This is a genomic window from Patiriisocius marinus, from assembly GCF_008974325.1.
Lineage (GTDB): Bacteria > Bacteroidota > Bacteroidia > Flavobacteriales > Flavobacteriaceae > Patiriisocius > Patiriisocius marinus.
The window spans coordinates 922,745-980,415 of sequence record NZ_BKCG01000001.1 but is presented as its reverse complement, the minus strand read 5'-3'; the positions used below and the strand labels follow the sequence as shown (position 1 = coordinate 980,415).

60 protein-coding genes (1 of these 60 cut by a window edge) are annotated in these 57,671 nt (G+C 33.3%); 43 read left to right on the top strand and 17 right to left on the bottom strand.

What is annotated here, in order from left to right; all coding sequences use genetic code 11:
• Positions 1 to 45: 45 nt before the first annotated feature.
• The 4 genes from GBH57_RS04350 to GBH57_RS04335 all read right to left on the bottom strand — a co-directional run bounded on the left by GBH57_RS04350 (position 46) and on the right by GBH57_RS04335 (position 3,756).
• Entirely contained in the window at positions 46 to 666 is a 621-nt protein-coding gene (locus tag GBH57_RS04350; RefSeq protein WP_151672822.1) for a TMEM175 family protein, read from the bottom strand.
• Positions 667 to 678: 12 nt separating this feature from the next.
• Positions 679 to 1,461, bottom strand: coding sequence for an enoyl-CoA hydratase/isomerase family protein (locus GBH57_RS04345; RefSeq protein ID WP_151672821.1), 783 nt, complete (start codon positions 1,459 to 1,461; stop codon positions 679 to 681).
• A 121-nt stretch (positions 1,462 to 1,582) separates the two neighbouring features.
• Complete coding sequence (locus GBH57_RS04340; protein ID WP_151672820.1) at positions 1,583 to 2,998, bottom strand: sensor histidine kinase; 1,416 nt, start codon at positions 2,996 to 2,998, stop codon at positions 1,583 to 1,585.
• Positions 2,999 to 3,219: 221 nt separating this feature from the next.
• Positions 3,220 to 3,756: a CopD family protein gene (locus tag GBH57_RS04335; protein WP_151672819.1), complete on the bottom strand. Its 537-nt coding sequence runs from the start codon at positions 3,754 to 3,756 to the stop codon at positions 3,220 to 3,222.
• A gap of 202 nt (positions 3,757 to 3,958) precedes the next feature.
• On the opposite strand from GBH57_RS04335, the gene GBH57_RS04330 reads away from it, so the two are divergent.
• The gene (locus tag GBH57_RS04330; protein WP_151672818.1) at positions 3,959 to 4,348 is read left to right on the top strand and encodes an ATP-binding protein; all 390 of its coding nucleotides are present in this window, start codon (positions 3,959 to 3,961) and stop codon (positions 4,346 to 4,348) included.
• Positions 4,349 to 4,354: 6 nt separating this feature from the next.
• Here GBH57_RS04330 and GBH57_RS04325 read toward each other — a convergent pair whose 3' ends face one another.
• The 5 genes from GBH57_RS04325 to GBH57_RS04305 form a co-directional block, all read right to left on the bottom strand.
• Positions 4,355 to 7,468 (bottom strand): VPS10 domain-containing protein, encoded by a 3,114-nt coding sequence (locus tag GBH57_RS04325; protein WP_151672817.1) that lies wholly within the window; start codon positions 7,466 to 7,468, stop codon positions 4,355 to 4,357.
• A gap of 40 nt (positions 7,469 to 7,508) precedes the next feature.
• Positions 7,509 to 8,186, bottom strand: coding sequence for a T9SS type A sorting domain-containing protein (locus tag GBH57_RS04320; protein WP_151672816.1), 678 nt, complete (start codon positions 8,184 to 8,186; stop codon positions 7,509 to 7,511).
• Between the two features lie 41 nt (positions 8,187 to 8,227).
• Complete coding sequence (locus tag GBH57_RS04315) at positions 8,228 to 9,601, bottom strand: MATE family efflux transporter (RefSeq protein WP_151672815.1); 1,374 nt, start codon at positions 9,599 to 9,601, stop codon at positions 8,228 to 8,230.
• A 9-nt stretch (positions 9,602 to 9,610) separates the two neighbouring features.
• Entirely contained in the window at positions 9,611 to 10,651 is a 1,041-nt protein-coding gene (gene hemH / locus GBH57_RS04310) for a ferrochelatase (RefSeq protein WP_151672814.1), read from the bottom strand.
• Positions 10,652 to 10,809: 158 nt separating this feature from the next.
• Positions 10,810 to 11,718, bottom strand: a complete 909-nt coding sequence (locus GBH57_RS04305; RefSeq protein WP_151672813.1) for an AraC family transcriptional regulator — start codon at positions 11,716 to 11,718, stop codon at positions 10,810 to 10,812.
• Between the two features lie 250 nt (positions 11,719 to 11,968).
• On the opposite strand from GBH57_RS04305, the gene hemA reads away from it, so the two are divergent.
• The 12 genes from hemA (at position 11,969) to GBH57_RS04245 (ending at position 22,129) form a co-directional block, all read left to right on the top strand.
• A complete protein-coding gene (gene hemA / locus GBH57_RS04300) occupies positions 11,969 to 13,219 on the top strand; it encodes a glutamyl-tRNA reductase (protein WP_151672812.1) in 1,251 nt (416 codons plus the stop codon).
• Positions 13,212 to 14,123: a hydroxymethylbilane synthase gene (hemC, locus tag GBH57_RS04295; protein WP_151672811.1), complete on the top strand. Its 912-nt coding sequence runs from the start codon at positions 13,212 to 13,214 to the stop codon at positions 14,121 to 14,123. The genes hemA and hemC overlap by 8 nt, the downstream gene beginning before the upstream one ends.
• Positions 14,124 to 14,204: 81 nt before the next feature.
• Positions 14,205 to 14,855: a uroporphyrinogen-III synthase gene (locus GBH57_RS04290; RefSeq protein WP_151672810.1), complete on the top strand. Its 651-nt coding sequence runs from the start codon at positions 14,205 to 14,207 to the stop codon at positions 14,853 to 14,855.
• Positions 14,856 to 14,974: 119 nt separating this feature from the next.
• Positions 14,975 to 16,012: a uroporphyrinogen decarboxylase gene (gene hemE, locus GBH57_RS04285; protein ID WP_151672809.1), complete on the top strand. Its 1,038-nt coding sequence runs from the start codon at positions 14,975 to 14,977 to the stop codon at positions 16,010 to 16,012.
• 23 nt (positions 16,013 to 16,035) lie between these two features.
• Positions 16,036 to 16,497 (top strand): DUF6973 domain-containing protein, encoded by a 462-nt coding sequence (locus GBH57_RS04280; protein WP_151672808.1) that lies wholly within the window; start codon positions 16,036 to 16,038, stop codon positions 16,495 to 16,497.
• A 54-nt stretch (positions 16,498 to 16,551) separates the two neighbouring features.
• Complete coding sequence (locus tag GBH57_RS04275; RefSeq protein WP_151672807.1) at positions 16,552 to 17,322, top strand: EI24 domain-containing protein; 771 nt, start codon at positions 16,552 to 16,554, stop codon at positions 17,320 to 17,322.
• Positions 17,319 to 18,221 (top strand): oxygen-dependent coproporphyrinogen oxidase, encoded by a 903-nt coding sequence (gene hemF / locus GBH57_RS04270; protein WP_151672806.1) that lies wholly within the window; start codon positions 17,319 to 17,321, stop codon positions 18,219 to 18,221. The genes GBH57_RS04275 and hemF overlap by 4 nt, the downstream gene beginning before the upstream one ends.
• On the top strand, positions 18,212 to 18,592 hold the full coding sequence (locus GBH57_RS04265; protein WP_235904640.1) for a YchJ family protein: 381 nt from the start codon (positions 18,212 to 18,214) through the stop codon (positions 18,590 to 18,592). The genes hemF and GBH57_RS04265 overlap by 10 nt, the downstream gene beginning before the upstream one ends.
• Positions 18,593 to 18,621: 29 nt before the next feature.
• Entirely contained in the window at positions 18,622 to 19,608 is a 987-nt protein-coding gene (gene hemB, locus GBH57_RS04260; RefSeq protein WP_151672805.1) for a porphobilinogen synthase, read from the top strand.
• 51 nt (positions 19,609 to 19,659) lie between these two features.
• Positions 19,660 to 20,361, top strand: coding sequence for a peroxiredoxin family protein (locus tag GBH57_RS04255; RefSeq protein ID WP_151672804.1), 702 nt, complete (start codon positions 19,660 to 19,662; stop codon positions 20,359 to 20,361).
• A 67-nt stretch (positions 20,362 to 20,428) separates the two neighbouring features.
• Positions 20,429 to 20,941, top strand: a complete 513-nt coding sequence (locus tag GBH57_RS04250) for a DinB family protein (RefSeq protein ID WP_151672803.1) — start codon at positions 20,429 to 20,431, stop codon at positions 20,939 to 20,941.
• Between the two features lie 78 nt (positions 20,942 to 21,019).
• Complete coding sequence (locus tag GBH57_RS04245) at positions 21,020 to 22,129, top strand: CNNM domain-containing protein (protein WP_151672802.1); 1,110 nt, start codon at positions 21,020 to 21,022, stop codon at positions 22,127 to 22,129.
• A 20-nt stretch (positions 22,130 to 22,149) separates the two neighbouring features.
• On the opposite strand, the gene GBH57_RS04240 is transcribed toward GBH57_RS04245, so the two are convergent.
• Positions 22,150 to 23,460 (bottom strand): phenylacetate--CoA ligase family protein, encoded by a 1,311-nt coding sequence (locus tag GBH57_RS04240; protein ID WP_151672801.1) that lies wholly within the window; start codon positions 23,458 to 23,460, stop codon positions 22,150 to 22,152.
• Positions 23,461 to 23,594: 134 nt separating this feature from the next.
• Between GBH57_RS04240 and purD the strand changes: the two genes are divergently transcribed.
• Positions 23,595 to 24,866: a phosphoribosylamine--glycine ligase gene (gene purD, locus GBH57_RS04235; RefSeq protein WP_151672800.1), complete on the top strand. Its 1,272-nt coding sequence runs from the start codon at positions 23,595 to 23,597 to the stop codon at positions 24,864 to 24,866.
• A gap of 28 nt (positions 24,867 to 24,894) precedes the next feature.
• Here the strand turns inward: purD and GBH57_RS04230 are convergent, their stop codons facing one another.
• A complete protein-coding gene (locus tag GBH57_RS04230; protein ID WP_151672799.1) occupies positions 24,895 to 25,149 on the bottom strand; it encodes a DUF6341 family protein in 255 nt (84 codons plus the stop codon).
• Between the two features lie 39 nt (positions 25,150 to 25,188).
• Between GBH57_RS04230 and GBH57_RS04225 the strand changes: the two genes are divergently transcribed.
• The 5 genes from GBH57_RS04225 to GBH57_RS04205 all read left to right on the top strand — a co-directional run bounded on the left by GBH57_RS04225 (position 25,189) and on the right by GBH57_RS04205 (position 29,508).
• The gene (locus GBH57_RS04225; protein WP_151672798.1) at positions 25,189 to 26,121 is read left to right on the top strand and encodes a hypothetical protein; all 933 of its coding nucleotides are present in this window, start codon (positions 25,189 to 25,191) and stop codon (positions 26,119 to 26,121) included.
• Positions 26,118 to 26,756, top strand: coding sequence for a hypothetical protein (locus tag GBH57_RS04220; RefSeq protein WP_151672797.1), 639 nt, complete (start codon positions 26,118 to 26,120; stop codon positions 26,754 to 26,756). The genes GBH57_RS04225 and GBH57_RS04220 overlap by 4 nt, the downstream gene beginning before the upstream one ends.
• The gene (locus tag GBH57_RS04215) at positions 26,753 to 27,754 is read left to right on the top strand and encodes a DNA adenine methylase (RefSeq protein ID WP_151672796.1); all 1,002 of its coding nucleotides are present in this window, start codon (positions 26,753 to 26,755) and stop codon (positions 27,752 to 27,754) included. Before GBH57_RS04220 ends, GBH57_RS04215 begins: the two co-directional genes overlap by 4 nt.
• Before the next feature lie 41 nt (positions 27,755 to 27,795).
• A complete protein-coding gene (locus GBH57_RS04210; protein WP_151672795.1) occupies positions 27,796 to 28,407 on the top strand; it encodes a DUF4254 domain-containing protein in 612 nt (203 codons plus the stop codon).
• 66 nt (positions 28,408 to 28,473) lie between these two features.
• On the top strand, positions 28,474 to 29,508 hold the full coding sequence (locus GBH57_RS04205; protein WP_151672794.1) for a glycosyltransferase family 9 protein: 1,035 nt from the start codon (positions 28,474 to 28,476) through the stop codon (positions 29,506 to 29,508).
• 1 nt (position 29,509) lies between these two features.
• On the opposite strand, the gene GBH57_RS04200 is transcribed toward GBH57_RS04205, so the two are convergent.
• On the bottom strand, positions 29,510 to 29,818 hold the full coding sequence (locus GBH57_RS04200) for a hypothetical protein (RefSeq protein WP_151672793.1): 309 nt from the start codon (positions 29,816 to 29,818) through the stop codon (positions 29,510 to 29,512).
• An 86-nt stretch (positions 29,819 to 29,904) separates the two neighbouring features.
• Positions 29,905 to 30,954: a ferredoxin--NADP reductase gene (locus GBH57_RS04195; protein WP_151672792.1), complete on the bottom strand. Its 1,050-nt coding sequence runs from the start codon at positions 30,952 to 30,954 to the stop codon at positions 29,905 to 29,907.
• 366 nt (positions 30,955 to 31,320) lie between these two features.
• On the opposite strand from GBH57_RS04195, the gene GBH57_RS04190 reads away from it, so the two are divergent.
• The 22 genes from GBH57_RS04190 to GBH57_RS04090 all read left to right on the top strand — a co-directional run bounded on the left by GBH57_RS04190 (position 31,321) and on the right by GBH57_RS04090 (position 51,791).
• Positions 31,321 to 31,884: an immunoglobulin domain-containing protein gene (locus GBH57_RS04190; protein ID WP_151672791.1), complete on the top strand. Its 564-nt coding sequence runs from the start codon at positions 31,321 to 31,323 to the stop codon at positions 31,882 to 31,884.
• Positions 31,885 to 31,889: 5 nt separating this feature from the next.
• Positions 31,890 to 32,591, top strand: coding sequence for a T9SS type A sorting domain-containing protein (locus GBH57_RS04185; protein ID WP_151672790.1), 702 nt, complete (start codon positions 31,890 to 31,892; stop codon positions 32,589 to 32,591).
• Positions 32,592 to 32,703: 112 nt separating this feature from the next.
• Positions 32,704 to 33,402, top strand: a complete 699-nt coding sequence (locus GBH57_RS04180) for a T9SS type A sorting domain-containing protein (RefSeq protein WP_151672789.1) — start codon at positions 32,704 to 32,706, stop codon at positions 33,400 to 33,402.
• Between the two features lie 400 nt (positions 33,403 to 33,802).
• Positions 33,803 to 36,370: a type IX secretion system periplasmic lipoprotein PorW/SprE gene (gene porW, locus GBH57_RS04175; protein ID WP_151672788.1), complete on the top strand. Its 2,568-nt coding sequence runs from the start codon at positions 33,803 to 33,805 to the stop codon at positions 36,368 to 36,370.
• 12 nt (positions 36,371 to 36,382) lie between these two features.
• Positions 36,383 to 36,838, top strand: a complete 456-nt coding sequence (locus GBH57_RS04170) for a bactofilin family protein (RefSeq protein WP_151672787.1) — start codon at positions 36,383 to 36,385, stop codon at positions 36,836 to 36,838.
• 4 nt (positions 36,839 to 36,842) lie between these two features.
• On the top strand, positions 36,843 to 37,064 hold the full coding sequence (locus GBH57_RS04165; protein WP_151672786.1) for an AtpZ/AtpI family protein: 222 nt from the start codon (positions 36,843 to 36,845) through the stop codon (positions 37,062 to 37,064).
• A gap of 5 nt (positions 37,065 to 37,069) precedes the next feature.
• Positions 37,070 to 37,477: a DUF6168 family protein gene (locus GBH57_RS16350; protein ID WP_373865829.1), complete on the top strand. Its 408-nt coding sequence runs from the start codon at positions 37,070 to 37,072 to the stop codon at positions 37,475 to 37,477.
• Positions 37,478 to 37,562: 85 nt separating this feature from the next.
• A complete protein-coding gene (atpB, locus tag GBH57_RS04160; RefSeq protein WP_151672785.1) occupies positions 37,563 to 38,645 on the top strand; it encodes a F0F1 ATP synthase subunit A in 1,083 nt (360 codons plus the stop codon).
• A gap of 31 nt (positions 38,646 to 38,676) precedes the next feature.
• Positions 38,677 to 38,868: an ATP synthase F0 subunit C gene (atpE, locus tag GBH57_RS04155; RefSeq protein ID WP_068590555.1), complete on the top strand. Its 192-nt coding sequence runs from the start codon at positions 38,677 to 38,679 to the stop codon at positions 38,866 to 38,868.
• Between the two features lie 162 nt (positions 38,869 to 39,030).
• Positions 39,031 to 39,531, top strand: a complete 501-nt coding sequence (locus tag GBH57_RS04150) for a F0F1 ATP synthase subunit B (protein ID WP_151672784.1) — start codon at positions 39,031 to 39,033, stop codon at positions 39,529 to 39,531.
• A 41-nt stretch (positions 39,532 to 39,572) separates the two neighbouring features.
• Positions 39,573 to 40,109 (top strand): ATP synthase F1 subunit delta, encoded by a 537-nt coding sequence (gene atpH / locus GBH57_RS04145; protein WP_151672783.1) that lies wholly within the window; start codon positions 39,573 to 39,575, stop codon positions 40,107 to 40,109.
• Positions 40,110 to 40,203: 94 nt separating this feature from the next.
• Positions 40,204 to 41,784, top strand: coding sequence for a F0F1 ATP synthase subunit alpha (gene atpA, locus GBH57_RS04140; RefSeq protein ID WP_151672782.1), 1,581 nt, complete (start codon positions 40,204 to 40,206; stop codon positions 41,782 to 41,784).
• Positions 41,785 to 41,823: 39 nt separating this feature from the next.
• Entirely contained in the window at positions 41,824 to 42,750 is a 927-nt protein-coding gene (locus GBH57_RS04135) for a hypothetical protein (RefSeq protein WP_151672781.1), read from the top strand.
• 343 nt (positions 42,751 to 43,093) lie between these two features.
• A complete protein-coding gene (atpG, locus tag GBH57_RS04130; RefSeq protein WP_151672780.1) occupies positions 43,094 to 43,957 on the top strand; it encodes an ATP synthase F1 subunit gamma in 864 nt (287 codons plus the stop codon).
• Between the two features lie 212 nt (positions 43,958 to 44,169).
• Positions 44,170 to 44,691 carry a hypothetical protein gene (locus tag GBH57_RS04125; protein ID WP_151672779.1) on the top strand — a complete coding sequence of 174 codons (522 nt, stop codon included), beginning with the start codon at positions 44,170 to 44,172 and terminating at the stop codon, positions 44,689 to 44,691.
• Between the two features lie 32 nt (positions 44,692 to 44,723).
• Positions 44,724 to 46,184, top strand: coding sequence for a lipopolysaccharide biosynthesis protein (locus GBH57_RS04120; protein ID WP_151672778.1), 1,461 nt, complete (start codon positions 44,724 to 44,726; stop codon positions 46,182 to 46,184).
• Between the two features lie 63 nt (positions 46,185 to 46,247).
• Entirely contained in the window at positions 46,248 to 46,685 is a 438-nt protein-coding gene (gene dut, locus GBH57_RS04115; protein WP_151672777.1) for a dUTP diphosphatase, read from the top strand.
• A gap of 44 nt (positions 46,686 to 46,729) precedes the next feature.
• The gene (locus GBH57_RS04110; protein ID WP_151672776.1) at positions 46,730 to 47,746 is read left to right on the top strand and encodes a sugar phosphate nucleotidyltransferase; all 1,017 of its coding nucleotides are present in this window, start codon (positions 46,730 to 46,732) and stop codon (positions 47,744 to 47,746) included.
• 92 nt (positions 47,747 to 47,838) lie between these two features.
• Positions 47,839 to 49,209, top strand: coding sequence for a tetratricopeptide repeat protein (locus tag GBH57_RS04105; RefSeq protein WP_161596062.1), 1,371 nt, complete (start codon positions 47,839 to 47,841; stop codon positions 49,207 to 49,209).
• 1 nt (position 49,210) lies between these two features.
• Complete coding sequence (gene lolB1 / locus GBH57_RS04100; protein ID WP_151672774.1) at positions 49,211 to 49,993, top strand: lipoprotein insertase outer membrane protein LolB1; 783 nt, start codon at positions 49,211 to 49,213, stop codon at positions 49,991 to 49,993.
• The gene (locus GBH57_RS04095; RefSeq protein ID WP_151672773.1) at positions 49,994 to 51,232 is read left to right on the top strand and encodes a murein hydrolase activator EnvC family protein; all 1,239 of its coding nucleotides are present in this window, start codon (positions 49,994 to 49,996) and stop codon (positions 51,230 to 51,232) included.
• A 19-nt stretch (positions 51,233 to 51,251) separates the two neighbouring features.
• On the top strand, positions 51,252 to 51,791 hold the full coding sequence (locus GBH57_RS04090; protein WP_151672772.1) for a hypothetical protein: 540 nt from the start codon (positions 51,252 to 51,254) through the stop codon (positions 51,789 to 51,791).
• A 5-nt stretch (positions 51,792 to 51,796) separates the two neighbouring features.
• On the opposite strand, the gene GBH57_RS04085 is transcribed toward GBH57_RS04090, so the two are convergent.
• A complete protein-coding gene (locus GBH57_RS04085) occupies positions 51,797 to 52,309 on the bottom strand; it encodes an acyl-CoA thioesterase (RefSeq protein ID WP_151672771.1) in 513 nt (170 codons plus the stop codon).
• A gap of 105 nt (positions 52,310 to 52,414) precedes the next feature.
• Positions 52,415 to 53,350: an HU domain-containing protein gene (locus tag GBH57_RS04080; protein WP_151672770.1), complete on the bottom strand. Its 936-nt coding sequence runs from the start codon at positions 53,348 to 53,350 to the stop codon at positions 52,415 to 52,417.
• Between the two features lie 183 nt (positions 53,351 to 53,533).
• Between GBH57_RS04080 and dprA the strand changes: the two genes are divergently transcribed.
• Positions 53,534 to 54,640, top strand: coding sequence for a DNA-processing protein DprA (gene dprA / locus GBH57_RS04075; RefSeq protein WP_151672973.1), 1,107 nt, complete (start codon positions 53,534 to 53,536; stop codon positions 54,638 to 54,640).
• A gap of 3 nt (positions 54,641 to 54,643) precedes the next feature.
• Here the strand turns inward: dprA and trpS are convergent, their stop codons facing one another.
• Positions 54,644 to 55,612 carry a tryptophan--tRNA ligase gene (trpS, locus tag GBH57_RS04070; protein WP_151672769.1) on the bottom strand — a complete coding sequence of 323 codons (969 nt, stop codon included), beginning with the start codon at positions 55,610 to 55,612 and terminating at the stop codon, positions 54,644 to 54,646.
• A gap of 127 nt (positions 55,613 to 55,739) precedes the next feature.
• Between trpS and GBH57_RS04065 the strand changes: the two genes are divergently transcribed.
• Positions 55,740 to 56,474, top strand: a complete 735-nt coding sequence (locus tag GBH57_RS04065) for a lysophospholipid acyltransferase family protein (RefSeq protein WP_162523878.1) — start codon at positions 55,740 to 55,742, stop codon at positions 56,472 to 56,474.
• A gap of 107 nt (positions 56,475 to 56,581) precedes the next feature.
• Here the strand turns inward: GBH57_RS04065 and GBH57_RS04060 are convergent, their stop codons facing one another.
• Positions 56,582 to 57,671, bottom strand: partial view of a putative outer membrane beta-barrel protein gene (locus tag GBH57_RS04060; protein ID WP_151672768.1) — the 3' portion only. It continues 512 nt past the right edge of the window; the window shows 1,090 of its 1,602 coding nt (coding positions 513-1,602); its start codon lies beyond the right edge, outside the window; it ends in the stop codon at positions 56,582 to 56,584.

Below are 57,671 nucleotides of genomic sequence, written 5' to 3'. Positions count from 1 at the left end.
TAATATATATTATTCTGAAATGTTCTTTCCAAAACATCCTATATGCTAGGAAGCTTTTTTGAATTTATTGTTGTAATATATTTTCGCTACAAATTGAACTAAAAATATAACTGGTATAAAAAATTTAACCCAAATACTATCCCATAAAATTGAAAGAATCATTAATAATAACCAAAACAATACTGCCCAAAGAGCTCTAAAACTTAGCCATTGAGCGTCTATAGGGTCTAATTGAATCTTCGCTCTCTTTAAAACAATACGTGTAATTAAATATAGAAATAAGCCTATAAAAACGAGGTTCGCACAGTAAAAGGTAAAAGGTCCAGATGAATCAAAATTATCCACAAAAAACCCCGTAGAGAAAGGTAGCAACACCACAAACAACAATAACATAGTATTATAGCTAAGTAGTTTTTCATCAAACTCTTTTATATACCGAGAAATAAGCAGATAAAACTTCCAGTACAATGCTATCACCATAAAGCTTACAAAAAAGCCAATAAAATCTGGTACAAGATATTGTAATGAAGTACTAAAACCTGTTTCAGCATATTCATTATAAGATGGCATTTCAATATCTAACACTAAAAGCGTTATAGCAATCGAAAATACGGCATCAGTAAACGTAAAAACTCTCTCTTTCGGAAACGTATAATTTTTGAGCATACGTAAAGCTACTTATTTTCCCGGAAATACTGGCTTACGTTTATTTAAAAATGCTTGAGTTCCCTCTGTGAAGTCTTCTGTTCCAAAGCAATTTCCAAATTGTGAAATTTCACTTTCAAAACCATTTACTCCATCTTCAAAACCTGCATTAATTGCTGAAATGGCAGCACTAATAGCAACTGGAGAATTACGCATAATTTTAGAAGCTATTTTTTCGGCTAAAGGAATTAGCTCTTCTTGCGTTGCTACGTGATTTACTAAACCACTTTGTAAAGCTTGGCTTGCATCAATCATTCCAGCAGTCATTATCATCTCCATTGCACGCCCTTTCCCTACTAGTTGTGGTAAACGCTGCGTACCTCCATATCCTGGAATAACACCTAATGACACTTCTGGTAATCCTAATTTAGCATTATCGCTCGCGACTCTAAAATGTGCCGCCATAGCAAGTTCAAGTCCGCCACCAAGTGCAAAACCATTTACAGCAGCAATAACTGGAGTACTTAAGTTTGCTACAAAATCAAAAAGTTTTGCTTGTCCTTCTGCTGCTAATCTACCACCTTCTTCTACTGAGAAATTTGCAAATTCACTAATATCTGCACCTGCAACAAAAGCCTTTTCTCCACTTCCTGTGATGATAATTATTTTAGTGTCGTGGTTTTCATCTGCCTCTTTAAAAGCTTCGTGTAATTCCTGAATTGTTTCAGAATTTAAAGCGTTTAACTTAGAAGGACGGTTTATTGTAATAGTAGTAATACCGTTAGAAAAACTTGTAAGGATGTTATTATAGCTCATTATAGTAGGATTAAAAAACGCTAATCTGTTTACTGATTTTGCAAAAGCTACATCGTTTAAACAGAAAAGTGATAATGTTAATTATTGAATTAATTTACAGATTGTAAAATTACAGATTTCGTTACGAATGCTTCGGAAATTTGACAGTAAAAATAGTTTCTTCTTCCGGAATTGATGTAAATGAAATGGAACCATTATAAGTTTCAACTATAGATTTAACCATCGCTAAACCTAGACCCATTCCACTATTCTTTGTAGTAAATTTAGGTTCAAAAACCTTATCTCTGTTTTCTTCACCTATCCCTACTCCATTATCACAAACTTGAATATTTACCATTTCGGCTTCCGTAAAAAGCTTCACTAATATTCTAGGTTCATCAGGATTATTTTGATCAATAGCCTGTGTACTATTCTTTACAAGGTTTGTAATAACTCTAATAAGTTGAGTTCTGTCAAACGTCGCAATTATGTCTTCAGATTCCGCTTCAAAATAAATATAACGCTCATTAAAAATATCGAGTGCTAGCTTAATTATTTTCGCCACATTTAAGGTTTCATCTTTTTGAGCTGGCATTTGCGCATAATTAGAAAAGGCAGATGCAATAGAGCTCATAATATCTATTTGCTGAATTAACGTATTACTGTATTCATTAATTTTCTCGTGTATTTGCGGATCGTTTGGATCAAACTTACGTTGAAAACTTTGCACTGTTAATCGCATAGGTGTCAACGGGTTTTTAATTTCGTGAGCAACTTGTTTTGCCATCTCGCGCCACGCAGCTTCCCGTTCGTTAGCTGCAAGTTGTGCAGCACTCACTTCAAGCTCATCAATCATTCCGTTATAAGCTTTTACAAGATTTCCTATTTCCTCTGTAGTGCGTTCCACATTTATACGCTTATTTCGTTTATCTAAACGAGTGTCAATAATTTTTTGACTAATGGTATTTAGTGACTTTGTAATGTATTTTGAAAGAAAATAAGCAAGTGCAATTGCAATTCCTAACATAAAAAGATATGCTATCGCCAAGCGGGTTAAGCTCTCCTTTAATTCCTTTTTAATAAAACCATCATCCTCAATATAAGGTAAGTTTAAAATTGCTAAAGGTTTAAATGATTCGTCAACAATGTATGAGTATGCAGATTGGTAGTTTTGTTCTCTTTCACCAAATTCTTCAATATAACTCTTGTTTGCAGATAAATTTAATGCATTCATTACGTGGGCTGGCAAACACGTTTTAGTTGAATCTTTTACAAACGAAGCTTTCGAACGAATTAATAACGAACCTTCTAAATCATACAGGTAAATCTCTAAATTATGGATTCGCTTAATTTTATAAATCTCCTCTTTAAAAATTAGCGGAATATACTCTGTTTCTCTAGGGAATGTGGTTTCCTCAAGTACATATTCAATTTCGCGAGTAATACTCTCCTGCTTACGCTCTAGTCTATCGTGATGATAATCTACCGCCTCTTCACGATATTGAAATACTGTAACAACAGCAATCAATATCGAAGCTAAAACAACTAGTGCTAGCATTGATAAAAATATACGATTACGTAAAGACTGCGTGTAGAATTTCAAATTTGTTATAGATTTTCTTCGGAAATATTAAAGACTGAAAAGATAGCAATAATTAAACCAAGTTTTTTTTAATAGAATGGGCAATGTAATAGGTCTATGAGCTAGAATCAGTAAAGTAGGTTAAAAATAATAAGGGTACTAAATAATAAACGCAACAAATAGAAACGTTTAAAACGTTATTTTTTTTCTCTAATTCTCTTATACATTTTAACTCCCAACATTAAAATCACGGAAAAAACTACGATTCCTACTGTTCCATATATCCAGTTAACAGCATTTTTCAGAATCACTAAAAATACGACCGAAAACAAAATAAGAGTAGCTCCCTCATTAAACATTCGCATCCAGTTTGACGAGTATTTATAGGTATTATTATAATGAGCTTTAAAAATTAAGTGACATTTAATGTGATAGAAAATAAGTGCTACTACAAATGCTAGCTTAACCTGCATCCAAGCATCTGCAACCCAAAAAGGACGCAATGCTAATAACCATATTGCAAATCCAAGTGCCAATATCATTGAAGGCCAAGTAATAATATACCATAACCTTTTTGTCATAATTTTATATTGATCACTTAAAATAGTACGTGCAGGATTTTCCTTAGTCTGTGCCTCTATTTGGTAAACAAATAAGCGTACAATGTAAAACAGACCCGCAAACCAAGTAATTACAAAAATTAGATGTAACGATTTTATATAGTTGTATTCCATTTAAATTGTCTTTCTCGCAATAATTTTTTTTTAATAATAGCAAAGATACTTTAAAATATATCCTTGTAATTAGTAAGATTTCAGAACGAAATTTAAGTTGAATCTTCATTCAAGTATCTATATATCAAATAATTATATATTTTTACGGCAACTAACATAACATTTTATACTTCCCCGCCCTGAACCTATAAAATAAAAACAGATTAATAGTCCAAATCAAAATTCAGAGGAGTTACTCAACAATATTACATTAAACACCGTACCTGCATATTTAGATAGTATATTGATTAATTTTATCTCAAACGCGATTAAATACAATTCACCTAAGAGGAATTCCTTTGTTAAAATTTCCGTAGAAAACAATCAAGAAAATCTAGTTTTAAAAATAACTGCCAATGGCTTAGGTATTGACTTAGACAAGCACAGGGAAATGCTTTTCGCTCCTAAAACTACCTTCCACGACAAACAAGATTCAAGAGGAATCGGCCTCTTTATTACTGTAAATCATGTGCTGTCCTTAGGAGGATCTATTAAAGTTGAAAGTAAACTTGATGAAGGGACTATTTTCTATATTCAATTTCCAAAGAAATAGAAAAATCTATTCCTCTTCAACAAATAAATAATTCAATTGCTTGCTGTTAAATGCAGCATTGAACATTTTAATCTCTTCTGAAACTAATGTATCAAATTTAACTAGCTCGCTATTAATTTGCCTTATAAGTTCGTTTTTAACAGCAATATCCTGTGTAGTTGGAGGAAAGTCATCCATACTTACTAAACTGTTTAAATGTGCTAGCTTATTTGTTAATTTGATAGGGAAGTTTAATGGATCTTGACCGCTCTTATTTTGAGTTTGGTATAAAGCCTTTTCTATTTCCGAAAATTGTTTACTTAAAGTATCTGCTTTATCAATAAGCTCTTTTACTAATTCATTATCAGCATATTGCTTTTTAAAAGCATTTAATTGCCCATTAATATTTCTTATTTTTTTTATTGATTTGTGGGCTTTATCTACAGACTCGTTAACGTCTGTAATAAAGTCAAACTGCTTCTGCATCCCTGCAATATCCGTCTCAGCATTTTTGTCTGCTGCAATAGTAAACGTTTGCGTTTGTGGTGTTTGTCCTTCCACTTCCAGCACTACTTTATATTGCCCTGGTACTGCTTGAGGAGCATTTGTACTTGCCCACCATAATATCATTCCTTTTAATCGTTCTGCACCTTTACCACGCATGTCCCAAGTATGGTAATTTGCTCCATCATTAACAGTAAGCTTATCTATATTTTTAGCTTTATCTGCTTTAGTACTAAACTTTTTAATTGTGTCATTTTGCATATTTAAATAGCTCAAGGAAACCTCTTTATCTTCACTATTATTCAAATTAAAATACGTCATCACACCACTAGGGTGGTTAGTTCCATCTGTAAGTGATCCACTTCGAGACCCACCGCCCATACGATAAGTGTTTTTAGGTTTAAACAGAAATGTGCTATTCTTTTTTGCTTCAGAAAGTTGATGAATTACACTTAAATCATCTATAATCCAAAGGCTTCTTCCTTGTGTTGCAACTATTAAATTTCCTTCTTTAATTGCTAAATCAGTGATAGGAACTATTGGTAAATTAAGTTGGAAAGGTTGCCAATTACCTCCATCGTTAAATGAAATATACATTCCTGTTTCTGTACCAGCATACAATAATCCTTTTTGTTTTGGGTCTTCACGAACTACTCTTGTAAAATGTTCGTTAGCAATTCCATTTGTTATTTTCTTCCAAGATTTACCATAATCTGTTGTTTTATAAAGATAAGGAGCAAAATCTCCAGTTTTATACTTTGTACCAGCTACGTAGCAAGTTCCAGCATCAAATACGGAAGGTTCTACGCTGTTTATCATCATCCATTCTGGCATTCCTTTTGGCGTAACATTTTGCCAATCTTTCCCGCCATTTTGAGATACTTGAATTAATCCATCATCACTTCCAGTCCATAAAACACCTTCTTTAACAGGGCTTTCAGCGGCAGCAAATATTGTACAGTAATATTCTACTGAAGTATTATCTTGAGTAATTGGACCTCCAGATGACTTTTGTTTTTCAGCAACATCTCTTGTTAAATCTGGACTTAATAACTCCCAACTTTCTCCTTCGTTAGTAGTTGCATGTAAATGGTTTGAAGCGGTATATAGTTTTTTAGGATTGTGTGGCGAAAAGAAAATAGGGAAATTCCATTGGAATCTATATTTCATATCTTCAACACCATGACCCATTGGGTTATCTGGCCAAACGCTAATACTTCGAACAGTGTTTTTTTCGTGATTAAAACGAGTTAAAAAACCATCATAACTACCTCCGTAAACGATATCATTATTTAATGGATCTACAGCGATATGTGCGCTTTCTCCACCTGCAGTACTTTCCCAATCATCTTCACTAATACTTCTGCCTTCTGTACGGTGTGAGATTCTAACAGTAGAATTATCTTGTTGCGCAGCATAAATTCTATATGGGAATGCATTATCTGTTGTAACTCTATAAAACTGAGCGGTAGGTTGGTTGTAATAAGTACTCCACGTTTCTCCACCATCCGTACTTACTTGAGCACCACCGTCATCACCTATTATCATTCTATTAGGATCTTCTGGAGCAATCCATAAATCGTGGTGATCGCCGTGAGGAGCATTATATGTTTCATATGTTTTTCCTCCATCAGTACTTTTGTGATATCGTACATTTAAAACATACATTACATCCTCATCCTTAGTATCTGCATAAATACGTGTATAGTACCAAGCACGCTGTCTAAGCTTACGCTCATCGTTAATTTTTGTCCAGTTTTCTCCACCGTCATCGCTACGGTAAACCCCACCTTCCTCTTTGTTTTCTACAATGGCCCAAACACGGTCACTATTAGCTGGAGATACCGTCACACCTATAATACCTAAAGTCCCTTTTGCAAAACCTTTATGAGTTGAAATTTCTTTCCATGTTTCTCCACTATCTGTACTTTTCCATAGAGCAGAGCCCTCTCCACCACTACTTAAACTATAAGGTGTTCTACGTACATTCCAAGTTGAAGCATATAGTATTCTAGGATTATTAGGGTCCATAATTAAATCTACCACTCCAGCATTTTCGTTTACAAATAATGTTTTACGCCACGATTTTCCACCGTCAGTACTTTTGTAAACACCACGTTCCTGTGTTGGTTTGTAGATGTTACCCATTACGCCAGCATAAACTGTATTATAATCAGTAGGATGAACCGCAATTCTAGGGACGTGTCTACTTTCTTTTAATCCTGCTGAAGTCCAAGTTTTCCCTGCATCTTCACTTTTCCACATTCCGTATCCGGATGATACGTTACCACGCACGGTTTTTTCTCCACCTCCCACGTAAATTACGTTGGGATCACTTTTAGCAACTTCAATTGCTCCAATGGAACCTCCAAAAAAGCCATCTGAAATGTTTTTCCAGTCTCTTCCTCCATTTTTTGTTTCCCAAATTCCACCTCCTGTAGAACCAAAATAATATAAGTTGGGTTTTCCAGGAACTCCAGTTACAGCAGCGCTTCGGCCACCTCTAAAGGGTCCAATTAAACGATACTCTAATGCATTGTACAACGACTCATCAAATTGTTGAGCAAGTAATGGTTGATTAAAATTACCGAGGAAAAGAACGCATAGAAGCGCTAAGTGAGAATAATACTTCTTCATAGTGATAGTGATTAGTTATGAAGTGAAGTTACAAAAAGAGCTATTCTCTTACAATCCTTTTAACAGTCGTTGCGCCATCTATCTCTAAAACAAGGAAGTACATTCCTGATGGAACTTCGGAAATGTTAATTTTATTATAAATTGTCGTGTAGGTTTTTATAATATTCCCATTTAAGGAATACAGCGTAGCAAGGTCAATTGGCTGTGAAATATTTTGAATATGTATGATATCTGAAGTTGGGTTTGGGAAAATCGAAATTTCATTTAATGTGTGTGTTGGGGCAGAAAGAGTAATTTCACTTTTAAACCCATGAACAAAACCAGCATATGTCTCCATAGACATATATTCAGCTTCGACGTAACAACCAATGGTTTGATCAAATTCATAAACTAACTCTAAAACATAACTAGAACTTCCACCTAAAATGCAGGCTTTTTCATAATCAACCATCTCCAAACCGAAATCACCAAAATGTGGTCCTTCAGATTCTTGAAAATTACCCGATATTTCCCAACAATTATCAGTTGCATAAAAGGATAAGTCTTCATAGATGGTCATTCTCGAAACGTCTTCACCATAATAATAATTTGTTTCTCCTAAATCAACTGATACTGAATATAAGTACCATGTTTTAAAAAGTAATGGATCAATATCACTAGATTTATCTTGAGCAGATAGTGAGGTTAAGGTAATTAACAGTAAAAGAATCGTTTTCATAACCAAAAATTTGATTATTAAATGTACCTAAAAACAATCAATTACTCTACTAAATCCTTCTTCACCGCTCTTTGTAAGAAATATCCAGTAACGGTAGTAGAAAGCACATCTGCAATTGGAAAAGAAATCCAAACGCCAAACACGCCATAAAACTGAGGTAGTATTATAACTAAAGGGATTAAAAAGAATCCTTGTTTAGTTAAGTTCAATAATAATGCAGGAATTACGCGACCAATTGCTTGAAAGTAAGAGCCCCCTATTAATTGGATTACAATTACCGGTGTTGCTGCAAATACCCAACGAAGTGCATTAGGAGTTCGTTTTAATAACTCAGCATTATTAGCAATTGTTCCTGCTTCTTGGCCTACTTTATTGCTTATAAAAATGCTAACAAAAGGTTCAGCAAATACCATTATCAATATGAAAATTCCCAATGCCAATATTCCGGAATATTTCACCGAAATATTAATAGCTTCTCTAACGCGCTGAAATTTATTTGCACCATAGTTATAGCCTGCAATAGGCATAAACCCTTGATTAACACCAATTACCGGAAATAGCGCAAACATTAATGCCCTACTAATAATACCATAGCTAGCAACATCAATAGCATCTCCAGTATTTATAAGTACATTATTTAACAAAATAGTGAGTATCGCTATTACGCCTTGTCGTGCTAAAGTTACTGCACTAAGCCCGCTTATTTCTTTTACAATTTTAGAATCGAGAATAAAACTTTTAAGTGTAAGGCGTAATTCACTTTTAAATAAAAAGAACCAAACCACAAATAAGAAACACATTGCATAACTAATAAAAGTTGCCCAAGCAGCACCTTCCATTCCATAACCCAAAACATCGATTAAAATATAATCCATCCCAATATTCCCAATTGCTGGAAGCATCATCGCATACATAGCAAACTTTGGTTTTCCTTCTGCACGAATTACATTGTTACCCATCATGCACATGGCAAGCATCACAATTCCGTAAAGTACAATGCGATAATAGGTAAGTGCTAAGTCTCTAAAACTATCATCTGCACCAAAAAAATTAATAGCATAATCTTGAAAAACTAAGCCAAGTATTGCTAATATTCCTGAAATCAAAAAGGTTAAAGTGGTTTGATTTCCAAAAACCTTCAGTGCTTTAATATCATCTCCTTTACCAAGAGCTCGCGAAAGTACTGAACTTCCCCCTATACCTATTGCAAGACCTATTGCTGCAATAAAAAAAGTAACTGGTAATACAACTGTTATTGCTGAAATTGCAAGCGGCCCAATCCATCGCCCCATAAAAATGGTATCTACAATGATGTTGAGTGACATCACTAAAATACCTATAGAGGCTGGTACTGCTTGCTTAATTAGCAAGCTGCTAATAGATGCGGTACCTAATGAATCTGAGTTTTTTTTCAAGTTGTTTTTTTAAGCAATTGCGGTTTCAACATCTACTATTCGCCATTCTTCTACCATATTTGCAAGTACTTGAGCAAAATCGTCTCTATCATTTAAACAAGGAATTACCGAAAACTCTTTACCACCAACTTCGTGGAAAATCTCTTCACCTTCCATAGCTATTTCTTCTAAAGTCTCTAGGCAATCACTAACAAAGGCAGGTGTTACTACCACCATTTTTTTTACTCCAGCCTTTCCCATTCTTTCAATTGTTCTGTCAGTGTAAGGTTGTAACCATGGGTCAAATCCTAAACGAGATTGAAAGGTTGTTGAGTATGTTCCATTTTTTAATCCTAGAAATTTTGCAACATTGACAGTAGTCATTTCACATTGATGACGGTAACAAAATTCATGTTGTTCACTTCCCTTTTTAAAGCAACATTTACCATCCATTTTACAGTTTCCATTGGTAACATCACTTTTTCTTATATGCCTTTCTGGAACTCCGTGATAACTAAACAAAAGATGTTCATAATCTAGGTTTTCTAATCTTTCACCTATGCTTTCTGAAAGAACTTTAATGTAATCTTCTCTTTTACTAAAAGCTGCTGTGCGTGTTATTTTAACATGTGGAAAATGTTCTGCTATAATTTCATCAACTTTTACATCAATTGTCTCCGTCGTTGCCATAGCAAACTGAGGATATAATGGAATTGTTTTAATTTCAGTACAACCTTGATCTACTAATTCCTGAATTCCTTTTTTCAAAGTCATAGATCCATAACGCATTGCTAATCCTACAGGGATATTTAATTTAGACTGCACTTTTTTCTGTAGTCTTTCAGAAAGTACAATTAAAGGCGAACCTTCTTCCCACCATATTTTAGCATATGCTTTAGCCGATTGCTTAGGCCTAGTGTTAAGTATTATCCCACGAACTAATAATATTCTAGCCCATCGTGGAACGTCAATTACACGTGGATCCATTAAAAATTCGTCAAGGTACTTTTTTACATCTTTTGGATCTGTACTGTCGGGTGACCCGAGATTTACTAGAAGAACTCCTTTCATAAAATAAATATTGTCTGTCTTAGTCTAATAAAGACTTTTTTCGACTTTGTTAAATTCAAAGCGACATTAAGTTGAACAAAAATAAAACTAATTTAATGGTTATAACGTGAAGAGAATATTAAAATCCACTAGCACAATAAGCACTTTTGATAAGCCCGCTATGAACTCAACCCCATAATAAATTTTTTAGGGGTAGTGCCAAATTTTTTCTTGAATGCAGCTATAAAATGACTCGCTGTACTATACCCAACTTTTAAACCTACTTCATTAACATTGTAAGATCCTGTTGCTAATAATTGACGTGAAACTTCCATTTTATAATCAAATAAAAAACTAAAAACTGGATCACCATACACTTGTTTAAAACCTTCTTTCAATTTATTTAATGGTAATTGTATTTCATCACTTAACTCTTGCAATGTAGGCGGTTCAGCCATACGAGAAATAATAATTTGCTTTGCTTTTTTAATTTTTGCAACATTTAATTCATCTACTAAAAATGGACATTGCTCCACATCAACATCTTCCTCTCTATTAAAATACAAGCTCAATAACTCGTAAGCTTTTCCTTTAAAATATAACGGTTTTACCGATGGATGCAAATTGTAATTCATTAGTTGATTAAGTACAATTGCCATTGAAGGCGAAATTATCGCATCCTTATAATATTTTCGATCTTTATTCTCTCCACTTAAAAATGAAATGTAATTTGCTTCAGTAGAAAATAACGTGTGAAATTTTTTAATTGGCAATAATACTGACACTACCCAGGAATTTGCTGCAACACTTACTTCAATAGGTAAATCCCGTTGAGGATTGTATAACAACAACGAACCATTTTCAGGAATAGGTAATTTATAGTTCCCTTCATTAAAAATAAAGTATGCGCTCCCTTTAACACAAAAATGAAATTGAATGTTATTAGAATTAACATCGCGCTTAAACACCTGACTATCATCTGTTTCGTTATTAAACTTCAAAATATAAAAACCCTCTTCAATGGTGGTTTCTTTATAAATACCTTGAGCGATACTTTCTGAAATATTATCGTTTTGAGATTTGTCCATTTATTTAGAATTATTATAAATAACTTATTTAATATCGTTCAACAAAGATACGTATTTATTGATTCTACGAGGTTTTTGAACTATTTTAGATTAAAACGAACGCGCACCGACATTATTGGTGCCTCTAGCGTTGTTTTTTGGCTTGTTGATAAATTACTTTTGTTTTCTGACTTAAATAATAGAATACATAAGAGCTATTATCTAATAAGATTTTAAAGAAAACAACGCTATCAGCACAATTAACAATCGTTTGAGCACAACTTCGGCAGAAGATTTTTACGCTATTGGTCTTAATTATAAAAAGGCTGATGCTGAAATTCGCGGGCATTTCAGTATTTCTGAAAATGCACAAAATAAAATTATAGCTTCGGCTAAAGAACAAGGAGTATCTTCATTAACCATTATTTCAACTTGTAATAGAACCGAAATATATGGTTTCGCTAAAAAGGCTAGTAATCTAGTAGCCCTTTTATGTGAACATACTCATGGAACTGTTGATGAATTCAACCACGTTTCATACACTCATAAAGGTAAAGATGCAGTAGCTCACTTATTTAAAGTAGGAACGGGTCTTGACAGTCAAATTTTAGGTGACTTTGAAATTATTAGTCAGTTAAGAACTGGACTTCGTCGTTCTAAAAAAGCAGGAGTTCTCAATGCTTATATGGAGCGTTTAGGTAATGCTGTTATTCAAGCTAGTAAACGTATTAAAAATGAAACTGAAATTTCTACGGGTGCTACCTCTGTTAGTTTTGCTGCAGTACAATATATTATGGCTCGTGTACCTTATGTTTCAGAGAAAAATATCTTGCTTTTTGGAATTGGAAAAATTGGAAGAAACACTTGTGAAAATCTTATAAAACACACTAAAAATGAGCATATAACACTCATTAACAGAACAAAAATAAAAGCGGAAGAAATTGCTGGTAAGTTTAATTTAGTAGTTAAAGACTATGCAAATATTCAAAGTGAAATAGCTACGAGCGATATTCTAATTGTTGCTACAGGAGCACAGCAGCCTACTATTTCTAAAGAGTTACTTTACTTAAAAAAACCATTACTTATTTTAGACCTTTCAATTCCTAAAAATGTATCGGAAACAGTAAAAGAAAACCCAAATGTAACGTTGATTCATTTAGATGAATTATCGAAAGTTACAGATGCAACTTTAGAACATCGTCAATCTCAGATACCTCTTGCACAAACAATAATTGACGAAGTTGCAGAAGAGTTCAATGCTTGGTCAAAAAATAGATCTTTTGCACCAACAATAAAAGCATTAAAAACGAAATTAAGCGAAATTAAAATTGGAGAAATAGATAATCAACGACGTAAAATTTCAGACTTTAATGAAGAACAAGCTGAAATTATTAGCAATCGCATTATCCAAAAAATAACGACTCAATTTGCAAACCATTTAAAAGGAGCAAATGGCACTACGCAACAAAGCATAGACCTCATAAACCAAGTATTTAAACTGGAAACTAATACCCATGAATAAGGCAATTAGAATTGGAACCCGTGACAGTGAGTTAGCTTTATGGCAAGCAAATACCGTAAAAAAACAATTAGAAGATCTTGGTTATAAAACAGAATTAATTGCTGTAAAATCTACAGGCGATTTGATTCTTGATAAGCCTTTATACGAGTTAGGAATTACAGGAATTTTCACTAAAACATTAGACATTGCAATGCTTAATGGCACCGTTGATATAGCGGTGCATAGTATGAAAGATGTCCCTACAGCTTTACCCAAAGGTATTATTCAAACTGCAGTTTTAGAACGTGCAGCAACCGAAGACATTCTTGTTACAAAAGGCAAAATAGATTACACAAAACCCTGCACAATAGCTACAGGAAGTTTACGCAGAAAAGCACAATGGTTACATAGATATCCACACCATACTGTAGTTGATTTACGCGGAAATGTGAATACACGTCTACAAAAGCTACAAGACAACAATTGGGACGGAGCCATCTTCGCAAAAGCTGGTTTAAAAAGAATTAATATATTACCCGAAAACTATATAGAATTAGACTGGATGATTCCGGCACCCGCACAAGGAGCTATGGTTATAGTAACATTGCAAAATGACAAATATTCTACAGAGGCTGTAAGAAAACTTAACAATAGTAATTCACAAATCTGTACACAAATTGAGCGTGATTTTTTAAGAAAATTAGAAGGTGGATGTACAGCTCCTATAGGTGCATTAGCCGAAATAGTAGAAAACACTATTCAGTTTAAAGGATGTCTATTTTCATTAGATGGCGAAAACAAATTAGAAGTTGCTAAATCAGTAGCAATTGACAATAGTCTATCCGCAGGAAATATTGCTGCAGAGGAGCTACTTGAGAATGGCGGAAAAGAAATGATGGCTGCAATTAAAAACGAAATGAGTTAACTAGAACCTAATTTCGTTACAATAGTGAAATCTTAAATTGTTAAAACTTAGTTTGTACAGGAACACAAACAAATAGTCCAAATGAAATCAATCCTCTCAACTAGAAACCTAAAACCTTACCAAAGAGACCTTCTTTTGGGACAAGGGTTTTCATTAGTGGATTATGATGCAATCGAGATTCAATTTATCGATTTCAAAATGCCCTCAGAGATTGAAAATGGAATATTTACTAGTCAAAACGGAGTCAATGCTATTTTAAAAACTGACTACAGCATTAATAACTGTTTCTGTGTTGGTCAAAAGACTAAAGCGCTTTTAGAAGGAAATAGTTTAAAAGTGATTGAAACAGCAAATTACGGAGCAGATTTAGCTCAAATAATTGCAAATAAATATAAAGAAAGGACTTTTTACTTTTTTTGTGGAGAACAACGTAGAGATGAAATTCCTGATACGTTAAAAACTTCAAATATTGAGTTTATTGAAGTAAATACCTATAAAACAATACTAAAACCACGTAGATACGAACAAAAGTGGGATGGAATTCTATTTTATAGCCCAAGTGGTGTGGAAAGCTATTTTACTTTAAACAAAACAGTAGATAGTACTACCACTTTATTTTGTATTGGAGAAACAACAGCTAATGCTGCTAAAAAACACAGCGACAATATTGTAGTTTCAACAACAACATCGGTTGAAAGTGTTATTAAAAAGGCAGTTGAAACATTGAAATAATAATAGTCATTGTCAAAGAAAAAATTGTTAAACATGTAGATTATCCGCTCGAGCGCAGTCGAGAGGTTTATTAAAATAGTTCTCGACTGCGCTCGAAAAGACTTTAGAGAAAAAATAATATGAGCACAATTAAAAACGACCTATTCTTAAGAGCCCTAAAAGGCGAAACTGTAGACCGTCCACCAGTATGGATGATGAGACAAGCTGGGCGATATCTTCCAGAGTTTATGGAAATCAAAGCAAAGTATGACTTCTTTACACGTTGCCAAACACCTGAACTTGCTAGTGAAATAACTGTACAACCTATTAGAAGATATGGGATGGATGCTGCGATATTATTTAGCGATATTTTAGTGATTCCTCAGGCAATGAATATTCACGTTGAGATGAAACCAAATATTGGACCTTGGCTACCTAATCCTATCAGAACTCACAAAGATCTTGATAGTGTAATTGTGCCAGATATTCACGAAACGCTAGGGTACGTAATGGAGGCCATTAAAATGACAAAAGAAAAACTTAATGACGACATTCCGCTAATAGGTTTTGCTGGAAGTCCTTGGACAATTCTATGTTATTGTGTACAAGGTCAAGGAAGTAAAAACTTTGACAAAGCAAAAGAATTCTGTTTTACACAGCCAGTTGCTGCCCACGAATTACTTCAAAAAATAACAGACACAACCATACTTTATCTTAAAGAAAAAGTAAAAGCTGGAGTGAACGCCGTACAAGTTTTTGATAGTTGGGGAGGTATGTTATCGCCTGTTGATTATCAGGAATTTTCTTGGCAGTACATGCAACAAATTATCGATGCGCTAAAAGATGACGCCCCTGTTATTGCGTTTGGAAAAGGATGTTGGTTTGCCTTAGACACTATGGCTAAAAGTGGCGCTGCAGCATTAGGAGTTGATTGGACTTGTTCACCAAGAAACGCCCGTTATTTAACTGGCGGAAATATTACGTTACAAGGTAACTTTGACCCAACTAGATTATTTAGTCCTCCTGCCGTTATTAAGAAAATGGTAAAAGAGATGATTGATGACTTCGGAAAAGACAAATACATTGTTAATTTAGGTCACGGAATTTTACCAAATATCCCCATTGAAAATGCGGGAGCTTTTATTGAAGCAGTGAAAGAATATAAATACGAATCTTGAATCTCTGGGCTCGAATAAAACGATTGAGTATACCTCAACTTTGGGATTTTTCAATTTTATTTTTGAAAAATCCTTTGTTGATTATACCTACCCTAAGGGCTACAAAAAGAACATTCGAAATTTGTAATGAACGCTTCGGAAATGAGCATCACCGAAGCAATCAAGCAAACGCATTTAGACATGCGCTATGGAATATACTTATTTGCAGAAACACTCTAAAAAGGACTAAAAACAAACAAAAAAGTGTTTTTTGGGCACAAAAAGTAGGTGATTTATACGAAAGTGTAACACAAAACAAAAAACTTGATGAAGCAATGGACCTACACAACAACGCTGTAGGGCGAATCTGCTTTTTCAACCTTTTAGATAAAAATGAAGATGAAATTGTTGATTTTACCTTCAAAAAAATGGAATTTGCTCAAAAAGTGTCTAATATTAAAGAAATGAAACGTTTTTATAATGAAATGGTTTTTATTGAGGAATAAAAGAGCCTGTTACTAACCAATTCAAAATGTATCTTATTAATTAAACTTAAAAAGTTGATCAAAAATATTTATAAAGGGATAAAAGCATACGCCGGTACTTTTAAATTGATAAGCGATTTAAAGTTATGGAAGTATTTTGGTATTCCTGTACTTATTAGTTTTTTAACAGCTATCACTATTGGTTTTCTAGCCTGGGGTCTAAGTGATAATATAGGTGGTGTTATTGCAAAAATCTGGTTTTGGGAATGGGGAAGTGAAACGTTTCTTAAAATTTCCGAAGTTCTTGGTGGTATTATTGTTATTGCAATTGGCTTAGTATTATATAAACATATTATAATGGCCTTTAGCGCACCATTCATGAGCCCTGTTTCAGAAAAAATAGAACGACATTTATTAGGGGAACATCATACACATCGTGACACAAGTGGTACAGAACAATTGTGGCGTGGTATACGTATAAACGTTCGTAATTTACTATACGAACTGCTCTTTACAATTCCATTATTACTACTCAGTTTAATCCCACTTTTAAATATTATAACTTCTGTGTTATTATTTATTATACAGTCGTATTATGCTGGTTTTGGAAATATGGATTACACCTTAGAACGTCATTTTAAATATAATGAAAGCACAAAATTTGTTCAAAATAACAAAGGTGTTGCAATAGGAAATGGGATTATTTTTATGGCAATGCTATTTATTCCTGTGATAGGAATAATACTAGTGCTACCACTTTCCGTAACCGCTTCAACCACTGAAACAGTACGATTGATTAAAGAACAAAAAAGATTAAGTGACACGGGATTAAAAGAAATTAAATGAAAGAACAGTTTGTAGCTTATATACGCGCACTTCAAGACACTATTACAAGTCGTTTAGAGGTAATTGATGGAAAAGCAAAATTTGAAGAGGATTTATGGAATCGCCCAGAAGGTGGTGGTGGAAGAACTCGTGTTATTGAAAATGGTGCTGTTTTTGAAAAAGGAGGTGTTAATATAAGTGAAGTCCACGGAAAACTCCCTGAAAGTATGCAGCAATACTTTGGTGTAAAAGATGCTAATTTTTTCGCCTGCGGTCTAAGTTTAGTTCTACACCCAATAAACCCAATGGCTCCTACTGTACATGCTAATTGGCGTTATTTTGAAATGTACAATCAAGAAGGCGAAATTGTAGACCAATGGTTTGGCGGTGGTCAAGATTTAACACCGTATTATTTGTTTGAAGAAGATGCTACACATTTTCATCAAACTTGTAAAAATGCTTGCGATAAGCACAACGAAACATTTTATCCTAAATATAAAGCGCGTTGCGACGAGTATTTCTACAATGCTCACAGAGAAGAAGCCCGTGGATTAGGAGGACTATTCTTTGATTACTGTAAAGTTTCAGAAGAAATGAGTATGCAAGATTGGTTTAATTTTGTGACTGAAGTGGGAAACAGTTTTTTAGATGCTTATTGTCCTATAATTGAAAAAAGAATGAATCTGCCGTTTACTAATGCGCAACAAACTTGGCAAGAAATACGCCGTGGACGTTATGTTGAGTTTAATTTGGTGCACGACAAAGGAACTTTATTTGGTTTAAAGACAAATGGAAGAATAGAAAGTATTCTGATGAGTTTACCACCTAAAGTACAATGGGTTTATGATCATCATCCTGAAAAAGACAGTGCTGAAGAAAAGCTTTTAAGTGTATTGAAAAACCCTAAAAATTGGGTGTAATTTTAAAGTGCTTTTGCGGAGCAAATAAATCTTATGAAAATTGTTGTGAGATATATCACAACAATGGTGGTAAAACAATAACTGCAGAACAATTAATGCGTTCACGTTACTCGGCATTTGTTTTAGCCAAAGGCACATATTTAATGCAAACACACCATAAAAGTACTCGCCCTATAAAAGAAAAAAAAGCCATTGTAAAATGGGCGAAATCTGTTCAATGGATAAAATTAGAGATACTAAAATCCTCAAACGATACCGTAAGCTTTAATGCATACTTTATAGAAAATGGTATCACAGATGTTATATGCGAAAACTCGAAATTTGTAAAAGAAAATAATGTTTGGTTTTACTTGGGTTTAGCACAAAATTAAATTAAAATTTCTGACTAAATAATTAGCTTATGATACTAAAAAGAAACAGAAGACTTAGACATAACGAATCCATAAGAAGTCTCGTTAGAGAAAATATAATTTCGCCAAACGATTTTATTGTTCCTCTATTTGTTGTTGAAGGGAACAACATTAAAGAAGAAATTGCTTCAATGCCTAATTACTACCGTTTTAGTTTAGATTTACTTAAAAACGAAATAAAGGAACTATGGAAAATGGGACTAAAAAGTGTATTGCTTTTTGTAAAAGTTCCTGATCATTTAAAAGATAATGAAGGGAAAGAAGCCTTAAATGCAGATGGTTTAATGCAGCGCGCTATTAAAACAGTAAAAGACACTTGCCCAGAAATGATTGTAATGACAGATGTTGCTTTAGACCCTTATTCGGAATATGGTCACGATGGTATTGTTTCAAATGGTGAAATTGTAAATGACCGCACAGTAGATTTTCTAGCAAAAATGTCCTTAAGTCACGCACAAGCAGGAGCAGATATTGTTGCTCCTAGCGATATGATGGACGGCCGTATTCTTGCCATGAGAACACTACTAGAAGAAGAAGGTTTTCATAATACAGGTATTATGAGCTATAGCGCCAAATACGCATCAGCTTTTTACGGCCCTTTTAGAGATGCCTTAGATAGTGCCCCTGTGGATATGCAAGACGTTCCAAAGGATAAAAGATCCTATCAAATGGACCCAGCAAATAGAGATGAGGCTGTAAAAGAAACATTAATGGATATCGATGAAGGTGCAGACATCGTTATGGTAAAACCGGGACTTTGTTACCTTGATATAGTTCGTGATATTCGTAATGTAGTTGATGTGCCAGTAGCTGTATATCAAGTAAGTGGAGAGTACGCAATGTTAAAAGCGGCCGCAGAAAAAGGATGGTTAAATCACGACGCTGTAATGATGGAACAGGTTTTGAGTATAAAAAGAGCAGGCGCACACATGATTGCTAGTTATTTTGCTAAAGATGTCGTAAAACTAATTAGCTAAACACCAATCTCAATAACCATTACTTAAAGCCGAGCAGCTAATCTTATTATTATGAAAAACCTCATCTTAACATTACTTTTTGGATTGTTTATTTCAAGCCAAGTAATCGCTCAGGAACCACCCCAATCCATTCAAATTAATGATCAAACCATCATTAAAGATCCACAAGGAAACGATGTGGGCCTTACTGATTTTATGACAATGATGGATAGTAAAGAATGGAGTTTAGAGCCAAAAAATAACGCAGATGGCACAAATTATATTCAGCTTATTAAGCTCTCTGAGGAAGAGCAAAAACTGATGGTGCAGTCTAGAATGCCTAAAGAAAATGACTTTAACGGTCACACCCTTCCCTATTTTAATATGATTGACAGAAACGGAAATATTATTAAAACTGACAATACCGAAGGAAAAGTTGTTGTATTTAATTTTTGGTTCGCCACCTGCCCACCGTGCATCAAGGAAATTCCTGAATTAAACGAGGTATACGAAAAATACAAAAACAACGATAACATTGTTTTTGCCGCAGTAACTTTTGAAAAAGAAGAGAAAATTGCAAGATTCCAAACTAAGCACAATTTAAAGTATCCAATTGTAGGAAAAGAAGGTAGCTTTAGCCAAGCCGTTACAAGAGGCGCCTACCCTACTAACGTAATTGTAAAACGTGACGGAACGATACAAGAGTACATTTCTGGTGGTATGGTAGGAATTGGAAAACAAATTGAAGCTGCAATTGAAGCAGCCTTAGAATAACATTCTAAAACATTTTCAGCTTCAGTTTAGATTTCGAAATTAGCATCATTTAAGTACCTTCGGAAATATGAAACATTTACTATTTGTACTTTTCATTAGTATTTCGGCATTAACAACGGCACAACAAACTACAATGAAATCTGCTTGGCTTGAAAAATGGGATAATTCTAAAACATACTTAATTGGTATTGCTGAAGCTATGCCAGAAGAAAAATATGATTTTAAACCAACTGAACGCCAAATGACTTTTAAAGAGCAATTGCTCCACATTAAAGGTAATATCGATTGGTTAAGCAACACCTATTTTTCTGAAACTGATTTCCAAAAAACAACTGGCGTTCAACCTAAAACAAAGCAAGAAACAATAGCATTAATTAAAAGTGCTTTTGAAAATGCTTATAACTTAATAGCGGCTTCTCCAGATGAAAAAATGAGTGATACTGTAGAATTTTTCTCTGGACCTAAAAGTAAAATTCAGATTTTGAATTTGCTTCAAGATCACGTTTCTCACCATAGAGGACAAATTATCGTTTACTTAAACCTAAATAATGTTGAACCGCCACAATTTGTTGGCTGGTAAAAAGTAATTAAGAAATTTTAAAATTTCTTTGATACAACGTTATTTTGTAAAATATTACCTTGCAAAAAAAATCTATTCATGGGATTATTAATTATTTACGCAGTACTGTCTATTTTCTTTTCATTTCTGTGCTCTATTCTTGAAGCCGCTTTATTAAGCTTCACGCCTACTTTTATTAAAATGAAAAAGAGTGAGGGAAAAGCTTATGCTAATACTTTAGCAGCGTTAAAAAAAGACATCGATCAGCCACTTATTGCAATACTTACAATTAATACCATTGCACATACTGTAGGAGCCATTTTAGTAGGGGTTCAGGCAGAAAGTTTAGATTTTGATATTGATTTTTTTGGTGTAAATATCGTAGGTATTGTTTCGGCAATAATGACTTTGTTAATTTTAATTGTTTCTGAAATTATCCCTAAAACAATAGGCGCAACATATTGGAAAAGCCTAGGTGGCTTTACTGCTAAAGCGCTTACCGTTATCATATTTCCGCTAAAATATACTGGAATCTTATGGCTATTGAACCTTACTACTAAACTTATTGGTAAAAGTGCGCACGTAACTTCTATGAGCCGCGAAGAATTTATGGCAATTACTGAAGCTGCGGAAATGGAAGGTGTTTTTGAAGAGAATGAAAGTGCAGTTATTAAAAACCTATTAATTTTTAAATCTGTTTTAGCTAAAAATGTTATGACTCCATTCCCTGTAGTTATAATGGCAGATGAGAGCACCACACTACAAGAATTTCACGAAACACACAAAAATTTACAATTTTCTCGTATTCCAATTTTCAAAGAAAAGTCACATAATATTACTGGTTTTGTTTTAAAAGATGATCTACTTGAAGAGCTTGTTGAAGATCACGGTAACAAGACAATGGCAGATATAAAAAGAGAAATTTCTGTTGTAAATGCAGAAAAGCCTATCCCTGAAATGTTTGACACATTTATACAAAAACGCACTCACATGTCACTAGTTGTTGATGAATTTGGTAATACTATTGGTGTTGTAACTATGGAAGATATCATTGAAACATTATTAGGATTAGAAATAATGGATGAAAGTGATGCTGTTGAAGATATGCAAATTCAAGCACGTAAAAACTGGGAACGTAGAGCAAAAAGAATGGGACTATCAATTGATGAGAATACTGGAGATGACCCTACTGAAACGCCTTCTAAATAATTCTCTTATTAGCTAAGACCTTACAGTCTAGAAACAAACTGTTTAAGCTTGCCTCTGTTTGCGCGATCTAATACCTCAACACGACTAAATTCAAGATTTAACGGCACTTTTAAATAGGTGTCAAGTGCTTTTTTAATAGTTAATTCCTCCAGTTCGGTTAGCGGTTTTTCGGCTACATATATAATTTTAAAAAGGGTTAAGCTAATTTGTTCTACAACAAATTCCTTTACATTTCCGTCATCCTCAATCACACTTTTAGTAATGTAATAAAAGGTAAGTCCAGGAACCTTTTTATCATTTTCTAAAATAGCAACATCATTAGTTCTTCCTATTAATTTCTCTAATATGGGTTTTTTAAAAGTGCTCTGTTTACTCAACATTCCTGAATCGCCTATTTCATACCTAATTAATGGATGCGCCTTATTATAAAGTGATGTAATTACAATTTTACCCATCACCCCATTTGGCACTGCATTATTAGTATCATCAAGTATTTCAACAAAAAGAGTTTCGCTATTTACAACAAACTCACCTGCACTATTTGTAAAAGCGATAAGATCTAGTTCGCTTGCACCATATTCATTTATTACAGGAATATTAAAAACTTCTTCCATCAATTTTTTATCACTTTCATATAACATTTCGCTAGTAACAATACAGTAGTTAAGTGATGGACAAACATCAGTGAGCACGATAGATTTTGATTTCAAATATTTAGCAAACAATACGATGGAACTTGTATACCCATTGATATATTGAAATTTTTTACTTCGGAAATGCTCTAAAAACTTTTCCATTTTTTTATTAGACAAATCAAATATGGGAAACCTGTAGCGACTGCTCAGCCTGTCTTTTAAGCGCTCTTTTTGATATCCAATAGTATCTAATGGGATACCGTAGAAACGTGCTTGTAATGAACTATTAAAGTCGAGACCAAACCACCCAAAACGATTTACTATCTCTGCCCACGTTAAAGCATGACAAAATTTATCTTTCGCAAAAATAAAAGGGTGCCCACTAGAACCCAAAGTTTTGTTTACGTAACAATTTTTCTCAGTAAACCCATTTGATAATCGGTTTGCTAAAGGTGTTTGTAAATCTGATTTTCTCATTACTGGAATATCTTCCCAATTTGAAAATGAGGAATTTCCGGCTAGTTTTTTATAATAATCATTTTCTCTTAAATGGTAGTTAACAATATTAGATTTCAATGAAGTAACATACACTTCAAAATCCTGCTCTTTAATCTGTTGAATTTCTTTAAGTCTATTTTTTGCTTCGGAAATAGGAAAGCCACTCAACTTTAAAGAAAGATCAAATAGCTTTATCATTTTTAAGAAAATTGTTTGTGGGTTTTAGCGGAATTAAAGATAGACAATCTCAAGTATTTGTTGAAGCACATTTCAGAAATTGACACCTTAGAAAACATTGAAATAACTTATTTTTGCGGCTTAAAATAAACACCATGAATATTTTAGTTTTAGGATCTGGAGGAAGAGAGCACACATTTGCACATCAACTTGCTAAAAGTGAGCGTTGTGATAAATTATTTGTAGCACCAGGAAATGCCGGTACTGCAGCAATTGCAACAAACGTAGTTTTGTCTGTGACAGATTTTTCTGCTATTGAAAAATGCGTTGTTGACAATGATATTGATATGGTTGTTGTTGGTCCTGAAGACCCTTTAGTACTTGGAATTGTAAACTATTTTGCAGAAACTCCATCACTAAAAAAGGTGAAAATTATAGGCCCTTCTAAACGTGGTGCTTTATTAGAAGGAAGTAAAGAGCGCGCTAAGGAGTTTATGATGGCGCATAATATTCCTACTGCTGCTTATGCTAGTTTTACTTCTGAAAGTTTAAGTGCGGGACACGCATTTCTTGAAACTTTAACCGCGCCATACGTTTTAAAAGCAGATGGTCTAGCTGCAGGAAAAGGTGTTTTAATTATAGATAACCTTGACGAAGCTAAAAATTCTCTAACTGAAATGTTAGGCGGAAAATTTGGTGAAGCAAGTAATACTGTTGTAATTGAAGAATTTTTAGACGGAATTGAACTAAGTGTTTTTGTGTTAACCGATGGTAAACATTACAAAGTATTACCAACTGCAAAAGATTATAAAAGAATAGGTGAAGGAGACAAAGGGCTTAACACAGGAGGAATGGGTGCTATTTCGCCAGTGCCTTTTGTAGATGAGGAATTAATGCTAAAAATTGAAGAGCGCATTGTAAAACCTACAGTCGAAGGTCTTAAAAAAGAAGAAATAGATTATAAAGGATTTGTGTTTATTGGCTTAATAAAAGTTGGAAACGAGCCTTATGTTATAGAATACAACGTACGTATGGGAGATCCAGAAACCGAAGTTGTTCTTCCTAGAATTAAAACAGATTTAGTTGATGTTCTTGAAGCTACTTATGATCAAGATCTTGATATATTACAATTTGAATTAGACAATCGTGCAGCAGCAACAATAATGGCTGTTTCTGGCGGATATCCTGAAGCTTACGAAAAAGGGAAACTAATTACAGGATTAAATACTATTGAAGGTTCAATTGTATTTCATGCAGGTACTGCACTAAAAGATGGTGAAGTAGTTACAAATGGTGGGCGTGTTATGGCAATAACGTCATTAGATAATGATTACAAACAGGCCATAAAAAAATCTTATCAAAATATAGAAAAGCTACATTTTGATAAGATGAATTATCGAACTGATATCGGTTTTGACTTAGACTAATCCTTTAAAACAGATCAGAAAAAAGACTTTACTGATATTTTTGTTCGTCTCCTAAGTATGAGTGTGAAGTAGAACTACGATCCTCTTCATTATTGTCATTGAATTTCTTTAACTGTAACATCCAGTATGTTAACGCAACTGCTAAAACAGCCATAAAAATCCAATTCAATATATTTGCTGCAAACCAGCTCTCAAGTTCAAGAGCTCTTAAAGCATCTAAAGGAGCTAATAATACATCCTCACTAAACTCTGCTATTCCGTAAAAAACATCTCTTAAAGCCATATCTTTATCTTTGTTTCGCAAAAGTATAAAATAGACTACATGCTCACAAGCTTTTTTAGTAAATCTACACCAGTCAATTATTTGCTGTTAAGTACTGCAATTATAGTGAGTTATTTACTTAGGGTGATTTTTTTAGACAATTTAAATGTTAATCCTGTTAATTTACTAACTCATGCAGGGCTAATGCTGCTAATGATATTTGTAGTATTACTGCTAGATTTCATAATCAGAAAAAACCACGTTACAGGAAATAACACCTTTGCCATATTCATTTTCGTGTTGTTTATAGTCTTAACACCGTCAGTTTATATTGAAATTACGATTTTATTAAGCAATGTGTTTCTATTATTAGCAACACGAAGGGTCTTAAGCCTTAACACTGAAAAGAATGTAGAGAAAAAAATTTTTGATGCTGCTATGTATATTACAATAGCATCACTCCTCTACTTTTGGTCCTTACTTTTCTTTATCGTTTTGTACTTCGGGATTGTCAATAAAACACAAAGAAGGCCTCGTTTTTTTGTAATTCCATTTTCAGCAATTATTGCAATTGGACTATTGTTTATCAGCTATCAATTAGTGGTTTATGATAATCTTGATTGGTTTATCCCTTGGCCTACAATTCAGGATTTTGATTTTTCATCGTATAATAATTTATCCCTGTTGGTTCCTGCAATTTTAATATTTGCTTTACTTTTATGGACAGGTAGTATTCGTTTTTTTCAAATAAATACCCTTTCAAAAAAAGAAAAGCCTGCTGCCTCGAGTATGGCAACTATTGCAATTGTTTTATTAGCAATTACCCTATTTGGTTCTCATAATAATGGTAGCGAACTTATTTTTATTATGATGCCCGCAGCAATTACCACAGCAAACTACGTTGAAAATAGGCCAACTAAAGAGCGCACTATTTTCAATGAAATACTACTGTGGTTTATACTCATTGTCGCTATTCTAATTCATGTTATATGAAAAATTACGATCCTAAAATGTTAGAGATACAGTTGAAAAAAAGACTGCCTTATCGCTACCAATGGGGTCGTAAACAAAGTGATAAATGGGATGCTTTCACCTCATTTATTTATGATACTCCACAATGGGACGATTTTATATCAAAACTTAAACTATCTGTTGAAACCTTAAATGCTGACAAAAGTTCTTTATTTGATTATGCCGCAAACAGGTGGTATAATTTCTGGAGCGCAATGGCCGTTGAAACCATTTTCAATAGCCACCCTAGTGTAACTCACGTAACCAACTACAGAGATTCTGAGAAGGATTTTTATATTAATGATATGCCTTTTGATCATAAAACATCGGTGTTTCCTAAGCATTTAAAAAATATGAACCCTAGTGACAAATTGAAAGTTGAACTCATAGAATGGTTTTATGAAAACCAAAGTGGGGAAAAACGTTATCATTTAAAAAATAGACTCTTTGTTGTTGTGCACAATACTAATGGAGAACACTGGAAATTAAAAGCCGACATTTCGCTACTAAAAAATGCTATAGAAAACTATCTAGAAAATTACAGCCTGGAACAAATGCATTGTTTTACTTTTGCTGATACTCCTGTCTATAGTGACATTATTTGGGTTTCAAAATGAATTATATAGGTTCAAAAAACAAACTATCTTCCTTTATTGTTTCTACAGTTCAAGAAATTGTAGGGAGCAATTTAAAAAACCTCATCTTTTGTGATTTGTTTGCGGGAACAGGTATTGTAGGCCGCACTTTTAAACCTCTTGTTAAACAAGTAATTTCAAATGATGTGGAGTTTTACAGCTACATTCTTAATAGAAATTATATTGGCAATCACTCAAGTTTAGACTATGATGATTATATAAAACAACTAAATGATTGCTCCCCAAAAAAAGGATTTATTTTTGAGAATTATGGTGAACTTGGAACAGCAGGCAGGCTATACTTTTCAAAAGAAAATGCTCAAAAAATAGATGCTATTCGTATTCAAATTGAAGCCTGGTTTACTGCTTCGGTAATTAATGAAGATATGTATTACTTTCTCTTAGCTTCACTTTTAGAAAGTGCAGATAAAGTGGCGAATACAGCTTCGGTTTATGGCGCTTACTTAAAAAAAATTAAAGTTTCGGCTAGAAAAAAACTAGTAATAGCACCTGCTACATATAATTTAAATGAAGGGCAATTTAATGTCGTGTTTCAGAAAGACGCAAACGAGCTTATACAAGAAATTAAAGGAGACATTTTATACCTGGATCCTCCGTACAATGCACGACAGTACGGCGCAAATTATCACCTACTAACTACTATTGCAAAATATGATACCTTTGTACCTAAAGGTAAAACTGGCTTAAGGGACTACTACAAAAGTGATTACTGTAGTAAAAACAAGGTGTTAAATACCTTTGAGGTTTTAATAAAAGAGGCTAATTTTAAATACATTTTTCTAAGTTACAATAACGAAGGATTAATGTCTCAAAAAGATGTTGAAGCTATTATGAAACGCTACGGAGATTACACAGTAGCGACAACTAAATACCAACGCTTTAAAGCAGATAAAACAGAAAGCCGAAATCATAAAGCAAATAGTACAACAGAGTACTTACACATATTAAAGAAAAAATAAAACCATAATAACGTAATTAGTACGTTACTTAAATAAACACTATGAACTTTAGCGAAATAGCAAACCAGATTTTTATAGAAGTAATTGTAAAATATCATCACATTAATACGGTGGATCAACCTTTTGAAAATCCATATGACAAAAAAGAAAACCTTTTACAACACTTATTATACAGAAAATGCTGGATTGACACCGTACAATGGCATTATGAAGATATCATTCGCGATCCTAATATCGACCCAATTAGCGCATTAGCCTTAAAACGCCAGATTGATGCATCTAATCAAGACCGTACAGATATGGTTGAATATATTGACAGCTATTTTCTTGAACAATACAGTGATGTAACTCCTAATGAAGATGCTACCATTAACACGGAAAGTCCAGCTTGGGGAGTCGATAGACTTTCAATACTTGCACTTAAAGTATACCATATGAACGAGGAAGCTACAAGAACAGATGCAACCCCAAAGCATCGTGCTGCTTGCCAAACTAAACTTGATATATTACTTGAACAACGTGTCGATTTAAGCACTGCAATTGATCAATTATTAGCAGATATTAAAGAAGGAACAAAATATATGAAAGTATATAAGCAAATGAAAATGTATAATGACGATGAGCTTAACCCAGTATTGAGAGGTACTAAGTAAAACTCAACACGTAAATTATAGACACAAACCTTTTAAAGGATTTCTTTTGAAAGGTTTTTTAATATCATGAAATCAAAAAACCACATTCTTGTAATTAGACTCTCAGCTATGGGAGATGTTGCTATGCTTGTCCCTGTACTTAGGGTTCTCGTTGACACATACCCTAATATTCAAGTGACAATACTAACAAAACCTTTTTTCAAACCCCTATTTAGTGCCCTTAAAAATGTTTCGGTTATTGGTGCTGATGTTAAAGGAAAACACAAGGGGGTTTTTGGAATTTTAAATTTATCTAAAGAGGTTAAAATATTAGGAATTAGTTGCGTTGCAGACACACATAACGTACTTAGATCTAAATTATTAAGATTTTTCCTATGGTTCTCAGGTATTAAAAACGCCAGTATTGACAAAGGCAGAGCCGAAAAAAAAGCACTTGTAAACGCAAATGGAAACCCTATAAGTCAATTAAAAAAAACACACCAACGCTATGCTGATGTTTTTAAAAAATTAGGCTACCCAATAGCCCTAAGTAAACATCAATATCCCGGACGAGAACGTTTATCGTTACCATTGCAAGAAATCGTTGGGAAACTGCCAAAAAAGCTTATTGGAATTGCACCTTTTGCTGCGCATGAAGGTAAAATGTATCCGTTACCATTAATGAAAGAGGTTATTGAAGATCTTGATGCAACAGGAAAATTTAAAATTTTTCTTTTTGGTGGAGGTAAAAAAGAAATTCTCCAGCTCGATAGATTAGCAGGCTCATTTAATGATGTTCAAAACGTAGCAGGAAAACTTAGTTTTGAAGAAGAACTTGCGCTTATTTCTAACTTAGATGTAATGCTTGCAATGGATAGTGGAAATGGGCATCTAGCTGCATTGTATGACATTCCTGTTGTTACGCTATGGGGAGTTACGCATCCATACGCAGGATTTATTCCTTTCAATCAACCCAACAGCAATCAACTAGTTGCAGACAGGGATCAATTTCCATTGGTTCCTACCTCAATTTATGGAAACAAATACCCAACTGGTTACGAAAAATCTATCGCTTCCATTCCTGCAAGATTAGTAGTGGAAAAGGTTTTAGAGGTTGTGTAAACTACTCAGCTTTTATTTCAATAATGGTTCCTTTACCTATGTGTTTTGTAAGTTCGAAAACTTCAAAACTCATACCCGCGTATAAATCATTTGGAAGGGTTTGATTTCCTTCAAAAGTAATCTGTGAAACAACGTGCTCGCCAGGTAAGGCAAGCGCTACATCAATAAAATTTACAACAACATTATATGTAGTTTCAACAGGCTCAGAAAAAGCTAGTTTTAAACGAGATTCTGTATGTATTTCTATTTGACGCCCATCAGTTTTTCTCGGAAAAAACTGTATTGACCCTTTAAAATTAGTAGTCTCCATAGTTTAAATTTTATAGGCTCAATTAATAAGTATCGTTAACAGATAAAGCAGACTTTAAGATTAAAAAAAATCATTTTTAGCTTTTTTTAAACATCATCATAATCTACAACAACTTTGGCTGTTGTAGGATGCGCTTGGCACGTTAAAATAAGTCCTTCTGCAATTTCTCCGTCCGTTAGTATTTGATTTTTTCGCATTTCGGCTTTACCTTCAGTAATACGAGCAATACATGTGCTGCAAATTCCACCTTGACAAGAATACGGAGCATCAAGATCTTTTGCTAAAGCTGCGTCAAGAATTGAATCTGATTGCTTCATTTCAAACGTTTCCGTTTCATCGTCAATAGTAATTGAAATAGTTGTCATCCCATCGTGAGGTTCCACTAATAAATCACCTTCTGAAGTAGTAAACAATTCAAAATGAACCGCTTTTTCATTAATTCCATTTTCTTTTAAAGCAGAAGAAATCACATCAATCATAGGCTCTGGCCCACAAAGGAAAAATGTATCGAAAATGGTAAATTGAAATTTGTTTTTTAAATAATCATTTACAAGATCGTGATCAATACGCCCAGAAGTACCTTGATCTTCTTTCGTTCTACTAAAAACAAATTCTGGGAAAAATCGTTGTGGATGATCTTGCTTAAGTTTCATTAAATCATCATAAAACATTGTGTTTTCCTTGGACTGATTTCCATAAATAAGTAAAAACTTACTGTCTGGTTCCTGTTCTAAAGCGGTCGCAGCAATTGAAAGTATAGGCGTAATTCCGCTACCTGCGGCAAAAGCCATATAGTTGCGAGCTGTATTTTCATTTGGTTTTAAAACAAATTTTCCTTGAGGTGGCATTACTTCTAAAGTATCTCCAGCGGTAAGGTATTCATTTGCAAAAACCGAAAAACTACCTCCTTCAACTTTTTTAATCCCTATAGATAATTTTCCGCTTTTAGGCGTAGAACATAGCGAATAAGCACGACGAATTTCTTTCCCTTCGTGAGTGTGTTTAATAGTAATATATTGTCCTGCAATAAAATTAAACTCACCCTGTAATGACATAGGCACATCAAAAGTGACTACAACAGCATTAGGCGTTTCTTCTTTTACTTCGGAAATTTTAAGGGGATGAAAATTGCTCATTTTGCGATTTAAATTTTGGCAAAAATACAGAAAAATGATGTGGTTTTATTTCTTTGAGTTTTAACATTCGCAAAATGTTACTATCTTGTATAATGTAATCTCCCCGTTAACTTTTAAATTCATTTATATGAAAAGATTAACGATTACCCCCCCCATCAAGTATTATTCCTTTTAGGAGTTTTTCTGTTTCTATTTAGTTTTACTATGTTTTCTCAAGATAGGCGGAACTATTATGTGAAACTAAAGCCAAATATTAATCTTGGCACCATTGTAAAAACGGTAAATTAAGATGATAGATTAACATTACAAATCTCATTTAACTTTTTAACCGACGAAATTGATGATGCACGTCACTATAAATTTCATGTGATTCAAAGGGACTACATCACTAATGAAGTTATTGGAGGCGAAACTTATATTATTAATAAATACCCACGAAATAATTTTCAAGCAGAAGCTGGAAATGATGAGGAAATTGAAAGAGATGAATCTGTAACAATTACCGCTGCACAGATAAATGAAGCTGCAACATATAATTGGTATGATACTGAAGGAAATCTTGTTTATACTGGAACAGAGCTTACGGTTTCTCCTAATGTTACAAAAACGTATACGCTGGAAATAATTTCAGACAGTGATGGTTATAAAGACTATGATGAGGTAGAAGTAACAGTTAACCCTTATAAAATTGAAAGTCTTGTACCTAACCCAACTACTACATCTGTTACTATTAACTATGAAGCCGATGAGGCAACCTCTGCCTATTTAATGATTGTTGGTACTCAAAATAGTACTTCTAATAATTATATTCTAGATACGCAACAAACATCCATAAATATTGACGTTTCTACCTATGAAAATGGTGTGTATGCAATTGCATTAGTGTGTGACAGTGAGATTGTAGCCTCAAAAAACCTTTTTAAAAATTAATTAATATGAAAAATCTAATATTATTAGCTTGGGTGTTTATAAGCACTCAAGTTTTAGCACAAGACCCACAGCTTTTTGAAGATACGTGGTACTTACAAAAACTGACTATTAACGATGTGGAAATATTGCCTCCTAATACTAATCCAAATGTAACTGAACATATATTTAATGAAGCTTTTTCAATATTTGATACCGGATATTGTGATTTTTTAGGATGTAATCTAATTTATAATGATCTTAATAATAGTTTTGATATTGACTCCATTCTTGAACTAGGTTTGGGGTGCATGAATCAAACTGATAATGTGTTTAACGGTATTTATTATAATTACTTAGAAGAGCATTTAGATGGGGCTAATCCTTATTCCTATGAAATAACAACTGACAACGGCATTCGGTTTTTAGAGTTAACAAATGCAAATGGTAACAAAGCGCTGTATGCAAACCAACTGTTAAATACCAATGAACAACAGTTAGAAAATGTTGTTTTATACCCTAATCCTGTAAAAAATGAACTATACCTGAAAACAGTTGCTATCATTGAGCGGCTAGAAATTTATAGTATTATGGGACAATTAGTTAAACAACAAACACTATTTACAGATAAGGTGTCATTTAATACGGAAGATTTAATAGTAGGGGTTTATTTTGTAAAGATAACAACAAACGAAGGTCTAGTTTCTACGCATAAAATTATCAAAGAGTAAATTAATGTCTATACTTTAAATATAGCTACCTACAATGAAGCACAATATACCATTGCGTTAGTTTGTGATGGTGAAATTCAATCCACAAAAACACTAATTAAAAATTGAAAACATGAAAAACTGTATATATTTAGTAATCATGACGTTAAGCTCTTTTTGCCTTGCACAAACTCCAGAAATGTTGGACACAACTTGGTATTTACATAAACTTCTGATAGATGAGGTAGATAATACTCCTCCAACGAATTCTGATAACATATCAGTGACCGCCGATTTTAATTTTAATGATTTCGAAACAGTGGTCTGCGCTGGTGCTACTGGTAGTCTTTCTGATTTTTCAGACACAAACTTTACAATTAATGATTTATTTATTTCAACAATAGATTGTATAAACCCAGAGTCTTCTAGTTTTGAATCACAATATTATGGAACCTTCTACTTAGCAGCATTTAATGATAAACAATTTGATTATGAAATAGTAAATGGCACCGTTAGTCCACGAACATTAATTATAACCAACGAAAACGGAGATAAGGCATTTTATGGCAATACCATACTCGATATTAATAGTTTTGAATTGTCAGAAGTTAGTTTATACCCAAACCCAGTAAAAAATGAACTATACCTAAAAACAACAACTATCATTGAGCGGCTAGAAATTTATAGCATTACGGGAGAATTGGTTAAACAAGAATCAACTTTAATAAATGCTTCAAAAATTAATGTAGAAAATTTAGTTTCGGGAGTTTATTTTTTGAAATTGATGACAGATGAAGGAGTAATTTCAACACATAAAATTATAAAAGAGTAGTTTTTAATTTAATTCCAAAGTACTCAGCGTTGTTAATTATAGCAACGCTTTTTTATTGTGTGACATTTCCGAAGAAAGACTTCGCTACTTCAGCTTAAAAACAAGTCATTACACGCTTTTTTACCCCTTTTTTTATCAAGATCATAAAAAGAACCGTATTTTTACGCCCCTAATGGCAGTACTATACCAATTATTGTTTACAAGGAGCTTTAAATAATTTAGAGTTTAGGGTGCTCTGATGAAATAGAAAATTAAAGCATAGCATTAGCTACGGTTTTATTTTCTAATGAAATATGAGTGACATAAAAATAATTTATAAAGTTCATTGTGAATGATACGTGGTATTATATACTAAAACCCGTAGTTTGCAGTTAGTATAACAAACAAATTAAAACAGATTTTGAAGCGTATACATATATTTACCATCACAATACTCACTCTTTTGCTTTTAGCGGCCTGTGGTCGTAAAAAAGATACATTCATGAACCGAAACGTTCAGGCACTTACCACAAAGTACAATGTTATGTACAATGGTGAGAATGCTTTTAATACTGGAAGAGAAGAATTAGCACTAGGTTACAGTGATAATTATTACGAAATTTTACCCATTGAACGTATAGAGGTTCTCGATGAAGTTCAACTCGACAAATCAGGTAAAAACCCAAATTTTAACCGTGCCGAAGAAAAAGCCGTTAAAGCTATCCAAAAACATTCTATGTTTATTGGTGGACAAGAATACAATCCACAAATTGACGAAGCATACATGCTTTTAGGAAAAGCACGATACTATGACAATCGTTTTATCCCAGCCCTTGATGCCTTCAACTTTATTCTTGATAAAGGAGCAACAAGCAACAATGTTAACAATGCAAAAATCTGGAAAGCAAAAACAAACATTAGACTTAATAATGAAGATTATGCTATTGCGAGTTTAACTAAAATGTTGAAAGAAGAAGATCTTGATGACGAAGTAATTGCAGATGCAAACGCACAACTTGCCCAAGCAATGATTAACTTAGATTCAATTCCACAAGCCTTACCATATATGGTTACTGCCAGTGAATATGTAAAAGACAATGAGCTAAAGGGGCGTTATGCTTTTATTAAAGGGCAAATCTACAATCGTCTAGAAAAAAGAGACAGTGCAAATCTTGCTTTTGATGAAGTTATTGATCTCAACCGCAAAACTGCACGTATTTACAGAATAAATGCATTTATCGCTAAAGCGAAGAATTTCGACTACACTAAAGAAGATCAAGTTGCATTTTTAGAACTGCTACAAGACCTTGAAGCCGATAGAGAAAATAGACCTTTCCTTGATAAAATTTACAACTCATTAGGAGATTATTACCGAAATACTAAAACGGATACTCTTGCTATAGATTATTACAATAAATCAATTGGTGCATTTAAGGAAGATAGAACATTGCAAGCTAACAATTACCAAACGCTAGCCGAAATGAATTTTGATAAAGCACTTTACAAAAATGCTGGTGCTTATTATGACAGTACTCTTACTAATCTAGAAGAGAAAACAAGACGCCATAGACGTGTAACAAAAAAACGTGAAAACCTTGACGACGTTATCAAATACGAAGACATTGCTACGTTAAATGACAGTATTCTTAAATTGTCTAAAATGAGTAAATCTGAGCAATTAGCTTTCTTTACAGATTATACAGATGGTTTAAAGAAAAGAGCTTACGAAGATTCGATTGCTGCCGTAAAAGCCGCATCTAAAAATGGAGTGCCAACAAATAACGAATTTTTTAAACCTGGAGGGACTTCTACAAATACAAGTGGAGGGAAATTTTACTTTTACAACTCCTCTACAGTTTCCTTCGGAAAGTTAAGTTTCGAAAAAACTTGGGGTAAGCGTACATTAGAAGATAACTGGAGACGTTCAGAAAGAAAAGACGCTGGCAACTTTGATCAAACAGACGAGCAAGTTGAAGATGTTACGCCTATTTCAGAAAACGCCTTTTTTGATCCTCAAACATACATTACAGCAATTCCAACAGATAAAAAATTATTAGACAGTTTAGCTAAAGATCGTGACTTCGCTTACTATCAATTAGGACTTATATATAAAGAGAAGTTTAAAGAATATGATTTAGCTTCTAATCGCTTAGAAAATCTATTAGATTTTCAACCAGAGGAACGCCTTGTACTTCCAGCGAAATACAATCTTTATAAAATTTACGGACAAACAGGAAACACTTCGTTAGAGGATAAATACAAGAATGATATTTTATCAAACCATAGTGATTCTCGTTATGCTGAAATTTTAAGAAACCCCAATGCTCAATTGGCAACAGATGAATCAAGCCCTGAATTTAAATATAAGGCGCTTTACAAGCAATTTGAAGACGGAAATTACAATGAAGTAATTTCAAAAAGTGATGAATATATTACCTTATATAATGGTAATGAAATTGTCCCTAAGTTCGAGTTACTAAAAGCCACAGCTCTAGGAAGAAGAGACGGTTTTGATGTTTACAAAAAAGCATTGAATTTTGTAGCACTTACTTACCCTAATGATGAAGAAGGAAAACAAGCGCAATTAATCTACTCTACTACAATACCATCTCTAGAGTTTAAAGACTTTTTAGCAGATGATAAAGGTTCTAAGTTTAAGTTAGTGTATCCTTTTAATGCAAACGAAACGGGTTCAATTGCAAACTTTAAAACACGTCTAGATAACGCTATTAAGTATTACAAGTACGACGGTTATATGTTTACATCGGTTGATTTTTATACAACAGGACAAAAATTTGTTGTAGTACACGGTTTAGATTCAAGGGTTGGAGCTGAAGGTTTTGGTGATATTTTAGCAAATCCACGAGCAGAAGCATCTACTCATAGAATTACTAGAAATAAATTTGGTATATCTACAGAGAACTATGCAATTATTCAAATTCATAAAAATCTGGAAGCATATTTAAATTCTGAAAATAAAAATCCTTAATAAACACTCCCCATGATATCAGATAAAAAAAACAGAAAAGGATCAAATTCCTCTTCAGAACCTGGATCAAATCAAAATAGAATAAACGAAGGGACATCTATAAAAGGAGATATCGTTTCTAAAGGATTTTTTAGAATAGATGGACAAATTGAAGGCAATGTTTCAACTCCCTCTAAAGTAGTTTTAGGGAAAAATGGGGTAATTACTGGAACACTAACTTGTGAAAATGCAGATATTGAAGGAACCTTTGAAGGCACCTTAACTGTCACAAAACTTTTAACTTTGAGAGGTTCGGCAAAAATTGAAGGAGATGTTGTTGTAGGTAAATTGTCTGTAGAACCTGGAGCTGTTTTTAACGCAACTTGCTCAATGTCTACAGGAAGTAACGATAAAACTACTGCAACAGTTAAAAGCAGCCCATTTGATCGATCAAACCGATCAAAAAAAGCGACACACGAATTAAATTAATTCAATGAGTTCTAAAAAAAACAATAGCGGAGTTAAACGATGGGCAATACTTTCTGCTATTGGAATAGAAATGGGTGTAATTATCTATCTATTTGTACAATTAGGACTTTGGCTTGACAAAAACTACACAGACAATGGCAAGTGGTTTTTAGTTATTGGCACTTTCTTAGGTATTGCTATTTCACTTTACTTAGTTATAAAACAAACAAACAGACTCAATTCATAGTTCGTATGTCGAAAAAGAGTATCCGTTTTATAGTTCTTCTCTTAACTATATTAATTATTACTTTCTGTAGCCATATATTTGCGCTCCATTATAAACAACTTCCCCTTTTTGAAAATAAGATAATCCTTAGCTATATATTAAATTATGTAGCAGCAATTATCATTTTTATAGTCCTCGAAAGATATATCAAGAAAGAATCTTCTCAAGTTGGATTTATTTTCATGGCAGGCAGTGGATTAAAGTTTCTTTTATTCTTCCTAATATTCTACCCTAGTTATAAAGCAGACGGCAAGATGGCAACCGTAGAATTTATAAGCTTTTTCATCCCTTATGCCATTTGCTTGATACTAGAAGTAGCCTATCTTTCAAAAGAGCTTAATAATCAGGTCTTTTCGTCAAAAAAGCCTGAATAAAAAAAAGCGTTTTTTTTATTTTTTCTTTATAGAGATTAACTGTATTTTTGCACCGATTTTAAGAACACCCTTAATTTGTTCAGAAATGCAAAGAAAAACACTAGGTAACATATTATCTATTTTCATTTTACTAGCTTCATTCACCATGCAAGCTGAAACTGTGTCTTCGGGAGAGGATTCAGGAGACTTGAAAAGTGAAATTAAAGCATACATCTCGCATCACTTGCTTGATTCTTATGATTTTGGTTTATACTCATATACAAATGACCAAGGAGGTCACGAGTATGTTGGTTTTCCATTACCTGTTATATTATGGGATGATGGATTAAAAGTATTTTCATCTTCTAAATTACACCACGATGAAGGTGTTGCTGAAGTAGGTGGAAACCTATATAGATCTTACCACGGTAAAATCTACAACGTTACTAGCACAGGTGGAGAATTAAAAATGGATGATCATCATCATCCAGAAAATCGTGTTCATTTAGACTTTTCAATCACGAAAAACGTTTTTACTATATTCTTAGTCTCTCTATTAATCCTTTTTGTATTTAGCCGTATGGCAAAATCATACAAAAATAGTGCAATGCCTAAAGGTGTAGGAAGGGGATTAGAACCAATTATACAATACATCCGTGACGACATTGCAATTCCAAACATCGGAATTAAAAAATACAAAAGATACATGCCTTACTTACTGACGGTATTTTTCTTTATCTGGATTATCAACTTATTAGGTTTAACACCACTAGGGATTAATGTTACTAACAACATTGCAGTTACACTTGCACTAGCACTTTTAACATACCTTTTCACAACGTTTACTGCTAACAAAAACTATTGGGGACACATTTTCTGGATGCCAGGAGTGCCGCCACTTATGCGTATTGTTTTAGCACCTATTGAATTATTAGGAACTATTATTAAGCCATTCTCATTAATGATACGTCTATATGCAAACATTACTGCAGGACACATTGTATTAATGAGTATTATTGGGTTAATGTTTATATTTAAAAACTGGTTAGGAAGTTCATTATCATTTTTCTTGGCATTTGCCTTGTCTCTGTTAGAACTTTTAGTAGCCGCTTTACAAGCATATATCTTTACAATGTTATCTGCTTTGTACTTTGGTTCAGCCGTGGAAGAACACCACGACGACCACTAAATTTTGATTGTTTAATTTAATATATATATTTATGACTATTCCAACTATTGTAGGAGCAGGTTTAATTGTAATCGGTGCCGGATTAGGTATTGGTAAAATTGGTGGATCAGCAATGGACGCTATTGCACGTCAACCAGAAGCTTCAGGAAAAATCCAAACAGCGATGCTTATTGCAGCTGCCCTTATTGAAGGTATTGGATTCGCTGCGTTATTCGCAGGGTAATTGAAAAAGATAACATATTGCTGTAACGGTTGGTTACAGCGATATGTTTCTATTAAAAAATTAAACTAAAATTTTCTTCGGAAATTTTAAAAATGTTTCTAATTATAAGAAACATTAAAATATAGTATAACCAATTAGATATCCGTTTCGACGGGCATAATTATGGAAAAATTAATAAACGAGTTTTCATTCGGTCTTTTCTTCTGGCAATTGCTAATGTTTGTTTTGCTAGTAATATTACTAGGTAAATTTGCATGGAAACCAATTTTAAGTGCTATTGAAGGTAGAGAAGAAGGTATTAAAGATGCCCTAGATGCAGCTGAAAAAGCAAAACTAGAAATGGCTAACTTAAATGCTGATAACGAGCGTTTGTTACAAGAAGCTAGAGCAGAACGCGAAACGATGATGAAAGAAGCACGTGAGATCAAAGCAAAAATGATCGCTGACGCAAAAGAAGAAGCTCAAGCTGAAGCAAACAAAACTATCGCAAATGCACAAGCTGCAATCGAAAGTGAAAAGAAAGCAGCAGTTGCAGAACTTAAAAGTACTGTAGCTACACTTTCAGTAGATATTGCTGAAAAAATGGTAAAAAGCGAATTGTCAAATAAAGACAAACAACTTGAGTTAGTTAACTCAATGTTGAACGACGCTAAATTAAATTAAGAATTTAAATTACCGCTAAGGTTATTAAGCGGAGCCGAAATATGAGTAGAGCAGCCATACGATATGCAAAAGCAGTTTTAGACCAAGCAAACGAAGCTAATATTAGTGAAGTTGTATTTGGCGACATGAAATCTGTGGAAGCTACCCTTGCTGGAAGCAAAGAACTACGTAACGTTCTGCAAAGCCCAGTAATTAAAGGAGAGGATAAAAAGCAAGCATTGCTTAAAATCTTTGAAGGAAATAGCGAAGTAACAAAAGGACTTATTCAAATTTTAACGTCTAATAAACGTATCAATTTGTTAGGAGGCGTTGCTTCTAGTTTTATTAATCTATATAATGATAGTAAAGGTGTAAAAACCGCTCACGTTACAACTGCAGTGCCACTTTCAGCAGAACTTGAAAATCAAGTACTAGCTAAAGTAAAAGAAATGACAGGAAGTGAAAACGTTACTATTATCAATAAAGTAGACGAATCAATCTTGGGAGGGTTTATCCTTCGTGTTGGAGATTTACAATACAATGCTAGTATCGCTAACCAATTAGGAAATTTAAAAAGAGAATTTAGTAAATCACTATAATCTGAAATTTTAAAATTTCAGAAGTGAAATGAATAATAAGTACAATTAACTGATTGATTTTAGTGTAACGCTAAAATCTCAAATCTAAATAAAAATGGCAGAAGTTAAACCAGCTGAAGTTTCAGCAATCTTAAAACAACAACTTACCGGCTTTGAAGCATCAGCTTCTTTAGACGAGGTAGGAACTGTATTAACTGTAGGTGATGGTATTGCACGTGTTTACGGGCTTGCTAACGCTCAATACGGTGAATTAGTAGCTTTTGAAAACGGTATGGAAGGTATCGTTCTTAACCTTGAGGAAGATAACGTAGGGGTTGTATTATTAGGACCATCTAGAGGTATTTCTGAAGGTGCTACTGTAAAACGTACGCAACGTATTGCCTCTATCAATGTAGGTGAAGGTGTTGTAGGTCGTGTAGTAAACACACTGGGAGAGCCTATCGATGGTAAAGGACCTATCGAAGGTAAAACTTACGAAATGCCACTTGAGCGTAAAGCCCCAGGGGTAATATACCGTGAGCCAGTTACTGAGCCATTACAAACAGGTATCAAGTCTATCGATGCAATGATTCCAGTAGGAAGAGGGCAACGTGAACTTGTTATTGGTGACCGTCAAACAGGTAAGTCTACCGTTTGTATTGACACGATCCTAAACCAAAAAGAATTTTACGATGCTGGAGAACCAGTATTCTGTATATATGTAGCAATTGGACAAAAAGCTTCTACTGTTGCAAACATTGCAAAAGTACTTGACGAAGCTGGAGCTTTAGCTTATACAACTATTGTTGCAGCAAACGCATCAGATCCTGCTCCTATGCAAGTATATGCTCCATTTGCAGGTGCTGCAATTGGTGAGTACTTTAGAGATACAGGTCGTCCTGCTTTAATTGTATTTGATGATTTATCAAAACAAGCAGTTGCATACCGTGAGGTTTCTTTATTATTACGTCGTCCACCAGGACGTGAGGCTTATCCTGGAGATGTTTTCTTCTTACACTCAAGATTACTTGAGCGTGCTGCAAAAGTTATTGCAGATGATAAAATTGCTTCAGAAATGAATGATCTTCCAGAATCTCTTAAACCTATTGTTAAAGGAGGTGGATCATTAACAGCATTGCCAATTATTGAAACTCAAGCAGGTGATGTATCTGCATACATTCCAACAAACGTAATTTCTATTACAGATGGACAGATTTTCCTTGATGGTGATTTATTTAACTCTGGTGTACGTCCAGCAATTAATGTTGGTATCTCTGTATCACGTGTAGGAGGTAACGCACAAATTAAATCAATGAAAAAAGTATCTGGAACATTAAAATTAGATCAAGCTGCTTTCCGTGAATTAGAAGCGTTTGCTAAATTTGGTTCAGATTTAGATACTGCAACATTAAATGTAATTGAAAAAGGTAAACGTAACGTTGAAATCTTAAAACAAGGTGAAAACACTCCATTTACTGTTGAAGATCAAATTGCTATAATTTATGCAGGTTCTAAAAACTTACTAAGAAATGTACCTGTAACTAAAGTAAAGGAATTTGAAACAGATTACCTAGAACTTTTAAATGCTAAGCATAGAGGAGTACTAGATACATTAAAATCTGGTAAGTTAACTGACGAGGTAATTGACACGTTAACAACAGTAGCTGCAGATTTATCTGCAAAGTATAAAAAATAGGGTCAGGAAAAATTTGTTTAATATAACACTCGAATTATTATGAAACATATTGTATATTACATTTTATTAGTTTTGATTTCAGTTTCTTGTTCACGATCAAGTTCTAAAGAAATAGACGAATCTCTAATTGCTAATGAAACTTTAACAATAGATAGAAATGATATTGAGGGCGGAAAAATAATTTATTCAAACTCTAATTTCATATTAGTTTTTTCCACTAAGGAAACTAATAAACTTGTTAATTCAAAATTAGAAATCAAGAATATTAATTCTAATAAAGTTATTTACAATAATGTTTTTTCATTAAATAAAAGTGAAGAAAATTATAGGTTATTTATTTACAAAAGAATCCAAAGTATTGCTTCTGAAATTAAGAGAAATAAAACTCAAGAACAATGGAAAAGTATTTCTGATTTAACAGAAAACTTTGTTGAAAAAATAACTTATGAATTTTCTATAGATGATTATGAATCAAATTTAATACAGACAACATTTTATCAATTATCTATTTTGAAAACCATTTCTCGAAGTTATACAGATGGTGCTTGCAATTGTACGCCAATGCCTGGTTACATTGTTGGAGAATTATCTTTCTGGTGTCAAGAAGATTTTAAATTCAACACAGCTAAATTATTTGAGTATTTTAGTGAGAATAAATCAGAAATATATGCTTATGAGCGTGGAGAGAAAGCTTTCAACTATGTTGAGGATGCATATTTAAAAAATCAAACTAAAATTGATTATAATCAATTTTTTAATGTTTTAGATTCACGAGATCAATTTTTAAATAGTATTGATAGTTTTAACATTGAAAATAGGATTTCTTGTCCTTTTGGAGAAGGCGGATCATTAGGATGTTGTGGAAATTATGCTGGTTGTTGTTGGTATCCTAGTTGGTGGTGTCTAATGCATGACATAGATTGCATCGGATGTACCCAGTGGCATTGTGGACCTGCCTGTCAATAATTAAATAATTATTTTATGAAATATTTAGTAGCATCATTATTATTTTCGATTCTTCCAATTTATAGTTTTATCACTTGGTTAATAACGTTTAATAGATATAATAATCATGCAGAAAGATTATTAGCATACAAAAGTTATTTTTTTGACATCAATATCAATCAAATTATTTTAGCTTTAATAAATATATTATTTTCTCTAATATCTATTTTTTTGTTAAGTAGAACTTTCGTTAAACAAAAGAAAATGGTATTTATTTATTATATTTTAATAATTATTTTAGCTTTAATAATAATCTTCAACGGTTGGTCATTACTTTAAAACATTAACTATTTACTAATTAAAAATGGCAAACTTAAAAGAAATTAGAAACAGAATATCATCCGTTGGATCTACAATGCAGATCACAAGTGCCATGAAAATGGTATCTGCTGCTAAGTTGAAGAAAGCACAAGATGCGATTACGGCAATGCGTCCTTATTCTGAAAAATTAACCGAGTTATTGCAAAATTTAAGTGCAACACTTGACGCTGACAGCGGTAGTAAATACAGCGAGCAACGTGAAGTAAATAAAGTACTTGTAGTTGCAATCACCTCTAACCGTGGACTTGCAGGTGCGTTTAACAGTAATATTGTAAAAGCATCTAAAGTTTTAGTTAACGAAACTTACGCTGGAAAGCAAGTAGATTTTGTTACTATAGGTAAAAAAGGAAACGACATCCTAAAGAAGGATGGTACTATTGTTCACCATAATGTTGAACTTTTTGACGAATTATCATTTGATAATACATCAAAAATTGCTGAAATGTTAATGGAACAATTTTCTAATGGAAGTTATGACAAGATTGTTCTTGTATACAATAACTTTAAAAATGCTGCAACTCAAATAGTAATGAGAGAGCAATTTTTACCTATCCTACCTCCAACTGTAACAGAAAACACAAATACGGCAGATTACATATTTGAACCTTCTAAAGAAGAAATTGTTGAAGGATTAATACCTAAAAGCTTAAAAACACAATTGTTTAAAGCTGTTAGAGATTCTGTAGCTAGTGAACACGGTGCGCGTATGACAGCTATGCACAAAGCTACAGATAACGCTACTGAGTTACGTGATGCGCTTAAATTACAATACAACAAAGCAAGACAAGCTGCAATTACAAACGAAATTTTAGAAATTGTTGGTGGTGCAGAAGCTTTAGCAGGATAGTTATAACTACTGCCAGTTATATACTAACCTAAAATAACACTTTTTTAAACCTCTTAAATCTAAATAGATTTAAGAGGTTTTTACTTTTTATAATTAATAAAAAAGACTTAAAAGTATAACTAAACTATAAACTTAAGGATTTAGCTAGTGTAACTGATTTATAGTTTAGTTAGGACTTAAATATTGTATTGTATCTTTAAAAAAAATAGCAAATGTATTATCTCCGTAAATTAATAATAATTCAAATAACTACGCTTATATTAGTAGGTTGTAATAGTACTAAAGAACAAACCAATACAAATAAAGATTATAATTTTATTGAAAGCCCTTCATTTACTATTATAGAATCATATTATCAGCATTGGGTTGCAGGTGTTCAAGGTGGTGGATCTGGTATAAACGTAACAATTAAACTAGATAATTTTGTTAAAGGAGTAACATTTGAAAATTTATTTTTTGAAGGAAAATCTGCTCCATTAAAAGAACAGAAGATAAATACACAGGTATATCAAGCTAAATTTAAAGGAGATAACAATAATGAAATAATTATGGATGGTGAAATTATTAATGAAATGGCGAATACACCACCTGTAAAAATTCCATTTAATTTAAATAAAAATGAAGCAGTAGTATCTTATATTGAAAATGGTAAATTAAAATTTTTTAAAATTTCGGCTTTGCAAGAAAAACCAATGATTGCTTATCCATCGGCAAATCCAAATAACAATAATTAGAATATTATAACTCAAACTATTTTAAACTAAAAGTGTCAATATTTCAAAAACTTTTTAAACAGACATTTATTTACGGGTTAGCAACCGTACTCCCTAGAGCATTAGCAATAGTTTTAGTGCCACTTTATACAGAGGTCTTAGAACCATCGCAGTTTGGTATTTACGCAACGTTAATGTCGTATATAATTTTAGGAAACGTGTTGTTAAGCTATGGAATGGAGACTGCATTTTTTAGATTTATTAATAAGCATCCCGAAGAAAAAAAAAATGTGCAATCAACGGCCTTAACATCTATATTAATATCATCGGTTTCTTTTTTTATAATAGCCTATTTATCTAGAGAATCTATAGCAAATTTTATAAATTTTGACACTCGTTATATAGTATATACATTGTTGATTTTAATGTTAGATGCATTAGTTATAATTCCTTTTGTATGGTATAGAGCGAATGATAAACCTTTAAAATATGCTTTTATTAAAATACTTAATGTTTGTATAAATTTAAGTTGTAATCTGTTTTTATTTTTGGTGTTACCAACCTTAGCAACAGAAAATTCAAATACTGTTTGGGATGCTATATATCTTTCAGAAAGCAAAGTACTGTATGTTTTTATAGCTAATGTAATAGCTAGTGCTGCAACTTTATTACTGGTGTTTCCTTTGTATTTTAAAATAGGTTTAGGCTTTCATAAAAAAATATGGCGCGAAATGCTTAAATATGCATTTCCGGTATTAATTGCGGGTATTGCTTTTTCAATAAATGAAGCTTTTGATAAAATACTACTAACATATTTACTACCTGAAGATATTGCTGAAAGTGAAGTTGGTGTTTATGCTGCTTGTTATAAACTTGGTGTTTTTATGACACTTTTTGCAACAGCATTTAGATTGGGTATTGAACCTTTTTTCTTTAATCATGCTAAAGAAAAAAACGCCAAGGAAACCTATGCATTAATAACTAAATACTTCACCATTTTAGGCTGTGTGATATTTCTATCTGTAATGGTGTATATGGATTTTTTCAAAGAACTTTTAATAAGAAATGAAGCCTATTGGGTGGCACTTTCTATTGTTCCTTTTATTCTATTAGCTAATTTATGTTTAGGGATTTATCATAATCTAAGTGTATGGTATAAAGTTACAGATCGCACAAAATATGGTGCATATATCTCTGTTTTAGGAGCAATTATAACGTTAGTAGTCAATTTTGCGTTAATTCCTATTATAAGCTACAAAGGAGCTGCAATTGCAACTCTAGCTGCTTATGCTACCATGATGTTTGCTAGTTATTTTTTAGGTCAGAAATACTACAAAATACCTTACGATGTTAAAAAAATACTTGGTTATTTACTTACAGCAATAGTATTTAGCGGAATTTCATTCTATATATTTGAACGAAATCTCCTCATAGGAACTGCCTTATTATTGGTATTTTTGTTCGCTGTTTTCTTATTAGAAAAAGGTGAAATTAAAAATATGATAAACAAATAAATTAGTTTACTCATATTCACACAACAACTACCACGATGAAGCATATCAAAAAGTAAAAACCTTATGACAAAAATCAAAATAATAAATAATTCTAACCATCCACTTCCAAGCTACGAAACTATTGCAAGTGCTGGAATGGATATTAGAGCCAACGTTACAGAACCATCAACATTAAAACCATTGCAACGTGCTATAGTTAAAACAGGTCTTTTTATTGAATTACCTATAGGCTTTGAAGCTCAAGTACGCCCAAGAAGTGGCTTGGCTGCAAAAAAGGGAATTACTGTACTAAATAGTCCTGGAACTATTGATGCGGACTATCGTGGTGAAATTGGTGTGATATTAGTAAATTTAAGCAATGAAGATTTTACTATTGAAAACGGTGAACGCATAGCTCAATTAGTAATTGCAAAACACGAAAGAGCTGTTTTTGAAGAAGTAGAAGTTCTATCTGAAACAGACCGCGGAGCAGGCGGCTTTGGCTCAACAGGAACTAAATAATTAATAATAAGAAATATTAAAACCTCTAATTTTAATCTAAAAATATGAAAATAATAGTCCCAATGGCCGGAAGAGGCTCACGTTTAAGACCTCATAGTTTAACGGTTCCAAAACCATTAATTCCAGTAGCGGGAAAACCTATAGTTCATAGATTAGTGGCAGATATTGTAGGGGTTTTAAATGAGGAGATAGAAGAAATTGCTTTTATTTTAGGTGATCCCGCATTTTTTGGAGATGATGTAGTTGAAAGCTTAAAAGACCTAGCTAAAGAGTTGGGTGCAAAAGCTAGTATTTATCGTCAATTAGAACCTAAAGGAACAGGACACGCAATTATGTGCGCAGAACCGTCATTAAGTGGACCGGCAGTTGTAGCATATGCTGATACGTTAATACGTGCAGATTTTGATTTAGATAAAGATGCAGATGCCGTTATATGGACTAAAAAAGTAGATAATCCTTCAGCTTATGGTGTCGTTAACTTAAATGAAAAAAATGAAATTGTAGAACTTGTCGAAAAGCCCGAAACATTTGTGAGTGATCAAGCTGTTATAGGTATTTATTACTTCAAGGACGTTTCAGTATTAAAAAATGAATTGCAATTTGTGCTTGATAATAATATCATAAATGGCGGAGAATACCAGATTAATGACGGCATTAAACGCATGATGGCAGATGGAAAAGTATTTAAAACTGGAACAGTAAGCGAATGGATGGACTGCGGAAATAAAGAAGTAACCGTAGAAACAAATCGTCGTATGTTAGGTTTTTTAGCCGAAGCAAATGAACCGCTTATTTCAGCATCAATCACAACTGAAAATACTCAAATTATTGAACCTTGTTTTATTGGCGAAGGAGTTGTTATTAAAAATAGTACCGTTGGCCCTTTTGCTTCCATTGGTAAAGGCACAATAATTGAGAACAGTACCATAAAAAACAGTATTATTCAAACACAATCAACTATTAAAAATGCAGTTCTAGATAATGCGATGATAGGTAACCACGCACATTTTGATGGTACATTCACAAATGTAAGTATTGGGGACTATTCGCAATTAAAATAATGCAGTATTAAGTCCGCTCGAGCGCAGTCGTGAGGTCTAAAAAATATTACTTATTAAATGGTATCGACTGCACTCGACCAAACAATGTTACTTTGATTTTAAAAAGACACATACTATTAGTTCTACTTGGAATATGTTATTCCACAGCTTTCCTTGCTCAAGAAAATCTAGGTGATGAACCTACAGATGACTTAGGAAATGTGACCGATGAATTCCAAGAAAATTTCTTTGAAGCCTTAAAACAAAAATCAATTGAAAACTATGAGTTAGCGTTGTCCGCGCTTGAAAAAGCCGAAAGAGTTAGCAATAACAATAAAGAAGCACTAGCTATTATTAGTTTTGAAAAAGCGAAAAATTATATCGAATTAAAACAATATAACGAAGCTGAAGCCCAACTAAATCAAGTGTTAAGTGTGGAGCCAGAGAAAATAGATGTACTTGAAAAGATGTACGATTTGTACTATGTAACTAGAGAATACGAAAAAGCGCTTCCACTTGTTCAAAAACTAGTTTTAGAAGATGAAGATTATAAAGAAGATCTTGCAAACCTATACAGCAGAACAAAACAGTACGAAAAAGCTTTAACAGTATTAGATGAATTAGATGAATCGTGGGGAGAAAGTGTTTACAGAAACACCCTTAGAAATCAAATTTATCGTGTAACAGGAAATAGTGCTGGAGCTATTGACAATCTTGAAAAGAAAGTGGATACAAATCCTAAAAATGAAAAGGATTACTTAAACCTCATCTATCTGTATAGTGAGGAAGGTAATACAACAAAAGCATTTGAAACCGCTAAAGAACTTCAAAAAAACAATCCAAAAAGTGAATTAGTACATCTTGCTTTATATAAATTTTATTTAGACGAAGGAAACACTACCCAAGCACTAAAGTCAATGGATATTGTTTTTAAATCACAGCAAATTGACAAAGCAGGACAGTATCGAGTATTAGGAGATTTTCTTCAATTTGTAGAAAAAAACCCTCAATATGAAGTTGAATTAGATAAAAAGATTCAGGAATTTTCAGCAGAAGACAATGGGCAAGTTTTTGAGAAACTTGGAGATTTTTATATGAAGAAGAATAAAAAAGATACAGCCCTTAAGTTTTATGAAAAAGGAACAGAAGGCGATCCAGACAATTTCAGCTTATTAAAAAACACAATCCTTTTACAACTAGACTTTAATAAATTTGAAGACGCTAAAAAACTCAGCGAATCTGGTTTAGAAATATTTCCAGCACAACCTATACTCTATTTATTAAATGGCATTGCACAAAATAACCTATCAAGTTTTGATGCAGCGCTAGAATCTTTAGAAACAGGAATTGATTATCTTTTCGACGATTCGAAAATGGAGAAAGATTTTTACGAGCAACTAAGCATTGCTTATACTGGAAAAGGTGACTCGAACAAAGCATTACAGTACACTAAAAAAGCACAAGCAATTCAACTACCTAACTAAAATGATTAGACCCTTTCATATTGTAACTTGTATCGTTTTCATGGCACTTTCTGCCTGTGGCGGAGCTAAAAAGGCTGTTGGTTCTGCAACTGCAAATGCTGCATTGAGCACTAAAGCAATTATTAATGCTCATAACAATGCTACACAAGATTTTAACACACTTGCAGCACGAATGCAAGTAAAGTATGAAGATGCTAAGCAATCGCAAAGCATTACAACAAGTGTTAGAATGGAAAAGGATAAAGTAATTTGGATTAAAGCTTCTATTCTAGGAATTACATTAGCGAAAGTACTAATTACTCCTAACGAAGTAAGTTTTTACGAATCTATTGGGCGAAGTTATTTTAAAGGTGATTTCTCTTTATTAAGCGATTTTTTAGGAACCGACATCAATTTTCAACAAGCACAAGCACTCTTTTTAGGACAATCAATACTAGATTTAAACCCTTCAAAATATAGCACTGCTGTAATTGCAAATGCATATGAAGTACGTCCAAAAACGCAGGACCCACGTTTCATACTTTCAATGCTCTTAAACCCAAATAACTTTTTAGTAGCTAATGAAATAATTGAGCAACCACAAGAAGGAAAAAAACTTACAGTAGATTATGGCCCTTACCAAACTATAGAAAATGACTTTTATCCTACTGAAATACACATAGAAGCTACTGAAAATCAAGATAAAACGATAGTAGATATAAAATATCGTAAAATTGACCTCAATGTTTCTTTAAGTTTTCCGTTCTCTATTCCAGAAGGATACGAACAAATTACCCTCAAATAGATGAACATTCGCGTTTTACTCATACTTGGTGCTTTTATTTTCTTCGGAAATTTTAATGGTTTTGCTCAATCTAAAAAGCAACAACAATTAGAAGAACAACGCCAATCGCTATTGAATGACATTAAGAAAATAAACAACCTCCTTTTTAAAACAAGAGGAGAAAAGAAAACCGTTCTAACCGAAGTTGAAGATTTAAGCCAGCGCATTAAAGCACAAGAAAACTTAATTCGAGTTACCAATCAACAAGCCAATTTACTGACGCGCGAAATAAACGACAACCAGAATCAAATTACCCAGCTTAGAGACGATTTAAAGAAACTTAAAGATGATTATGCTGCTATGGTTCGGAAATCATACAAAAGTAAGTCTCAGCAAAGTAGAGTAATGTTCTTACTATCATCTCAAAGTTTCTTGCAAGCATACAAACGCGTGCAGTACATGAAGCAGTATGCAAATCATCGTAAAAAACAAGGAGAGACTATAAAAGTAAAAACAGAAAAACTCCAGGAGTTAAATCGCAACCTCATCTCACAGCGAAAACAAAAAGATGTATTGATTGCTGAAAATAAGAAAACTAAAATTGCACTAGCTAAAGAGAAAAAAGCACAAGAAGGTTTAATTGCTTCCCTTAAAAAAGAGGAAGGAACCTTTGTAAAGCAAATACGTTCAAAGCAAAAAGAAGCAGATCGTATTAACGGAGAAGTAAAGAAAATGATTCGTGATGCCATTGCAGCTGCTAACAAAAAAGCAGGGAAAACAACTACTAAAACTACTACAGCTTCAAAGGAAGATTTTGCATTAACTCCAGAAGCAGCTGCATTAGCTAAAGATTTTAAAAACAATAAGGGTAAACTTATTTGGCCTGTAGAAAAAGGGATTGTAATCAATAAACACGGTACAAGACAACACCCACAATTCCCTAATGTAACGCAAACGTTTCACGGTGTAGAAATTGCTACAAGTGCAAACGCTAAAGCACGTGCCGTTTTTAATGGCGAAGTATTAAAAATTCAACAAATAAAAAATGCGAATAAAGCGGTAATGATTGGGCACGGAGATTATATAACCATTTACTATAATCTGGCATCTTTATCAGTTAAACAAGGAGATGTTGTTACAACCAAACAAGAAATTGGGACCTTTTTCACGCATCCTGTTACAGGAAAAACAAACTTCAAGTTTTTGGTTTATAAAAACGACACGGAACTCAACCCAGAAGATTGGATTTATAGAATGTAGCATTCATATTTTCTAAAGTATGAAACTCATAACACTAATTTGCTCGTTTATCTTCATTGGTTTAACGTCTTACGGACAAAGTCTAATTGACAATTATCCAGCAATTAAATTTGAAAAAGAATTAATTGATACAAATGATTCGCTAAAAATCATTGTCTTAGAAAATGAAGACTTCCTAGATCAAATGGGAGATGGTGGTGGAAAATTAAAGGCTTACTACAACACAGAATTGGACGTAAAGAAAATAGAGGTTATTTTGTTCAAGTCTCTTGGAATCCAGCAATACACATTCTATGCAATAAATGAAAAACTAATCTTTATTAAAGATAGGTTTAAACAGTTTGAATTTAATATTGAAACAAACACATTTGATTATTCAAAATTTGATGGAGGATACTACGGTGCTTATATATTTGAAAAAAATAAATTAATAGACCTTGTTAGTACTGGTCACAATAGATTTGAAGATGACGCTATAGATGCTGAAACTACTTTTAAAATAGAATTCAATAGCTATTTAAGCCTAATAAAAAACAAACTTTCAAATAGTAAAAATTAAGATTACTACTTGGTAAACAATGCTTTCAACTCAGTAGCATCAGTAGGATTCATTTTCCCAGCAAGTACCAAACTCAATTGCTTTCTTCGCAACGCTGCTTCAAAACGCTCTTTTTCTAAATCTGTTTCTGGGAGTAATGGCGGAACTGGCATTGGAGCTCCCATTTCATTAACAGCAACAAATGTATAAATACCTTCATTTGCTTTAGTTCTAAGTCCACTTTCACGATCTTCTATCCACACATCCATATAAACCTCCATAGAGCTCTTAAAAGCTCTAGAAACTTTTGCTTCTACAGTTACCACACTTCCTAAAGGAATCATTTTATTAAATGCAACATGATTTACTGAAGCAGTAACAACGATACGGCGACTGTGTCTTCTTGCCGAAATACTTGCAGCACGATCCATTCGCGCTAATAATTCCCCACCAAACATATTCCCAATTGGGTTTGTTTCGCTAGGTAGTACTAAATCTGTAATTATGGTAATAGACTCTGAGGGTGTTTTTGCCTCCATGACTTTTTTTTGCAAAGATACGTCACTCTAATAAGAGAGCCCTTTTTACACTAATAAAAATAACATGAATTGGGAATAATTTAATAGCCCAAATAAAACAGTAGATTATTCCTCTAGTTTCTTAACTAGTAACCAAGCATCTTTATTCTCTTCGCGCTTAATAGTACGTAACGCATTTAAAGCATCTAAACGTTCTGTATGACTAGAGTATACAACTTGATGTAGACCGTATTTATTAACACCTATCATTGTTGCAGAAAAACCTTTCTCTTGAAGTTGTTCAATCTTTGTTGCAGCATTTTCTTCCATTCTAAAAGCACCAGCAACAATATGATAACTCCCTGTTTGCTTCGTTAATGCAAGCTCAATAGCAGGTAAAGGATTATCAATAACAAATGTAGCCTCTTGTATTTGTTTTTCTAAAACTGTAGTTGCTTTTTGCTTTTCAGCAAAGTTATGTTGTTCAATATTACCCTCATACATTTTCATCCCACCAAAACCAGCAAGAGCCAAGGCAATTAACCCTACAGCAGCATATTTTAAATATGGCTGTGAGCGTTTTGTTGGTGCGAATAAAAATGGTTCTTCAACAGTTGTTGTAGAAGTTCCTGTAGCTTGTAGTCTTGAAATTTCAGAAGAAACAAATGTTGTTAATCCAAAAGCAGCAGTATTAAAATTTTCTGCATTAGAAGGTGTAAATGCTACACTGTTTTCAGGATTAAGTTTAAAATCACCTATTCCGTCTAAGGTTGCAATGGATCCTTCCATTAATTGAAGTGACAATTTACCAGTAAAGCTTCTTATTTTCTCAAGAGCCTTTTCATAGCTTGTACCTTCTACTGATGCTACATAATTTGCAAGTAAACCATCATTGGTTTGCAATTGTCTATTAAAAGAAATTGATTTTCCAGGAGGGTAAAATGTATGTGACTCAGTATCAATTGACGCCGTTGTATAATTAGCTAAAAATGCTCCAAAGCCAGGAATGATAACACATTCGTAGCGGTAAAGTAGGTCTTTTATGTACGTCGATAATTGCATAAAACAAATATACTTTTTTTTAAACACCTACGGTTTTCTAGTGCATCAATTTATTAACAACCTAAAGTTTTGTATCTTGAAACTTCCCCTGTTTATAATGCAATTCATTCATCTTACTTCGGAAATTTTAATGGGTGTCACAATAGTTCGACACATAAAATTTCGGAGTATATTATTGAAAATATGCTTTCTAAATCTGAATTGCGCTACATGCTAGCCTTGCAAAGAGTTCCTAATTTAGGTGATACTTCTGCTAAAAAAATATTACACCACGTAGGTTCCGCCGAAGGAATATTTAAAGAAAAAAGTTCCACGCTTTTAAAAATTGATGGAATAGGCGCTAATAAAATTAAAGATCTACAAGCACCACACCTCCTTACCGAAGCGGAAGCCGAAATACGCTTTATGGAAGAAAATGATATTAGTTACAGTTATTTTAAAGACAATAATTATCCCGAAAAACTTAAACATTGCCTCGATGGTCCTATTCTATTTTTCCACGCTGGTAATATAGACCTGGTCAATAAAAAAATAATAAGCATTGTAGGAACCCGAAAAATTACCACATATGGTAATGTTTTTTGCGAAAAACTTATTGAAGAACTTGCACCTATTAACCCCGTAATCGTTTCGGGATTTGCATATGGTATAGATATTTGCGCACACAAAGCAGCAATCTCTAATGGTTTACAAAACATCGCTTGTCTCGCTCACGGGTTAAATCAAATTTATCCTAAAGTCCACAAAAAGTATATGACACAAGTAGAAGAAAACGGAGGTTTTATTTCAGAGTTTTGGAGTACTGACCGTTTTAATCGCAATAACTTTTTAAAACGAAATCGCATAATTGCTGGTATGAGCGAAGCTACTATCGTTATTGAGTCTGCAGAAAAAGGAGGTAGCCTTGTTACTGCAGATCTTGCTAATAGTTATAACAGAGAAGTTTTTGCCGTCCCAGGAAGAACAACTGATAGCCAAAGTGTGGGTTGTAATAATCTAATTAAAACAAATCAAGCAAGAGTTGTTACCTCAGCTGCCGATGTTATTTACATGCTAGGTTGGGAACTGGAAGAAAAACAGAAAAAGGCGACTCAAATACCGCTATTTGTAGTCCTCTCTCCAGAAGAGGAAACCATCGTTGCATTTCTAAAAGATAAAGACAAAGAGCTACTAGATGTTATTGCAATAAATTGCAATATGCCTACTTATAAAATAGCAAATCTCTTATTACAATTAGAAATGAAAGGAATGATTAGACCTTTGCCTGGAAAACTATTTCAGTTGGCTTAATTATTAATAGCCCACCTTTTTTCTAACTCTAGCTAAAACCTCAGTTGCAACAGCAGTAGCTTTTTTGGCTCCAACAGCTAATGCTTCTTCAATTTCATTTAAGTTGGCCATATAATGATTGTAGCGTTCTCTTGGAGTTTCAAATTTCTGAAGTATTAATTCGAATAAAGCTTGTTTTGCATGACCATACCCATAGTTTCCACCTTCATAGTTTTTCTTCATTTGGGCAATCGCGTCAGGCGATGCGAGTAAACTATAAATAGCAAAACAGTTACAGGTAGACCAATCTTTTGGTTCTTCAAGCGGAGTACTATCTGTTGCAATGCTCATAACTTGTTTACGTAACTTTTTCTCTGGAAGAAATATATTGATAAAGTTGTTATTACTTTTACTCATTTTAGTTCCATCAGTACCAGGAATAAGCATATTGTGCTCCTCAATTTTAGCGGTTGGTAACACAAAAGTATCGCCCATTTTTGCATGGAACCGTGAGGCAACATCTCTAGTCATTTCGATATGTTGAAGCTGATCTTTTCCAACAGGTATTATTTCAGCATCATATAATAATATATCTGCTGCCATAAGCATTGGGTATGTAAATAGTCCTGAGTTTACATCACTCAATCTGTCTGCTTTGTCCTTAAATGAATGTGCTAAAGTCAATCGTTGGTACGGGAAAAAACAACTCAAATACCAAGATAATTCTGTTACTTGAGGAATATCACTTTGTCTGTAATATACGGTACGATTTATATCAAGTCCTAAAGCTAACCAAGTTGCGGCAGTACTGTAGGTGTTTTCTCTTAATTTTTCACCATCTTTAATTTGAGTAAGTGAGTGCATATCTGCAATAAAAAGAAAGCTTTCATTTTCTGGATTATTTGCCATTTCAATAGCTGGTAGAAGTGCTCCTAAAATATTTCCTAAATGTGGTGTTCCTGTGCTTTGTATTCCCGTAAGTATTCTTGCCATTATTTGTCTTTGTTTCGACGCTCCTCTATATTACTATGAGGGTGTTACTATTAATTAATCTAAAACTAATTACAAAGTTACTTTTTTTGATGCATTAGCATTAGTCAAATGACTATTTTTGATGCGTATGAAGTATTTGTTATATCCTTGGTATGTACTCTATAGAATTTGGTTCTATATCCTTCTTGCAGTCCCTATACTCATTATGTTTCCTTTTTTACTAATCTCTATTCTAAAAAAAGAATGGTATGGAGCATTTTTTAAACTAGCGCGCGTTTGGGCAACAGTAATTTTATTTGGAATGGGATTTATCCCAAAAATTAAGAGAGACACAACGTACGAGAAAGGAAAAAGTTACATGTTTGTTTCAAACCACACGAGTATGACAGACATTATGCTAATGCTTTATCTGGTAAAAAATCCTTTTGTTTTTGTTGGTAAAAAAGAATTATCTAAAATTCCACTTTTTGGTTTTTTCTATAAACGTACTTGCATATTAGTTGACCGTAAAAACCCTAAAAGTCGTCACGAAGTGTTTCAAAGTGCACAAGCTAGACTTAATCAAGGGTTTAGTATCTGTATTTTCCCCGAAGGTGGCGTTCCTGATGATATGAGTATTGTACTAGACACCTTTAAAGATGGCGCTTTTAGATTAGCAACAGATCACGATTTACCTATTGCTCCAATGACGTTTCACGACAATAAAAAGCGGTTCCCGTATATATTCTTTAGTGGAACTCCAGGTAAAATGCGTGCTAAAGTTCATAAGCTTATTCCTTCAAAAGGAAAAGATAAGCGTGCTTTAAAAGAAGAGGTAAGAACTGTTATTTTAACGGAGCTTAACAATCCTAGTATGGCTTAATATTTCGGTATAAAAAAACCACCTCATGGCGATAAGATGGTTTTGTATAGTTCTAAAAAATAGAACGGTTACCAATTAAAATAACCTATACCTACATAACTATCAAATTAAAACTTATAACTCAATCCAGTGTAAACACCAACATAGTATGGCTGGAAATTAACACTGCTATCCGTATAAGGATTAAGTTGATATTTGAACATAGGTTCAACATTAAACTTAAATTTTTCAGAAAATTTATAATCAAATCCAAGCCCTACATTTGTAGAAAAACTCACATTTGAAAGATTATTAGCTTCCCCTAAAGTTTCACTAAAATCTCCTGCACTTACTGTTATTTCATTATCTCCTAAAAAGAGCGTGCTCAATCCACCTATTACATTCACTCCAAGTTTTGTGTTAAAAAGTGAATATTTAAGTTCTAAAGGCACTTCGTAATAAGTAATATTTTGATTTATAAATGCTTCGCCATTAGTAGATTTTGGTGTAATATTCCCAAACCCTTCTTTATTGTTCTGAGAAGCGAAAGTACCCTCATCCTGAGGTATAATTACTTGGCCACTTCCATTATAATTTATATTTCTCAATGCTGCGTTAGTATCACCTTCACCAAGTTCTAACCCACCAGTACTGTAGCCTAAATTCACATTGTTTATTCCAGACCGAATACTTAAACGATTACTCACAGCATAACTAACAGCAACACCGTAACTAATGTTTACATCACCACTTTGACTGTTATCTGCAAAACTTCCGTCTATGGAAGATCCTTCTGTTAATGTATTGTAATATACCGGAGCAAAGTTAGGAGCTACCTCCCACCTATCTGAAGGAACATCTTTAACAGCAACAGCTTCTTCGCTATTTGTTACTGCTTTTTGTTCTTCAATAGCATCAAAAATTGATTGCTTTTTTCCTTCTGAAATAGTAGATGTTTTAGCTACTTCTGCTTCAGAAGCAATAGCGTTATCTGAATTTATAGCTGTACTTGGTTTGCTAATTTCAGAAGATTTATTTTTAATTACTGTCATTTCACTTTGGGTAGTCTGAGCAATTACTTCTTTTGATACCGTAGAAGAAGATGCGTTTTTATCTAAAACAATTCTGTTTATTTTAGGCGCTGGAATACTATTAGAATGATTTATACGATTAGAAGAATTGTTGTTTATAACTGAATTTGATTCGTTTTTAGCAATT

Excerpts from the sequence above, each read along its gene's own strand:
- GBH57_RS16350 (WP_373865829.1), top strand. The coding sequence starts at position 37,070 with ATGTCGAAAAAGAGTATCCGTTTTATAGTTCTTCTCTTAACTATATTA.
- GBH57_RS04345 (WP_151672821.1), bottom strand. The coding sequence starts at position 1,461 with ATGAGCTATAATAACATCCTTACAAGTTTTTCTAACGGTATTACTACT.
- hemB (WP_151672805.1), top strand. The coding sequence starts at position 18,622 with ATGATACTAAAAAGAAACAGAAGACTTAGACATAACGAATCCATAAGA.
- GBH57_RS04185 (WP_151672790.1), top strand. The coding sequence starts at position 31,890 with ATGAAAAATCTAATATTATTAGCTTGGGTGTTTATAAGCACTCAAGTT.
- atpH (WP_151672783.1), top strand. The coding sequence starts at position 39,573 with ATGAGTAGAGCAGCCATACGATATGCAAAAGCAGTTTTAGACCAAGCA.
- GBH57_RS04195 (WP_151672792.1), bottom strand. The coding sequence starts at position 30,954 with ATGAGCAATTTTCATCCCCTTAAAATTTCCGAAGTAAAAGAAGAAACG.
- GBH57_RS04170 (WP_151672787.1), top strand. The coding sequence starts at position 36,383 with ATGATATCAGATAAAAAAAACAGAAAAGGATCAAATTCCTCTTCAGAA.
- GBH57_RS04215 (WP_151672796.1), top strand. The coding sequence starts at position 26,753 with ATGAATTATATAGGTTCAAAAAACAAACTATCTTCCTTTATTGTTTCT.
- GBH57_RS04180 (WP_151672789.1), top strand. The coding sequence starts at position 32,704 with ATGAAAAACTGTATATATTTAGTAATCATGACGTTAAGCTCTTTTTGC.
- GBH57_RS04325 (WP_151672817.1), bottom strand. The coding sequence starts at position 7,468 with ATGAAGAAGTATTATTCTCACTTAGCGCTTCTATGCGTTCTTTTCCTC.
- GBH57_RS04125 (WP_151672779.1), top strand. The coding sequence starts at position 44,170 with ATGTATTATCTCCGTAAATTAATAATAATTCAAATAACTACGCTTATA.
- purD (WP_151672800.1), top strand. The coding sequence starts at position 23,595 with ATGAATATTTTAGTTTTAGGATCTGGAGGAAGAGAGCACACATTTGCA.
- GBH57_RS04110 (WP_151672776.1), top strand. The coding sequence starts at position 46,730 with ATGAAAATAATAGTCCCAATGGCCGGAAGAGGCTCACGTTTAAGACCT.
- GBH57_RS04220 (WP_151672797.1), top strand. The coding sequence starts at position 26,118 with ATGAAAAATTACGATCCTAAAATGTTAGAGATACAGTTGAAAAAAAGA.
- GBH57_RS04240 (WP_151672801.1), bottom strand. The coding sequence starts at position 23,460 with ATGATAAAGCTATTTGATCTTTCTTTAAAGTTGAGTGGCTTTCCTATT.
- GBH57_RS04210 (WP_151672795.1), top strand. The coding sequence starts at position 27,796 with ATGAACTTTAGCGAAATAGCAAACCAGATTTTTATAGAAGTAATTGTA.
- atpA (WP_151672782.1), top strand. The coding sequence starts at position 40,204 with ATGGCAGAAGTTAAACCAGCTGAAGTTTCAGCAATCTTAAAACAACAA.
- atpB (WP_151672785.1), top strand. The coding sequence starts at position 37,563 with ATGCAAAGAAAAACACTAGGTAACATATTATCTATTTTCATTTTACTA.
- GBH57_RS04090 (WP_151672772.1), top strand. The coding sequence starts at position 51,252 with ATGAAACTCATAACACTAATTTGCTCGTTTATCTTCATTGGTTTAACG.
- GBH57_RS04135 (WP_151672781.1), top strand. The coding sequence starts at position 41,824 with ATGAAACATATTGTATATTACATTTTATTAGTTTTGATTTCAGTTTCT.
- GBH57_RS04085 (WP_151672771.1), bottom strand. The coding sequence starts at position 52,309 with ATGGAGGCAAAAACACCCTCAGAGTCTATTACCATAATTACAGATTTA.
- GBH57_RS04225 (WP_151672798.1), top strand. The coding sequence starts at position 25,189 with ATGCTCACAAGCTTTTTTAGTAAATCTACACCAGTCAATTATTTGCTG.
- GBH57_RS04320 (WP_151672816.1), bottom strand. The coding sequence starts at position 8,186 with ATGAAAACGATTCTTTTACTGTTAATTACCTTAACCTCACTATCTGCT.
- GBH57_RS04065 (WP_162523878.1), top strand. The coding sequence starts at position 55,740 with ATGAAGTATTTGTTATATCCTTGGTATGTACTCTATAGAATTTGGTTC.
- hemH (WP_151672814.1), bottom strand. The coding sequence starts at position 10,651 with ATGAAAGGAGTTCTTCTAGTAAATCTCGGGTCACCCGACAGTACAGAT.
- hemC (WP_151672811.1), top strand. The coding sequence starts at position 13,212 with ATGAATAAGGCAATTAGAATTGGAACCCGTGACAGTGAGTTAGCTTTA.
- GBH57_RS04080 (WP_151672770.1), bottom strand. The coding sequence starts at position 53,350 with ATGCAATTATCGACGTACATAAAAGACCTACTTTACCGCTACGAATGT.
- GBH57_RS04245 (WP_151672802.1), top strand. The coding sequence starts at position 21,020 with ATGGGATTATTAATTATTTACGCAGTACTGTCTATTTTCTTTTCATTT.
- GBH57_RS04290 (WP_151672810.1), top strand. The coding sequence starts at position 14,205 with ATGAAATCAATCCTCTCAACTAGAAACCTAAAACCTTACCAAAGAGAC.
- atpE (WP_068590555.1), top strand. The coding sequence starts at position 38,677 with ATGACTATTCCAACTATTGTAGGAGCAGGTTTAATTGTAATCGGTGCC.
- hemE (WP_151672809.1), top strand. The coding sequence starts at position 14,975 with ATGAGCACAATTAAAAACGACCTATTCTTAAGAGCCCTAAAAGGCGAA.
- dut (WP_151672777.1), top strand. The coding sequence starts at position 46,248 with ATGACAAAAATCAAAATAATAAATAATTCTAACCATCCACTTCCAAGC.
- dprA (WP_151672973.1), top strand. The coding sequence starts at position 53,534 with ATGCTTTCTAAATCTGAATTGCGCTACATGCTAGCCTTGCAAAGAGTT.
- GBH57_RS04335 (WP_151672819.1), bottom strand. The coding sequence starts at position 3,756 with ATGGAATACAACTATATAAAATCGTTACATCTAATTTTTGTAATTACT.
- GBH57_RS04150 (WP_151672784.1), top strand. The coding sequence starts at position 39,031 with ATGGAAAAATTAATAAACGAGTTTTCATTCGGTCTTTTCTTCTGGCAA.
- atpG (WP_151672780.1), top strand. The coding sequence starts at position 43,094 with ATGGCAAACTTAAAAGAAATTAGAAACAGAATATCATCCGTTGGATCT.
- trpS (WP_151672769.1), bottom strand. The coding sequence starts at position 55,612 with ATGGCAAGAATACTTACGGGAATACAAAGCACAGGAACACCACATTTA.
- GBH57_RS04230 (WP_151672799.1), bottom strand. The coding sequence starts at position 25,149 with ATGGCTTTAAGAGATGTTTTTTACGGAATAGCAGAGTTTAGTGAGGAT.
- GBH57_RS04255 (WP_151672804.1), top strand. The coding sequence starts at position 19,660 with ATGAAAAACCTCATCTTAACATTACTTTTTGGATTGTTTATTTCAAGC.
- GBH57_RS04250 (WP_151672803.1), top strand. The coding sequence starts at position 20,429 with ATGAAACATTTACTATTTGTACTTTTCATTAGTATTTCGGCATTAACA.
- GBH57_RS04205 (WP_151672794.1), top strand. The coding sequence starts at position 28,474 with ATGAAATCAAAAAACCACATTCTTGTAATTAGACTCTCAGCTATGGGA.
- GBH57_RS04095 (WP_151672773.1), top strand. The coding sequence starts at position 49,994 with ATGAACATTCGCGTTTTACTCATACTTGGTGCTTTTATTTTCTTCGGA.
- GBH57_RS04165 (WP_151672786.1), top strand. The coding sequence starts at position 36,843 with ATGAGTTCTAAAAAAAACAATAGCGGAGTTAAACGATGGGCAATACTT.
- GBH57_RS04350 (WP_151672822.1), bottom strand. The coding sequence starts at position 666 with ATGCTCAAAAATTATACGTTTCCGAAAGAGAGAGTTTTTACGTTTACT.
- lolB1 (WP_151672774.1), top strand. The coding sequence starts at position 49,211 with ATGATTAGACCCTTTCATATTGTAACTTGTATCGTTTTCATGGCACTT.
- GBH57_RS04200 (WP_151672793.1), bottom strand. The coding sequence starts at position 29,818 with ATGGAGACTACTAATTTTAAAGGGTCAATACAGTTTTTTCCGAGAAAA.
- GBH57_RS04305 (WP_151672813.1), bottom strand. The coding sequence starts at position 11,718 with ATGGACAAATCTCAAAACGATAATATTTCAGAAAGTATCGCTCAAGGT.
- GBH57_RS04340 (WP_151672820.1), bottom strand. The coding sequence starts at position 2,998 with ATGCTAGCACTAGTTGTTTTAGCTTCGATATTGATTGCTGTTGTTACA.
- hemF (WP_151672806.1), top strand. The coding sequence starts at position 17,319 with ATGAAAGAACAGTTTGTAGCTTATATACGCGCACTTCAAGACACTATT.